Source organism: Halorhodospira halophila (assembly GCF_016653405.1).
GTDB classification, from domain to species: domain Bacteria; phylum Pseudomonadota; class Gammaproteobacteria; order Nitrococcales; family Halorhodospiraceae; genus Halorhodospira; species Halorhodospira halophila_A.
Window position 1 is genome coordinate 50891 of record NZ_NHSN01000015.1, and the last position, 57671, is coordinate 108561.

Annotated in this window: 41 protein-coding genes and 1 pseudogene (2 of these 42 running past the window's edge); 20 read left to right on the top strand and 22 right to left on the bottom strand. The window is 69.6% G+C overall.

Features of this window, described 5'->3' with window-relative positions; translation table 11 throughout:
- Positions 1–1232: the 5' portion of a putative bifunctional diguanylate cyclase/phosphodiesterase gene (locus CCR79_RS04655; protein WP_201169264.1), read on the bottom strand. 460 nt of this gene lie to the left of the window's left edge; the window shows 1232 of its 1692 coding nt (coding positions 1–1232); the start codon lies at positions 1230–1232; the stop codon falls past the left edge of the window.
- Between the two features lie 298 nt (positions 1233–1530).
- Between CCR79_RS04655 and CCR79_RS13795 the strand changes: the two genes are divergently transcribed.
- Positions 1531–2028, top strand: a complete 498-nt coding sequence (locus CCR79_RS13795) for a type II secretion system protein (protein ID WP_274601234.1) — start codon at positions 1531–1533, stop codon at positions 2026–2028.
- A gap of 264 nt (positions 2029–2292) precedes the next feature.
- Here CCR79_RS13795 and CCR79_RS04665 read toward each other — a convergent pair whose 3' ends face one another.
- From CCR79_RS04665 to CCR79_RS04690, 6 genes are all read right to left on the bottom strand, one after another.
- A complete protein-coding gene (locus tag CCR79_RS04665) occupies positions 2293–2937 on the bottom strand; it encodes a nuclease-related domain-containing protein (protein ID WP_201169265.1) in 645 nt (214 codons plus the stop codon).
- 91 nt (positions 2938–3028) lie between these two features.
- Positions 3029–4180, bottom strand: coding sequence for an MFS transporter (locus tag CCR79_RS04670; RefSeq protein WP_201169266.1), 1152 nt, complete (start codon positions 4178–4180; stop codon positions 3029–3031).
- 62 nt (positions 4181–4242) lie between these two features.
- Positions 4243–5847, bottom strand: a complete 1605-nt coding sequence (locus CCR79_RS04675; RefSeq protein WP_201169267.1) for a BCCT family transporter — start codon at positions 5845–5847, stop codon at positions 4243–4245.
- A 216-nt stretch (positions 5848–6063) separates the two neighbouring features.
- The gene (locus CCR79_RS04680) at positions 6064–8040 is read right to left on the bottom strand and encodes an ATP-binding protein (RefSeq protein WP_201169268.1); all 1977 of its coding nucleotides are present in this window, start codon (positions 8038–8040) and stop codon (positions 6064–6066) included.
- A gap of 76 nt (positions 8041–8116) precedes the next feature.
- Complete coding sequence (locus CCR79_RS04685) at positions 8117–8857, bottom strand: flagellar motor protein MotB (protein WP_201169270.1); 741 nt, start codon at positions 8855–8857, stop codon at positions 8117–8119.
- Positions 8854–9654: a MotA/TolQ/ExbB proton channel family protein gene (locus CCR79_RS04690; protein WP_201169273.1), complete on the bottom strand. Its 801-nt coding sequence runs from the start codon at positions 9652–9654 to the stop codon at positions 8854–8856. Before CCR79_RS04690 ends, CCR79_RS04685 begins: the two co-directional genes overlap by 4 nt.
- 232 nt (positions 9655–9886) lie before the next feature.
- Between CCR79_RS04690 and CCR79_RS04695 the strand changes: the two genes are divergently transcribed.
- The 3 genes from CCR79_RS04695 (at position 9887) to CCR79_RS04705 (ending at position 15568) form a co-directional block, all read left to right on the top strand.
- Complete coding sequence (locus CCR79_RS04695; protein WP_201169276.1) at positions 9887–10765, top strand: EamA family transporter; 879 nt, start codon at positions 9887–9889, stop codon at positions 10763–10765.
- A gap of 85 nt (positions 10766–10850) precedes the next feature.
- Positions 10851–11417, top strand: a complete 567-nt coding sequence (locus CCR79_RS04700) for a phospholipase D-like domain-containing protein (protein ID WP_242510826.1) — start codon at positions 10851–10853, stop codon at positions 11415–11417.
- Positions 11418–11521: 104 nt separating this feature from the next.
- A complete protein-coding gene (locus CCR79_RS04705; protein ID WP_201169279.1) occupies positions 11522–15568 on the top strand; it encodes a chemotaxis protein CheB in 4047 nt (1348 codons plus the stop codon).
- A 7-nt stretch (positions 15569–15575) separates the two neighbouring features.
- Here CCR79_RS04705 and cysB read toward each other — a convergent pair whose 3' ends face one another.
- Positions 15576–16562, bottom strand: a complete 987-nt coding sequence (gene cysB / locus CCR79_RS04710) for an HTH-type transcriptional regulator CysB (RefSeq protein WP_201169288.1) — start codon at positions 16560–16562, stop codon at positions 15576–15578.
- Between the two features lie 90 nt (positions 16563–16652).
- A complete protein-coding gene (locus CCR79_RS04715; RefSeq protein ID WP_201169291.1) occupies positions 16653–17873 on the bottom strand; it encodes a YeeE/YedE family protein in 1221 nt (406 codons plus the stop codon).
- Between the two features lie 285 nt (positions 17874–18158).
- On the opposite strand from CCR79_RS04715, the gene CCR79_RS04720 reads away from it, so the two are divergent.
- From CCR79_RS04720 to CCR79_RS04745, 6 genes are all read left to right on the top strand, one after another.
- Positions 18159–20621 (top strand): sensor domain-containing protein, encoded by a 2463-nt coding sequence (locus CCR79_RS04720; RefSeq protein WP_201169294.1) that lies wholly within the window; start codon positions 18159–18161, stop codon positions 20619–20621.
- A 97-nt stretch (positions 20622–20718) separates the two neighbouring features.
- The gene (locus tag CCR79_RS04725; protein WP_238642223.1) at positions 20719–21462 is read left to right on the top strand and encodes a beta-phosphoglucomutase family hydrolase; all 744 of its coding nucleotides are present in this window, start codon (positions 20719–20721) and stop codon (positions 21460–21462) included.
- 19 nt (positions 21463–21481) lie between these two features.
- Positions 21482–22264, top strand: a complete 783-nt coding sequence (gene otsB / locus CCR79_RS04730) for a trehalose-phosphatase (protein ID WP_201169306.1) — start codon at positions 21482–21484, stop codon at positions 22262–22264.
- Positions 22265–22277: 13 nt separating this feature from the next.
- Positions 22278–24701, top strand: a complete 2424-nt coding sequence (locus tag CCR79_RS04735) for a glycoside hydrolase family 65 protein (RefSeq protein WP_201169308.1) — start codon at positions 22278–22280, stop codon at positions 24699–24701.
- 69 nt (positions 24702–24770) lie between these two features.
- A complete protein-coding gene (locus tag CCR79_RS04740) occupies positions 24771–25268 on the top strand; it encodes an NfeD family protein (protein ID WP_201169310.1) in 498 nt (165 codons plus the stop codon).
- 147 nt (positions 25269–25415) lie between these two features.
- A complete protein-coding gene (locus CCR79_RS04745; protein WP_201169312.1) occupies positions 25416–26888 on the top strand; it encodes an SLC13 family permease in 1473 nt (490 codons plus the stop codon).
- A gap of 86 nt (positions 26889–26974) precedes the next feature.
- Here the strand turns inward: CCR79_RS04745 and dinG are convergent, their stop codons facing one another.
- Positions 26975–29107 carry an ATP-dependent DNA helicase DinG gene (gene dinG, locus CCR79_RS04750; protein ID WP_201169314.1) on the bottom strand — a complete coding sequence of 711 codons (2133 nt, stop codon included), beginning with the start codon at positions 29105–29107 and terminating at the stop codon, positions 26975–26977.
- Between the two features lie 76 nt (positions 29108–29183).
- The gene (locus tag CCR79_RS04755; RefSeq protein WP_201169316.1) at positions 29184–29489 is read right to left on the bottom strand and encodes a hypothetical protein; all 306 of its coding nucleotides are present in this window, start codon (positions 29487–29489) and stop codon (positions 29184–29186) included.
- Between the two features lie 321 nt (positions 29490–29810).
- On the opposite strand from CCR79_RS04755, the gene CCR79_RS04760 reads away from it, so the two are divergent.
- The 3 genes from CCR79_RS04760 (at position 29811) to CCR79_RS04770 (ending at position 34030) form a co-directional block, all read left to right on the top strand.
- The gene (locus CCR79_RS04760) at positions 29811–30788 is read left to right on the top strand and encodes a TAXI family TRAP transporter solute-binding subunit (protein ID WP_201169317.1); all 978 of its coding nucleotides are present in this window, start codon (positions 29811–29813) and stop codon (positions 30786–30788) included.
- A gap of 131 nt (positions 30789–30919) precedes the next feature.
- Positions 30920–33091: a TRAP transporter permease gene (locus CCR79_RS04765; RefSeq protein WP_201169318.1), complete on the top strand. Its 2172-nt coding sequence runs from the start codon at positions 30920–30922 to the stop codon at positions 33089–33091.
- Positions 33092–33097: 6 nt separating this feature from the next.
- Positions 33098–34030 carry an AEC family transporter gene (locus tag CCR79_RS04770; RefSeq protein WP_201169320.1) on the top strand — a complete coding sequence of 311 codons (933 nt, stop codon included), beginning with the start codon at positions 33098–33100 and terminating at the stop codon, positions 34028–34030.
- A gap of 17 nt (positions 34031–34047) precedes the next feature.
- Here the strand turns inward: CCR79_RS04770 and CCR79_RS04775 are convergent, their stop codons facing one another.
- The 3 genes from CCR79_RS04775 to CCR79_RS04785 all read right to left on the bottom strand — a co-directional run bounded on the left by CCR79_RS04775 (position 34048) and on the right by CCR79_RS04785 (position 38553).
- Complete coding sequence (locus CCR79_RS04775) at positions 34048–34224, bottom strand: hypothetical protein (protein ID WP_201169322.1); 177 nt, start codon at positions 34222–34224, stop codon at positions 34048–34050.
- A 55-nt stretch (positions 34225–34279) separates the two neighbouring features.
- A complete protein-coding gene (locus tag CCR79_RS04780) occupies positions 34280–36895 on the bottom strand; it encodes a hybrid sensor histidine kinase/response regulator (RefSeq protein ID WP_201169323.1) in 2616 nt (871 codons plus the stop codon).
- 101 nt (positions 36896–36996) lie between these two features.
- Complete coding sequence (locus tag CCR79_RS04785) at positions 36997–38553, bottom strand: class I SAM-dependent methyltransferase (protein ID WP_201169324.1); 1557 nt, start codon at positions 38551–38553, stop codon at positions 36997–36999.
- 129 nt (positions 38554–38682) lie between these two features.
- On the opposite strand from CCR79_RS04785, the gene CCR79_RS04790 reads away from it, so the two are divergent.
- The gene (locus CCR79_RS04790; RefSeq protein ID WP_201169325.1) at positions 38683–39240 is read left to right on the top strand and encodes an SRPBCC family protein; all 558 of its coding nucleotides are present in this window, start codon (positions 38683–38685) and stop codon (positions 39238–39240) included.
- A gap of 22 nt (positions 39241–39262) precedes the next feature.
- Here CCR79_RS04790 and CCR79_RS04795 read toward each other — a convergent pair whose 3' ends face one another.
- The 4 genes and pseudogenes from CCR79_RS04795 to CCR79_RS04810 form a co-directional block, all read right to left on the bottom strand.
- A complete protein-coding gene (locus CCR79_RS04795) occupies positions 39263–39463 on the bottom strand; it encodes a CPXCG motif-containing cysteine-rich protein (RefSeq protein WP_201169327.1) in 201 nt (66 codons plus the stop codon).
- Positions 39464–39518: 55 nt separating this feature from the next.
- Positions 39519–40016, bottom strand: a complete 498-nt coding sequence (locus CCR79_RS04800; protein ID WP_201169329.1) for a hypothetical protein — start codon at positions 40014–40016, stop codon at positions 39519–39521.
- 46 nt (positions 40017–40062) lie between these two features.
- Positions 40063–41412 carry an MFS transporter gene (locus CCR79_RS04805; protein ID WP_201169331.1) on the bottom strand — a complete coding sequence of 450 codons (1350 nt, stop codon included), beginning with the start codon at positions 41410–41412 and terminating at the stop codon, positions 40063–40065.
- Positions 41413–41504: 92 nt separating this feature from the next.
- Positions 41505–41609 (bottom strand): annotated as a pseudogene (locus tag CCR79_RS04810) (Wadjet anti-phage system protein JetD domain-containing protein); the annotation flags it as partial.
- A gap of 52 nt (positions 41610–41661) precedes the next feature.
- On the opposite strand from CCR79_RS04810, the gene CCR79_RS04815 reads away from it, so the two are divergent.
- Positions 41662–42609: a diguanylate cyclase gene (locus CCR79_RS04815; RefSeq protein ID WP_201169344.1), complete on the top strand. Its 948-nt coding sequence runs from the start codon at positions 41662–41664 to the stop codon at positions 42607–42609.
- A gap of 130 nt (positions 42610–42739) precedes the next feature.
- Positions 42740–46534 carry a PAS domain S-box protein gene (locus CCR79_RS04820; protein WP_201169345.1) on the top strand — a complete coding sequence of 1265 codons (3795 nt, stop codon included), beginning with the start codon at positions 42740–42742 and terminating at the stop codon, positions 46532–46534.
- Between the two features lie 37 nt (positions 46535–46571).
- On the opposite strand, the gene CCR79_RS04825 is transcribed toward CCR79_RS04820, so the two are convergent.
- Positions 46572–48143, bottom strand: a complete 1572-nt coding sequence (locus CCR79_RS04825; RefSeq protein ID WP_201169346.1) for a hybrid sensor histidine kinase/response regulator — start codon at positions 48141–48143, stop codon at positions 46572–46574.
- A gap of 186 nt (positions 48144–48329) precedes the next feature.
- Between CCR79_RS04825 and CCR79_RS04830 the strand changes: the two genes are divergently transcribed.
- On the top strand, positions 48330–48734 hold the full coding sequence (locus CCR79_RS04830; RefSeq protein ID WP_201169347.1) for a hypothetical protein: 405 nt from the start codon (positions 48330–48332) through the stop codon (positions 48732–48734).
- A 239-nt stretch (positions 48735–48973) separates the two neighbouring features.
- Here the strand turns inward: CCR79_RS04830 and kaiC are convergent, their stop codons facing one another.
- Positions 48974–50500 carry a circadian clock protein KaiC gene (gene kaiC, locus CCR79_RS04835; protein WP_201169348.1) on the bottom strand — a complete coding sequence of 509 codons (1527 nt, stop codon included), beginning with the start codon at positions 50498–50500 and terminating at the stop codon, positions 48974–48976.
- Positions 50497–50808 carry a circadian clock KaiB family protein gene (locus CCR79_RS04840; RefSeq protein WP_201169351.1) on the bottom strand — a complete coding sequence of 104 codons (312 nt, stop codon included), beginning with the start codon at positions 50806–50808 and terminating at the stop codon, positions 50497–50499. The genes kaiC and CCR79_RS04840 overlap by 4 nt, the downstream gene beginning before the upstream one ends.
- 192 nt (positions 50809–51000) lie before the next feature.
- On the opposite strand from CCR79_RS04840, the gene CCR79_RS04845 reads away from it, so the two are divergent.
- A complete protein-coding gene (locus CCR79_RS04845) occupies positions 51001–53502 on the top strand; it encodes an EAL domain-containing protein (RefSeq protein WP_201169353.1) in 2502 nt (833 codons plus the stop codon).
- Between the two features lie 44 nt (positions 53503–53546).
- Positions 53547–54191 carry a LysE family transporter gene (locus CCR79_RS04850; RefSeq protein ID WP_201169356.1) on the top strand — a complete coding sequence of 215 codons (645 nt, stop codon included), beginning with the start codon at positions 53547–53549 and terminating at the stop codon, positions 54189–54191.
- A gap of 29 nt (positions 54192–54220) precedes the next feature.
- Here the strand turns inward: CCR79_RS04850 and CCR79_RS04855 are convergent, their stop codons facing one another.
- The gene (locus tag CCR79_RS04855; protein ID WP_201169359.1) at positions 54221–55453 is read right to left on the bottom strand and encodes an HD-GYP domain-containing protein; all 1233 of its coding nucleotides are present in this window, start codon (positions 55451–55453) and stop codon (positions 54221–54223) included.
- A 186-nt stretch (positions 55454–55639) separates the two neighbouring features.
- On the opposite strand from CCR79_RS04855, the gene CCR79_RS04860 reads away from it, so the two are divergent.
- Positions 55640–57671 carry the 5' portion of an SNF2-related protein gene (locus CCR79_RS04860; protein ID WP_201169361.1) on the top strand. 1514 nt of this gene lie beyond the right edge of the window, so the window shows 2032 of its 3546 coding nt (coding positions 1–2032); its start codon is at positions 55640–55642; its stop codon lies beyond the right edge, outside the window.

Below are 57671 nucleotides of genomic sequence, written 5' to 3' on the forward strand. Positions count from 1 at the left end.
CCGGTCTCCGCGAGCGCCCGCTCCAGATCGCCGATCAGTCCGTCGTCGTTGAGGTTGCGTGCGGAGAGGTTCAACGCCACGTGCCAGGGGCGACCGTCGCGCTGGAGCTCAGCCAGATCGCGCAGCGCGGCGGAGACCACCCAGGGCGTCAGCTCGTGGATCAGGTGGCTGCTCTCCAGCTGCGGGATGAAACGCACCGGGGTCAACAAGCCGTGCTCCGGATGCTGCCAGCGCAGCAGCGCCTCGGTACCCACCACCCTCTCCTGCTCCAGGTGCCATTTGGGCTGGTGGTAGAGGCAGAGCTCACCGTGGGAGACCGCACGCCGGAAGCCGCTGAGCAGCACCAGGTTCTCGCGGCTGGTCTGATCACTGCCGGCATCGTAAACGCGCTCGCGCTCGCCCCGCCGGCTGGCCAGATCGGCGGCGATGGTCGCGCGCTGGATCAGCTCCTCGGCGCTGGCGCCGTGCTCCGGATGGTCGGCCCGCCCGAAGGTCAGGTTCACGTAGAGCGGCACCCCATCGGCGACCAGGGGCTCCATAAAATGCGCGCGGATGCGCGCGCGGACATCATCCAGCCGCTCCCCGTCGACGACCACCGCGAACCGCTCCCCGTGGAGGTGGTAGACCCCGGCATCGCCCTGGCACGAGGCCTGGAGCCGCTGCACCACGCCACCAATCAGCCGCACGCCCACCTCCGGGCCGAAGGTGTTCACCAGCTCGGTGTAGTTGTCGAAGATGGCCACCAGCACCGAGAGGCGCCGCGGGGCGTGTCCGGATACCGGCGGCTCCAGCGTCCGCTCCAGCGCCTGGCGCAGCGGCTGCTGGCTCGGCGCCCCGCTGACCGGGTCCTCGCCGAGCAGGCGGGCCACCGCCTGACCGAGCATGCCCACCACACCGCCGACAAAGACAAAAAAGGCAGTGCGGTAGATCCAGTTGACCGGGTCCTGCATCTCGCCGGTGGCGGTATCGATGGGCATCCCCGGCCCCAGAGCGAGCCCGCCGGCCAGCCCCGCGGCCACACCGCCGGCGGCACCGAAGAGCGCGGCGCCGAGCAGCACGGGCAGGTACATGATGTGGGAGAACGCGTACCGGATACCGCCGGTCTGCCAGACTAGGAACGTGGTCGCGGCGACGAGGGTAGCGATCCCGGCCACGGCCAGCCAGCGGCGCAGGCCGGCGGGGTGTTGCCAGCGCGTCAGGGCCAACGCCAGCGCGCGATCCATCCTTGCCATGCAGGGGCCCTTTCCGTAGCCCTGGTGAGGGCACCGCCATGAAGCGACACGGTGCCGCATGACTGCAACCGTATCGCAACCGGCACGGACCGACCACCCCACCCACTCACGCGGCTCCCACCGAACCGCGCCCCGACACCAACGCCCCCACAATCCACAAGTACATTCACAAGGGGCGCTGCCCAGCGTAGACTGTCCCCAAGGCGCGCCGCGCACCGTTCTCACCGACATCAGGGAGACGGACCCAAGCGACGGTCGCGCCCCATTGGATCGAACCGGAACCGGGAGACCCCCATTGATGAAAGACACAACGAAGCAGCTTCAGGGACATCGCTCGATGACCCTCGTCGAACTCGCCAAGCAGCATGTGCATCGCATGAGCAGCGAGCCGCGCCGCCGCCGTCAGCGTGAGGAAGGGTTCACGTTGATTGAGTTGGTTATTGTTTTGGTTGTTCTGGGTATTCTGGCGGCGATTGCGGTGCCGCAGTTTACGGGTCTTCAGGAGCGTACCCAGCTTGCATCTCTTGCTACGGCTGCAGCTTCAGGAGCCAGCAATGTAGCAACCGACGAGGCACTTTCCGGCGGCACGTGGCCCGGTGGCACTTTTGCAGAAAGCAATCTTGACGACCTTATTGATGATTGGGATAACTATCCGTGGGATTCGGCAAGCGACCTCGACATAAGCGAGGACAACAGAGATGATTGCGAAGGCGCTCATTTCACGGTCCCCGATGTCGAAGCTGGCAATATCGTCGGCCAAAGAAATGCGTGTCTTACCGTCCCTAGTAGTGACTGAGGGACAGTCACCTTGGTCTTATATCCCCCGATATTATCTTCGGGGGGTACCTCCTCTTTCACAAATCGGCACAATCCAGCTCACCCCTAAATAGTCGGTTCTGAATAACCGGCTATGCCGGAACGCCGGCGGATTCCGGTGCGCCCACCAGCGGGCGCTAACCACCCAGACGCGAGAGCAGCCACCCCAGTAGAACGCGCAAAAGAGCTGGCATGGCCCGCAGCAGGAGCCGGATGTTGTGCCCGGCGGCGGCCAAAACAGCGTTCATCTCCCAGAAACCCGCTCCTGAACATTCCTTCGGTGTCGCAAGTCGGTCTTGATGGACCGAACCAGCCTACCCTGCTCGATCGCTTGGATGATCTTTTCCACCTCATCTTCCGGTAAAATCGGCCGCTTTTTTGACTTGATATACCGGATCACCCCCCTGCCGTAGGTCACGTTGTCCGGCATATCAGTCTTGAACCGACCCTCCCCGATGAACACCACCACAGAGAATACCTGATCATCCCTTAAATCCAGCAGCTGCTGCAGGGCGCGGACATGCTTGTTGTTCTGGCGCAGGGGATTCTGAAATTTTCTGGAGTGCCTGTAGATCTTTTGCGTCCAGGTTTTCTGGTTCGGCTTCCCGTATATCCAGCCCTTCATGTTCTTGGTCTCCACAACGAAGACCCCATAAACCGATACGATGATATGATCGATTTGAGTCGTCCCGTCCGCAGTGGGTAGCGTGACGTTGCGGATCAGGTGATACGACTCTCGGTCGAGAGAAAGACGAATCAGCAGGTTGATTACTACCTCGCCGAGCGCACCCTTGAACCAGGGCGTCCGCACAACGAGCACGAGGACGACCGCGGGCACCAGGTACCACAGCATTCCCATGAGCGGGTCCAACACAGCAAAGAAGTCCATTCCCTTATCCTCTTCCCGGAACCGCCCATAGCGACGGGCGAGCATCCGCCAGGGCGCGCAACCCTCGCTGCGGGCCCATCCTATCTAGGCTTTAGCGTTCCACACCCACCGGCACCCCCCAGTCGAGCAGCAGCCCCGTGGCCGGCGGCGAGAGCGCGGTGGCGAAGGACATGGCGGCGTGGGCCAGGGCGCGAATGCCGCCGAGGTTGTGGATGCCGTAGAGCTCCGCCCACAGGGCGTTGATGGCCGGGGCACCGACGCCGGCGGAAAGACCGGCCAAGAGCATATAGGCCGGCACCACCCAGGGTCCGGTGAACACTGCGGCGAGCGTCAACCCGGTGAGCAGCGGCAGCAGGGCCAGCGGCAGGGCGCGGCGGGCGGTGATCCGATCCACCCACGGCCCGCCGAAGAGCAGTCCCACCACGTGGGCGGCGGCGAAACCGAGGAACGAGGCGGCCATCAGCTCCAGCGGCCAACCGCGGGTGTCGGCGATGTGGACCTGATGGAAGAAGAGGAAGGTCACCGCCGTGGGGGCGGCCAGCACCCCGGGCAGGTAGAACCACATCCGCCGGTCGCGGAGCACGTCGCGGCGCCGCCAGCCGGCGCCGGCCGGCTGCTCATCAGCCAGGCGCTCGATGCGTCGGCGCCGGGTGCCGTGACCGCGCAGCAGAACCAGCAGCGCCGGCAATCCGATGAACAACAGTAATGCGGCCACCAGCAGCCATACCTGCTGCCACGCCAGGAAGGCCATCAGCACCACGGCACTGGCCGGCAGCACCGCCTCGGCCGCCGGCAGGCCCAGGGCGGCAAGGCCCAGGGCGCGGCCGCGCCGGGCGTCGAAGTAGCGCGCCATGCTGCTGAAGGCCATGTGGGTCATCAGCCCCTGGCCGCTGAGTCGCAGCAGCAGGAGTGCCAGCAGGAGAACGGCCGCGTGCTCCGCCACACCAAGCAGCAACGCCCCGGCGGCCAGGCCGATTACGGTGGCGGCGGCAAAGACGCGCAGGTCGATACGATCCAGCGCCCGACCCAGCCAGACCACCGCCGCGGCACTGCCCAGGGTGGCGATGCCGTAGTAGAGGCCGAAGCCGCCGTGGCCCAGGTCGAAGGTGGCGCGGATCGGCTCGCTGAACAGCGAGACGAAGAAGGTCTGCCCGAAGCCGGAGAGGGCCGCGGCCAGCAGACCGAATCCGAGAAAGCGACGGTTCTCAATAACGAACCGCAGGTATTCGGATCCGCCTGCCAAGGCCGCGATGCCTCCCTCCGTTCCGGTGGGTGGGTGGACTCCGTGCCGGAGTCGGGCGCCGTTCAGCGCCCGGCCGGCTTCTCCGCCCGGGCCGGCTCACCGTCGATGGCCGGCTCCTCACCGTCAGCCAGGTGCATCGCCATGCGCGGCGCGTACCACAGCGACGGCAGCAGGATCAGCGACACCGGCACGGCGGTGACTACGATGAACGACTGCAGCGCGGTGATGCTGCCCTCGCCCATAAGCATGAGGATCATCGCCATCACGCCGAGCACCAGGCCCCAGAAGACCCGCAGCCAGGTGGCCGGCTCGTCGCCCTCGCTCATGGTCAGCGAGATGGTGTAGGTCATCGAGTCCGAGGTGGTAGCCACGAAGATGGTGGTCAGCACCAGGAAGAGGACGGCGATGATCGCACCGAAGGGCAGCTGCTGCGCGATCGCCATCATCGCCGCGGGCAGCCCGGCCTCGTGGTACGGCTCGGAGACGGCGCCGGGCGTGGCCAGCTCGAAGGCGATCCCGGAGCCGCCGACGATGGCGAACCAGAAGCAGGTGGCCACCGGGGCGAGCACCGACATGGCCAGCACGATCTGGCGGATGGTGCGCCCGCGCGAGATCCGCGCGACGAAGATCGCCATCAGCGGCCCGTAGCCCATGAACCAGCCCCAGAAGAAGACGGTCCACCAGTCCAGCCAGGCCGGATCCTCGCGGAAGGTGGCCATGGGCACCAGGTTGTCCACGTAGGCGCCCATGCCCTGGACGAAGCCGTCGATGATGAACGCCGTCGGGCCGAAGAGCAGGATGAAGGCGGCCAGGAACAGCGCCAGCATCACGTTGAAGCGGCTGAGCATGCGGATGCCGCGGTTCAGCCCGGTGATCGCCGAGAACAGGTAGATGGGGATTACCGCCAGCAGCACCGCCGCGGGCAGCCACACGCTATCCGGCAGCCCGAAGAGATCGCTCAGCCCGTAGGCCACCTGCAGCCCGAGGAAGCCGAGCGGCCCCACCGTACCGGCCACCACGGCGATCACGCAGAAGGTGTCGACGATCGCCCCCGGCGTGCCGTGCATGATGCGCTCGCCAAAGAGCGGGTAGAGCAGCGTGCGCGGCTTCAGCGGCCAGCCCCGGTGGTAGTGGAGCTGCATGAGCATGCCGCCGGTCAGCGCGCCGAGGATCGACCAGGCCAGGAAGCCCCAGTGCATGAAGCTCTGCGCCAGCGCGGGGACGGCCGCCCCCTCCTCGCCGCCCTCGATGCCCAGCTCGGCGGCGAACAGCGGCGCCGGGTCCATGAAGTGGGCGATGGGCTCGGCGGCCGCCCAGAAGACGCCGCCGCCGGCGAGCAGCGTGGCCATGATCATGGCCAGCCAGGAGAAGTTGCTGTAATCCGGCTGGTCGTTGCCGACCCGCAGCCGGCCCAGCGGGCTGAAGGCCATGACCAGGGCGATCAGGAAAGTGGCGAGCATCAGCAGCTGCCAGTACGCGCCGAAGTACTGCGTGGCGTAACCGAAGGTGGTGTCCACCGCGGCGCTCAGCCAGTCCAGATCCAGCGCCGCCATGGCGATGAAGGCCAGGACGAAGCCACCCGAGAGCACCATCACGGTGCGCTCGTTGCCGCGAATCTCGCGTTCGGGCACAGCCTGGCGGTTACCCGCCGTTTCGGGTTGGGACATGGGGAATCAGGCTCCGTTTCGTCGTGCGAAGGGCCACGACCACCCCGCCTGCACGGGCTCGGACGCACAAAACTGGGGCAGCCCCGGGGGAAAGGCGCTGAACGGTACCGCTTCGATTGCACAATTTCAAGGCACCAGCCCCAGGGAAACCGGGCCGTTGGCCACCGAGAGCGGCGCCACACGGGGCTTTCAGGCGCCCCGGGCCCTGCACCACCGTCAGCCGCGGCCGGTGCCGCCCCGGCGGACCCACTCGAGCACACGCGAGAGTTCGTCGCGGTCGAGGGGCTTGGTCAGGGTGGCATCACTGCCCTGGCGGGCGCAGTCCTCCCAGACCTGCTCCACGGCGTGGGCGGTGCACATCACCACCGGCGTGCGGGACCAGCCGCGCTGCGCCTCACGCTCGCGCAGGATCCCGAGGGCCTGGCACCCATCCATGCCGGGCATCTGGACGTCCAGCAGGAGCAGATCGGGGCGCTCCCGCTCCCACTGCGCAACCACCGCCTCGCCGTCTTCGACCACCGTGACCCGGCACGTCTGCTGCTCCAGAAGGGTTCGGATCAACAGGGCGTTGGTTGGCTCGTCCTCGGCCACCAGCACCTGCAGCGGCGCGTCCGTCGCGGCCCCCTTGGCCGTCGGGGCTGCGGCCGGCGCAGCGTCACCATCCGCCGGGGGCTCCGTTGCCGGCAGACGAGCTGTGAAATGGAAGGTCGATCCGGCCCCCGGGGTGCTCTGCACCCCGAGCTCACCGCCCATCAGGCGAACCAGCTCCTTGCAGATGGTCAGTCCCAGCCCGCTGCCCTCCTGCCGGCGGAAGACATCGTCGCCCTGGGTGAAGGCGCGGAAGATGCGCTGCTGATCCGTCTCGGAGATCCCCGGCCCGGTGTCGGTAACCGCCACCAGCAGCCGGTCATCGCCGTCCGCCGGGGCCACGGTGATGGTCACACTGCCCTGCTCGGTGAACTTGATGGCGTTATTCGCCAGGTTGTAGAGCACCTGACCGAAGCGTACGGCGTCCCCCTCGACCCACTCCGGGACCGCCGGATCGACGGTCAGCGTCAGCGCCAGCCCCTGCTCGGCGGCCAGGGCCTCCAGCAGCTTGCTCTCGTCGGCCAGGTAGGCGCGCAGCTCGAACGGCTCGCGCTCGAGCCGGAGTTCGCCGGCCTCGAGCCGCGACAGGCTGAGCAGGGTGTCCACCAGCCCGAGCAGGGTTTGGCTGGCGGTGCGGCACAGCTCCACGTAGCGGCGCTGCTCGTCGTCGAGCCGGGTATCCTCAAGCAGCCCGGTGAAGCCAACCACGGCGTTGAGCGGCGTGCGCAGGTCGTGGCTGACCGCAGCGAGGAAGGTGCTGCGGTCTCGGTCCGCCTGCTTGCGCGCCCGCTCAAGCTCCATGCGTTCGGTGATGTCGTAGAGCGCGCCCTGGAAGACCTGGCGCCCGTTGGCCGGCAGCTCCACCATCTGCCAGATATCCCGGACCCAGCGGGTGGAGCCATCCCGGTGGCGGATCCGATAGCGCAGATCCCCCACCCGCTCCCCCCGGCTCCGGATGGCGGCGTCCTCGACATCGACGCGCTCGCGGTCATCCGGGTGGATCAGATCCGACCAACAGCTCGTCCGATCCAGCAGGTAGGCTCGGTCGTAGCCGGTGATCGACTCCACGGCCCCGCTAAGCAGAAGAATCCGGTAATCCTCCGGATCGATCTGATAGGCAATCCCCAGAAAGCCCTCGAGGAAGCGGCGGTAGCGCTCCTCACTCTTGCGCAGCGCGTGCTCGGTCTCTTTCTGTTCGGTCAGCTCGCGGATGATGGTCGAACAGCGCTGCGCCTCACCGTGCTCATCCCTGTGGATGATCAGCGTCTGCAGCACCGGGATCGAGCGGCCGTCCTCCACGCAGAGCACCGCAGTCTCGCCCTGCCAGACCCCGTCGCGCCGCGCCGCCGGAAGCCCCTCATCGAGGACGCGCCGGGTCGCCCACTCCGGGTGCGAATCGGCGATGCGCTGCTCCAAGGGCTTGTCCGGGCGCGGCTCGCCCATGATCCGGCGCATGGCCGGGTTTCGGTAAAGCTCGCAGCCACCGCGCAGGTCCGCGACGCCGACCAGCTCGGGGGCGGCCTCGACCATCTCCAGCAGCTCCGCCGGCGCGATTTCGTGTCCGCCGATGCCGCGCTCCACGCCCCCACCATTGCCACTGGCCATCCGAGACTCCGCTTGCTCAAAGCATTCAAAGGTACCACGCCCCGGGGCCCACCCGGCGCCGGCGGCCCCGCGCGGGTCAGTCGTCCGCTTCGATCAGGTGCACGTCCACACGCCGGTTGCGGGCGCGCTGCTCGGGGGTGTCGTTGGGCTCCAGCGGCCGCGTCTCGCCGTGGCCCTGGGCGATCAGCCGTTCCGGCGTGATCCCCGCGTCCTTGAACACGTGCACCACCGAGATCGCCCGGGCGGTGGAGAGCTCAAAGTTGGAGCGAAAGCGGTCGCTGCGGATGGGGATGTCGTCGGTGTGTCCGGTCACCCGGATCAACCCCGGGGTATCCGACAGCACGCCGGCGACCCGCTCGAGCACCGGCACGAAGGGGTCGCTGATCTCCTTGCTGCCCAGCGCGAAGGCGGCCCGCTCGGGGAAGCGCAGTAGTACGCCGTCCTCGCCCTCGCCCAGCTCCACCTCGCCGGCGGCGAGTTCCTCGGCCAGGGCGTCCTGCAGCGCCTCGAGGATCTCCGCCGTCTCGTCGTACTCCGGATCCGAAGGCGGCAGGTCATCCCGGACCTCCTGCTCCGGGGTCGGTGCCGGCCCCTCCAGGTCTACCACCGTCGGCGCGGCCTGCGGCGTGTCCTCCTGCACCACCGCGGGCCCGAGGACCTGGCGCAGGGACTCGGCGAGCTGCTGGTAGCGTTCGTTGTCGATCACAGACATGCTGTAGAGCATGACGAAGAAGACCACCAGCACCGCCATGAGGTCGGCGAAGGTGGTCATCCAGGCGGGCGAGCCGCGCGCGGTGGCCTTACTGCGGTATCTCATCCCTGGTTCCCGGAACCCTCCGCGGCCGTCTGCCCGGCGGGGGCGGCCACGGCCCCGCGCTGGCTCGGCGGCAGGTAGTTGGACAGCACCTCGTCGATCAGCCGCGAGTTGTAGCGCTTGTGGATGCAGGTCACGGCGTCGATGATCAGCAGGTTGTTGGTGTACTCCCGCTGCGCCCGGACCTCCAGGTTGTCGGCGATGGGCAGGGCGACGAGCTGGGCGAACAGCGCGCCGTAGAGGGTGGTCAGCAGCGCCACGGCCATACCCGGCCCGATGGCCTCCGGGTCTTCCAGGTTGCCGAGCATCTGCACCAGCCCGACGAGGGTGCCGATCATGCCGAAGGCCGGGGCCTGCTCGCCCATGCTGCGGAAGATACGCTGCCCCTCCTCGTGGCGCTGCATGGACAGCTCCAGCTCCTCGCGCAGGATGCGCTGCACCAGCTCCGGCTCGACGCCGTCCACCGTCAGGTCCAGCGCCTTGCGGAAGAAGGGGTTGTCGACCTCGGCGTCCTCCAGGACCAGGAAGCCGTGCTTGCGGACCTGGGTGGCCAGCTCCTTGGTCTGGGCGATGAGCGCGGCGGGGTCGTCCTGACGCCGTTTGAAGGCCTGGCCGGCTACCCGCACCGAGTTGATGACTTGTTGGAGCGAGAACTTGATCAGCGTCGCCGAGAAGGTGCCGCCGAAGACGATGAGCACCGCCGGCAGGTAGAGGAACTGTGCCGCATCGCCGCTGGCGGCGATGGCCGTGACGATGATGGTGATGCCGACCAGCAGCCCGCCGAGGGTCGCTTTATCCAATATTCGCCTCCAGGGTGTGCGCCACCGTGCGCTGCGACGGCTAACAGGCGGTTAACGCCCTATTCTGCCGCGCTGCCCGCCCACGTCCACCCCTGCGGCGGCGCAGCGGCTGCGCCGTTGGCGCGCCGTAGGCCGCAGCGCGGGGCGCGCGTGCGCTCCGCAGGCCTTGTCACGCCCGCCGCTGTCGCCAACACTACGCCGGCCGCACACACAGACCCGACAACCGCGATCGATGCCGTACCTGCTCCTGGTCACCCTGCTCTGGGCCTTCTCCTTCAGCCTGATCGGCGAGTACCTCTCCGGGCAGGTGGATGACGACTTCGCCGTCCTCAGCCGGGTGGCGCTGGCCGCGCTGGTCTTCCTGCCCCTGGCGCGCTTTCGGGGCCTGTCACCGTCGCTCGCCGGCGGGCTGATGCTCCTCGGCGCCCTGCAGTTCGGGGTGACCTACCTGTGCCTGTACCGCTCCTTCGCCTATCTGACGGTGCCGGAGGTGCTGCTGTTCACCATCACCACGCCGCTCTACGTCGCCCTGCTCGACGACGCACTGCACCGACGCTTCGCGCCGGTGGCGCTGCTCGCCGCGGGTCTGGCGGTGCTCGGCGCCGGGGTGATCCGCTACGACGGCATCACCGATGAGTTCCTGCTCGGCTTCCTGCTGCTGCAGGTGGCCAACGCCGCCTTCGCCGCCGGACAGGTGGGCTACAAGCACCTGCTGCTGCGCCACCCCATCGACGCCCCGGCCTACCGGGTCTTCTTTTTCTTCTTCCTGGGCGCACTGCTGGTCGCCGCCCCGAGCTTCGCCGTATTCGGTGACCCGGGCCTGATGCCCGACAGTGGGCTGCAGTGGGGCGTGCTGCTCTGGCTGGGCCTGGCGGCCTCGGGGCTGGGCCTCTATCTGTGGAATCAGGGGGCCCGCGTGGTGGACGGTGGCACACTGGCGGTGATGAATAACCTGCTGGTCCCCGCCGGCTTGCTGGTCAACCTGCTGCTCTGGGACGCGGATGCCGATCTGCTGCGGCTGGCCGTTGGTGGGGGCATCATCGTCGCCGCGCTGTGGATCAACGCCCGCTTCTCGCGCTACGCCGTGCTCGGCGCCGGGAGACCAACATGATCCATGCGCTCCGCCGGCGACGGGCGCTGCACGTGGCGCCCGCGCTGGTTTTGTTGGCCGCCCTGGCCGGCTGCGCCAACGCGTGATGCTGGCCTCGCCCTACTTCGTACCCGGCGCCGAGGGCACGGCGGGACTCACCGGCCTGGCGCAGCGCGGCGTGACGGTCTCGGTGCTCACCAACTCGCTGGCCGCCACCGATGTGGCCCTGGCCCACAGCGGCTACGCCCGCCGCCGCCACGCCCTGCTGGAGGCTGGCGTGGCGCTCTACGAGCTGCGCCCCAGCGCCTGGCAGCACTACCAGGCCGACGCCGCCTTCGGCCTGGGCGCCTCGCGGGCGAGCCTGCACACCAAGGGGGCGGTCTTCGACGGCGACGAGATCTTCCTCGGGTCGTTCAATCTCGATCCGCGCTCGGCGCACATCAACACCGAGCTCGGCGTCTTCGTCCGCGACTCCGAAATGGCCACGGCGCTGGAGACCATCTTCGAACAGGCCACCGACCCGCGCTTCGCCTACCGGGTGCGCCTCTCCGAGCGCGGGGCCCTGCGCTGGGAGGACGACACCCGCACGTACCGGCGCGACCCCAAGGCGGGATGGTGGCGGCGCTTCGTGGCCAGTTTCGCGCGCCTGCTGCCCATCGAGTCGCAGCTTTAGCCGCCGGCCCCGGGCCCTCGCGCCCTGCTTCCCTTTCGACGGTTGCGGTTTTGCACCCCGGTGTGCTTAATTGAACGGAACTGCTTACAAAGAGGTCGCCCGACGTGCGTGCGCAAGGACTGCCGCCCGCCGAGTCCCCTCCCGCGCCCTTTATCGTGGGCGTTGCGGCCTCGGCCGGGGGGCTGGAACCCCTCCGCGGCCTGCTCCGCGAGCTCCCGGGCGATCTGGGTCTGAGCATCGTCATCGCCCAGCACCTCTCCCCCCACCACCGAAGCATCCTCACCGACCTGCTCAGCCGCGAGACCGCGCTCAGCGTCCACACCGCCGAAGACGGCGATCAGCTGGCCCCGGACACCGTTTACGTCACCCCGGCCAATAAGGACATCACCATCTCCAGGGGGCGCATTCTGCTCACCGAGCCCCCGGACCCGGTGCGACCGAAGCCCTCGGCGGACCGCCTCTTCCACTCCATGGCCGAGGCGTACCACGAGCTGTGCGCCGGGGTGGTCCTGTCGGGCACCGGTACCGACGGCGCCGCCGGCGCCCGCGCCATCAAGGCCGCCGGCGGTGCGGTGTTTGCCCAGGAGCCGGCCAGCGCCGCCTACGACGGCATGCCGCGGGCCGCGCTGCAGACCGGGTGCGCGGACAGCGTGCCGGACAGCCGCGGGCTGGCCGAGCGCCTGGCGCGCCTGGCCCGCGGCGAGCCGGCCGACGACCGGGAGCCGGCGCTCGGCGACGCCCTGGAGCGCATCGGCCAGCGCGTCTACCGCGAGCGCCAGATGGACCTCGGTGCCTACCGGGAGGCCACGGTGCAGCGCCGGCTGCAGCGACGGCTGGTGGCCACCGGGGCACGGGACGCCGCGCACTACGAGCAGCTGCTCCAGACGGACCCGGGCGAGGTGGACCGGCTGATCCGCGAGCTGCTCATCTCAGTGACCGCCTTCTTCCGGGACCGCGAGGCGTTCCAGGCTCTGGAAACCGTCATCGGCGAGCTGGCCCGGCAGCGCTCCGAGGACGCCGAGCTGCGCATCTGGGTACCCGGCTGCGCCACCGGCGAGGAGGCCTACTCCATCGCCATCCTGGTCCAGGAAGCCCTGGCGCAGCACGAGATCACGCGCCCGGTTCAGATCTTCGCCACGGACCTCGACGAGGAGGCGCTGACCGAGGCCCGCAGCGGGATCTACCCCGCCGGGGCGGTGGCCGACCTGCCCGGCGCCTGGCTCGAGCGCTACTTCGTGCGCGAGGGCGATCGGGTGCGCGCCGCCAAGCCGCTGCGCGACATGATGGTGTTCGCCCGGCAGGACCTGCTCAACGACCCGCCCTTCACCCGCCTGGATCTGATCAGCTGCCGCAACCTGCTGATCTACCTGCGCCCCGATACGCAGAAACGGATCCTGGAGCTGTTCCACTACGGGCTGCGCCCGGGCGGGCACCTGTTCCTGGGGCGGGCCGAGGGGATCAGCGGGCGAGAATACCTCTACACCGCCATCGACGGGGCGCAGCGGCTCTACCGCAAGCGCAACGATGTCCGTGCCACCCCGCCGAAGTTCGGCAACGGCGGCCCAGCCCCAGAGCGCAGCAGCCCCCCACCGCCGGCCGCGTCCAGGCGCACGCAGATGGATCAGCGCATCGCCGAGGGGCTGCAGGAGCTCTTCGCGCCGGAGCACGTCGTGGTCACCGCCGCCGGGACGGTGCTGCGCAGCCGCGGTGCGGGCAACTACATGCACTTGCCCGACGGCGACGCCAGCCTGAGCGTCCAGGCCCTGATCCGCGAGGAGCTGCGCTCGGAGCTGATCACCCTGCTCAATCGCTGCCACCGCGAGGGCCACCCGCAGATGGGCACCGCCCTGCGCCTGCGCCCGGAGCTTGAGTGGGTGCGCCTGCGGATCACCCCGCTGCCGGCGGCCACCGACGAGGGCTCGGTCTGCTACCTGATCCTCTTCGAGCGCGGTGCCTACGAGGAGCCGCCGCCGGAGATCGCCGAGGGCGACGAGCGGACGCAGCGGACCGTCGACACCCTGCGCGGCGAGCTGACGGCCACGCGGGAGCACCTGAGCGTCGTCACCGAGGAGTTGGAACGGGCCAATGAGGAGCTGCAGTCGACCAATGAGGAGCTGCAGTCCTCCAACGAGGAACTCCAGTCCACCAACGAAGAGCTGGAGACGAGCAACGAGGAGCTGCAGTCCACCAACGAAGAGCTGACCACCGTCAACGAGGAGCTGAACCGGCGCAGCGAGGAACTCAGCGAGGCGTACGACGACCTCGCCTCGGTGATGGACAGCCTCAGCGAGGGGCTGGTGGTCTTCGACGCCCACGCACGGATCAAGCGCTTCAACGCCGCGGCGCAGTCCCTGCTGGAGCTGCAGGAGGACTGGCTGGAGCAGCCGGTGAGCATCCTCTCCGGGCAGCTCGGGCTCTACGACTGGGGCGACCGCGTCCAGCGCGTCCTGCGCGAGGGCGACACGCTGGAGGAGTGGCTGGATTGCCAGGGGGAGCACCACCTGCTGCGGCTGCTGCCCTACTGGAGCCGCGCCAGCCGGCTGCAGGGCTGCATCCTGCTGCTGGTCAACTACACCAGCGTCGTGCGCGCCGAGACCCAGGTCCGCCTCCAGGCCCAGGCCCTCGATGCGACTTCCGAGGGCGTGGTCGTCGCCGATGCCCAGGTCCCCGGGCTGCCGGTGACCTACTGCAACCGATCGTTCAAGACCCTCACCGGCTACGAGCCGGAAGAGGCCATCGGCCACAACTGCCGCTTCCTGCAGGGGCCGGACACGGACCCCGCGGACGTGGACACCCTGCGCGCGGCCCTCTCCCGCCAGGAGCCGGTAAGCGTAGTCCTGACCAACTACCGCAAGGACGGCTCCCCGTTCCGCAATTACCTGCGTATCGACCCGGTCCGCAACGCCGCCGGGACGGTGACCCACTTCATCGGCATCCAGGGCGACGTCACCCGTCAGGAGGCCTACCAGTCGGAACTCCTCGCCGCCAAGACGGAGGCCGAGCAGGCCAGCCAGGCGAAGACGGAGTTCCTCTCCTCGATGAGCCACGAGCTGCGCACGCCGCTCAACGCCATCGTCGGCTTCACGCAGCTGCTCGCCGAGCACTCGGAGCCCTCCGCCGAGTCGCGGCAGCGCTACTACGGCGACATCCTCAGGGCGGGCTGGTACCTGCGGGATCTGATCAACGATGTCCTGGATCTGGCGCGGATCGAGGCCGGGGAGATGCACGTCGCGCCCACCGCCGTGCAGCTGTGTAGCGTGGCGGAGGACTGCCTGGCGGTGTGCAGCGGGGACGCCAGCGAGCACCGGATCGCCCTGACCGTCGAGGTCCCGGACGATCTCTGGGTGCAGGCCGATCCCATGCGACTGAAGCAGATCCTGCTCAATCTGCTCACCAACGGCATCAAGTACAACCGCCCCGGCGGCACCGTGCACCTCGATGCCCGCCCGGAGGCGGACGGCGACGCGGTCTCCGTGGTGGTCAGCGACAGCGGCATCGGCATCCCGCCGGAGAAGCGCGAACGGCTCTTCCTGCCCTTCGACCGGCTGGACCAGGACCGCGGTACCATCGAGGGGACGGGCATCGGCCTGCTGATCGCCCAGCGACTGGCGACATTCATGGCGGGGACCCTTGCGCTGCTGGACTCCAGCCCCGAGCGGGGCAGCCGCTTTCAGCTGCGCCTGCCCGCGGCGGACCCGCCGACCGAAGGGGCCGCCAGGCCGTCCCGTGCGGCGGAGTCGCCCATGGCGGACCATCCCCCTATCCGACCGGTGCGCATCCTCTACGTGGAGGACCAGTTCCTCAATCGCCTGCTCGTGCGCGGTCTGATCGACAACCGCAGCGACGCCGAACTCACCGAGGCGGAGGACGGCGCCTCGGCGCTGGGCATCGCGGCGGAGCAGGCCTTCGATCTGATCCTGCTCGACCTGCACCTGCCGGACATGGACGGCTTCCAGGTCATGGAGTCACTGCGCGGGCAGGGGATCGCTCCGGCGGTGCCGGTGGTCGCGGTCAGCGCCGACGCCCTGCCCGCCCAGCGTGAGCGCGCCGCGGAGCTGGGCTTCAGCGAGTACCTGGTCAAGCCGTTCCGGATCCAGGATCTCGAGCGGCTGATCCGGACGGTCGGCGCGGGGTTCGCCGACGAGGCCTGAGCCGACTTCAGGGAGAACCCGCGTCCAGCGCGGGATCCAGCGCCTCGAGCAGCGCCCGGCGGGCCTCCGGCGTGCGCGCCCGGATCGCCTGCTCGACCACCTCTTCGGTCAGGTGCGGCGCGAAGAGGTGGATGAAGGCGTACATGAAGCCGCGCAGGTGGCTGCCGCGGCGGAAGCCGATGCTCGTGGTGCTCGGGGCGAAGAGGTGGCTGGCGTCGCGGGCCACCAGCCCCTCGTCGGCATCGGGGTCGAAGGCCATGCTGGCGATGATCCCCACCCCGACCCCCAGCTGCACGTAGGTCTTGATCACCTCGGCGTCGGTGGCGGTGAAGGCCACCTCCGGCGCCAGCCCGGCGCCCTGAAAGGCCTCATCGAGCTGCGAGCGCCCGGTGAAACCGAAGACGTAGGTGACCAGCGGGTGGGCCGCCAGAGCCTCCAGGGTCAGCGGCTCCGCCTCGGCCAGCGGGTGGTCGGCGGGGACCACCACGCTCCGGTTCCAGCGGTAGCAGGGCATCATGACCAGATCCTCGAAGTGCTCCATGGCCTCGGTGGCGATGGCGAAATCCGCCTCGCCCCGGGCGGCGAGCTCGGCGATCTGCATGGGCGTGCCCTGGTGCATGTGCAGGCTGACATTGGGATAGCGGGCACGGAAGCGCTGGATGACCCGCGGCAGGGCGTACTTGGCCTGGGTCTGGGTGGTGGCGATGGTCAGCTGGCCGCGCTCCTGGCCGGCGTAGTCGGCGGCGATGGCGCGGATGTTGCGGGCTTCCTCGAGCAGCCGGGCGGTGGCCTCGATGATGCGCTCGCCGGCCGGCGTCAGGTGGGAGAGGCTCTTGCCGCTGCGCACGAAGATCTGGACGCCGAGCTCATCCTCGAGGGCCTGGATCTGCTTGCTCACCCCGGACTGCGACGTGTACAGGGCGTCCGCCGCCGCCGAGATGTTCAGGTTGCGGTGGACCACCTCGTGGATGAACTGCAGTTGCCTGAGCTTCATGGCCGTCCCTCGTGGCGCCTGATGATCGCGGGCCGGCCCCGCGTCGGCACCGGGCCGGCCCCTTCCCAGCGTACACCCCGCGGACTCCGCTCAGCAGGAGGCGGGCTGGCGCGGCTGCCGCGACTCCTCGCCGAAGAACCAGGGCCGCAGGCGCACCCCGACCACGTTGCCGAGGAAGGCGAAGATCAGCCACACCCAGCCGTGCAGGCTGCCCGAGGCGATACCGCCGAAATAGGCGCCGATGTTGCAGCCGAAGGCCAGCCGCGCGCCGTAGCCGAGCAGCAACCCGCCGATGATCGATGCCGCCAGGGCCCGCGGCGGGATACGCAGGCTCGGCGCCAGCCGCCCGGCGAGCACCGCGGCGAGCAGCGCGCCGAGGATGATGCCGAAGTTCACCACCGAGGTGGCGTCAGCCAGCACGCTGGCCTCCAGCGCCCGGGCGTTGCCCGGCAGCTGCCAGTAGCCCCACTGCGCCACCTCGATGCCCACCGCCTCGAAGCCCTTGGCACCCCAAAGGGCGAAGGCGGCGGTGATCCCCCAGGGCCGCCCGGAGAGGATCAGCGTCAGCGCGTTGAGCACGGCCAGCGCCACCGCCCCCCAGATCAGCGGCCAGGGGCCACGCAGGAACCGTTGCCAGCCGGCGCGCCCAGCGGCCGCCGGCTGTTCCAGCGCGCCGTGGCGGCGGCGTTCGAAGTACACGGTGCCGGCGTAGATGGTGGCGAACAGCGCCAGGCTCAGGGCCAGGCCGCCGGTCACGCCCAGCCCCTCGACCACCGAGACCGCCTCGAAGGCCGGCAGATCCCACCACCAGTCCACGTGATGGGTGGCGATCACCGAGCCCAGGATGAACCCGAGCAGCGTGATGACCATCCGGGCATTGCCACCGCCGACGGTGAACAGCGTCCCCGAGGCGCAACCGCCGCCGATCTGCATGCCGAGGCCGAAGAGGAACGACCCCACCACGACGGCCACGCCCACCGGGAAGACGTAGCCGCTGAGCTCGTTGCCGAACGCCGACCCGGCATCGAGCAGCGGGAAAAAGAGCAGGACCGCCACCGCCAGCATGATCATCTGCGCCCGCAGCCCGCGACCGCGGCGCTCGTTGATGAACACCCGCCAGGCGGCGGTGAACCCGAAGGCGGCGTGGTAGAGCACCACGCCCAGCGCACCGCCGACGATGAGCAGCGCGGCCTGCGTGGGGCTGATGAATGCCCCAAGGTAGAGCGCCCCGACGGCAAGCAGGCCGAGGCTGGCCCAGCCGGCGATCGGGGCCGCACTGCCCCGCGCGGTCAGGGTGATGGATGACGACATGGTTGCCTCCCGTCTCGATAGGTACCGGCCCCGCCGGATCCGGGGCCGTCTGAGTCGAGAGGCTACGCCGCGCGCAACAGCGCCGTGAAAGGACGCTTCGGCCTATGCATATTCCGCTGCGGCGGTGGCACGCGGCAGCGCCCCGCCCCGGAGACCGTGTCAAGACAACCGCAGTGATCGGATTGCCGCACCCGGGCATTCCCCTGTTTCGTCGATGTGATAGCGTATCAACATCACGGATCGCCGGGTTCCTGGCCCGGCACTGGCACCAGCGAGGAACCGCCCTTGCCGAGCGGTCGCGACCCCCAGCATCAACGCAGTGCCGTCCTGGCAACCCCGGTGACCATCGCCGCCCAGGGGGCGGAGGCGTGCGACTGGCTGCGCGCCCTGGACGCCCTCTCCGAGCCGGTGTTCATCCACGACGAGCACTACCGCATCCTCGCCGCCAACCGGGCCTACGCCGAGCGGGCCGGGCTGGCCCCGGAGGAGTTCCGGCTGCGCCCCTACTGGGAGGTCTTCCCCCGCCGGGACGGCCCCTTGCCCAGCTGCCGCGCCGCCATGGAGCAGGGCCGCTGCGGCGAACGCCGGGGCAGCGGCGAGATCACCGAGGAGCTGGCCCTGCCCACCGGCGAGATCCTCATTTCGCGCTCGTTCGCCGTCACCGACGCCGAAGGCCGCTACAGACAGTCGGTGCACATCCTCGAGGACATCACCGAGCAGCGCCGGCGCGAGCACCGGCTGAGCGTCGCCGAGTCCCGCGCTCGCGAGCGCGAGCACCAGCTCGACCGGGTCCTGAGCAACACCGCCGAGGGCATCCTGGTGGTGGATGACCACGGGCGGATCGTCTACGCCAACGCCACCGCCGGCACCCTCACCGGCCACCCGCCCGCCGAGCTGATCGGCCAGGTCTTCGGCTTCCCGGTGGCGACCGGGGCGCCCCAGGAGATCGAACTGCGGACCGGCGAAGGCGGCAGCCGGATCGTCGAGATGCGGGCGCGGACCATGCGCTGGGAGGGCGATCCGGCCTTCGTCCTCAACCTCCACGACGTGACCGAGCGTAAGCGCGTCGAGCGCGAGCTGCGCCAGGCGGCCATCGTCTTCGAGGAGGCCCGCGAGGGGGTGATCATCACCGACGCCGAGGCCACCATCGTCGCCGTCAACCGGGCCTTCACCCGCATCACCGGCTACGAGGAGGACCAGGCCCTCGGCCGCAACCCCCGCTTCCTCGCCTCCGGCTTCCACAGCCAGGCCTTCTACGAGGCCATGTGGGAGGCAATCCGCAGCCACGGCTACTGGACCGGAGAGATCTGGAACCGCCGCAACGACGGCACCACCTTCGCCGAGCTGGCCACCATCCGCGAGCTGCGCGACGAGTCCGGCCACCCCACCCACTACATCGGGGTGTTCTCGGACATCTCGCGGATCAAGGAGTACCAGAGCCAGCTCGAGCGGGTCATGCATCTGGATCCGCTCACCGAGCTGCCCAACCGCCTGCTCTTCCAGGACCGCCTGGAGCAGGCCCTGCGCCAGCACCAGCGCCAGCGCCGGCGCGGCGGCGACAGCACGGTGGCGGTGCTGATCGTCGATCTGAGTGATTTCCGCGCCGTCAACGACAGCCTCGGCCACGCCATCGGCGACCGCACCCTGCGGATCATTGGCGAGCGGCTCGACGCCGCCGTGGGCGACTCGGCCACGGTGGCACGGCTCAGCGGCGACGAGTTCGGCGTGCTGCTGCCCCAGCTGGTCAGCACCGACGATGCCGCCGGCACCGCCGAGCGGCTGATCGCCGCCGCCGAGGCACCGCTGGAGATCGAGGGCCACCAGATCCCCATCACCCTGCGCGTCGGCCTGAGCACCTTCCCGGACCAGGCCCAGGGCGCCAGCGTACTGCTCGAGCAGGCCGACGCCGCCATGTACGAGGCCAAGAGCGAGGGCGTGGGCTACCGCTTCTTCAGCGAGGAGCTGACCGAGCGCGCCCGCGAGCGCATCGAGCTCGGCGCCGAACTGCGCCAGGCCCTGGCCAGCGACGCCCTGGACCTGCACTTCCAGCCCCAGGCGGACCTGGCCAGCGGGCAATGGATCGGGCTCGAGGCGCTGTTGCGGTGGCCGCACCCGGAACGCGGTCCGATCTCGCCGGCGCGATTTATCCCGGTGGCCGAGCACGCCGGTCTGATGGGCCAGCTCGGCGCCTGGGTTCTGCGCCGTGCCTGCCGGCAGTACCAGGCCCTGCTCCGCAACGGGCGGGACTGGGGGCGCCTGGCGGTCAACATCACCGCCCCCGAGCTCGCCGATCCCGGTTTCGTCGGCCGCGTGCTGAGCACCCTGGACGAGACCGGGCTGCCGCCCGACCGCCTGGAGCTGGAGATCACCGAGAGCCTGCTGGTGAACACCGACACGCGGGTCATCGCCCGCCTCGACGAACTGCGCCGCCACGGCGTTCGCGTGGCCGTGGACGATTTCGGCACCGGCTACTCGGCGCTCAGTTACCTCAAGGATCTACCCGTGGACCGGCTGAAGATCGACCGCTCCTTTGTCGACAACGTCGATCAGCCCTCCCGCGGGGCGACGATCACCCGGGCCATCCTCGCCCTCGGCCACAGCCTGGAGCTGGAGGTCATCGCCGAGGGCATCGAGACCGTGGCCCAGCGCGACGCCCTGCTGGAGGCCGGCTGCCTCCAGGGCCAGGGCTACCTGCTGGCGCGACCGGCGCCGCTGGAACAGCTCACCCCGCCCGACCCGCCCTCCTAGGCTTCCGGTCCACGGTTCGCGGCACCGGACGGGGATGACGACGGGGTCACGCATAAGGCCTTGCACAACCCGAAGGAGGTGCGCCAAAGTGAACCTAATGGATCCGTCAGCCGTTGACATCGCCGATTACCAGGCCGCCATCTTCGACATGGACGGCGTGGTCACCCGTACCGCCACGGTGCACGCCCGGGCGTGGAAGGAGATGTTCGACGCCTTCCTGCAGGCGCATGCCGAGCGAACCGGCACCCCCTTCGCCCCCTTCGACGCAGAGACCGAGTACTGGGAGCACGTCGACGGCCTGCCGCGCCAGGAGGGCGTGCGCCGTTTCCTGGCCGCGCGCGGCATCGACCTGCCCGAGGGCGAAGAGGACGACCCACCGGAACACGACACCATCCACGGCCTGGGCCGCCGCAAGGACGCACTGATCCAGGCGGTCATCGAGCGCGACGGCGTGGAGGTCTTCCCGGACTGGCTGGAGCGGGTCCGGCAGTGGCGGGCCGCCGGGGTGCGCACGGCCATCGTCTCCTCGAGCCGCAACTGCCGTCGGATGATCCAGGCCGCCGGAATCGAGACCCTGTTCGACGCCCGGGTGGACGGCGAGACCGCCCGCGAGCTGGGCCTGCGTGGCAAGCCGGATGCCGACATCTTCCTGGTCGCCGCCGAGCGGCTGGGGGTGGCCCCGGGACAGAGCGTAGTCTTCGAAGACGCCATCTCCGGCGTCCAGGCCGGCGCCGCCGGGCCCTTCGCCCTGGTGGTGGGCGTGGCCCGCCACGACAATCACGATGTCCTGCGTGCCCACGGCGCCGACGTCGCCGTGGCGGCGCTGACCGAACTGAGCTGAGCCACAGGAGGCGCAAGCGATGCAATCCCCCCCGGAGCTGTTCGAACCGGCGGTGCTCGATGAACTGCGCACGCGCATGGAGGGGCGGAGCACGCCGCTGTTCCTCGACTACGACGGCACCCTGACGCCGATCGTCGACGACCCGGCCGAGGCGCGGCTGGATCCGGCCATGCACGCGGCGCTGGAGCAGCTGGCCGCCCGCCACACCGTGGCCCTGGTCAGCGGCCGCGACCTGCAGGCGCTGCAGGCGTTCGTCGGTCTGGAGTCGGTCTATTACGCGGGCAGCCACGGCTTCGAGATCGTCGGCCCCGGCGGCGTACACCGCTGCAACGAAGAGGCCGAGGCCGGCCTGGACGCCCTGGCCGCGGCGGCCGAGGAACTCGACGACGCCCTCGCGGCGGTCGAGGGCACCCTGCTCGAGCGCAAGCGCTTCGCCCTCGCCGTGCACTACCGGAATACGCCGGAGGATCAGGTCGAGCGCGTCCGGGCCGCCGTGGACGGGGTGCTTGAGCGCCACCCGCAGCTGCGCTGCGGGCCGGGCAAGTGCGTCTTCGAGCTGCAGCCGGACGTCGCCTGGGACAAGGGCCGCGCGGTGCTCTGGCTGCTTGAGGCGCTGTCGCTGAACAACGGCGACACCCTGCCCATCTACATCGGCGACGACTGGACCGATGAGCACGCCTTCCGGGCCCTGGAGGGCCGCGGCGTGGGCATCTTCGTCGGCGAGCCCGACCGCGCCACCGCCGCCGACTACCGGCTGGCCGACGTGGCCGCCGTCCGCCAATTCTTCGAGCAGATGCTGTGAAGGGGCTTCAGCGATGACGCTACCGGAGACCGAAGGCTGGCAACTGACCTACCAGGGCTGGCTGCCCGAGGAGCAGCAGCACCGCGAGGCGATCTGCGTGCTGGGCAATGGCCGTTTCGCGACCCGCGGCGCCTTCGAGGGGGCCGCCGCCGGCGACATCCACTACCCCGGCACCTACATGGCCGGCGGCTACAACCGTCGCACCAGTCTGGTCTCCGGCCGCGAGGTGGAGAACGAGGACCTGGTCAATCTGCCCAACTGGCTCTGCCTGAACTTCCGCCCGGCCGAGGGCGACTGGTTCGACTTCGACGGCGTGGAGTGGCTGGACCACCGGCAGACCCTGGACATGCGCCACGGGGTGCTGACCTGGCACCTGCACTTTCGCGACCCGCACGGGCGCGAGACGCGGCTGACCAGCCGGCGGCTGGTGCATATGGGCGACAGCCACCTGGCCGCGCTGCACTGGGAGCTGGAACCGGTGAACTGGACCGGCGCGCTGCACATCCGCTCAGGGATCGACGGCGGCGTCGAGAACCTCGGCGTGGCCCGTTACCGGGCCCTGGAGACCCGCCACCTGGATGTCCTCGCCACCGAACGCTGCAGCGACGAGGCGGTCATGCTGCGCAGCATGACCAATCAGTCGCGCATCGACCTGGCCCACGCAGTGCGCACCCGGGCCTGGCAGGCCGACGGCCGCGGGCCGGAGCACCGCGAGCGGCTGGAGACCGACGACTACATCGGTGACGACCTGACCCTGCAGGCCGAGCCGGGGCAGCCGATCCGCGTCGAGAAGGTCGCCGCCTTCTACAGCGGCCGGGACCGGGCCATCTGCGAGCCGGGCATCGATGCGGCTTCCGCGGTGGAGCGCGCCCCGGCCTTCGACGAGCTGCTGCGCACCCACGCCAAGGCGTGGGAACGCTACTGGCGCGGCTGGGACGTGACGCTGCATACCGACAACAACGGCGAGGCCGAGGAGCAGACGGTCCTGCGCCTGCACATCTTCCATCTGCTGCAGACCACCTCGCTGCACACCACCGATCTGGACGTGGGCGTTCCGGCGCGCGGCCTGCACGGCGAGGCCTACCGCGGGCACATCTTCTGGGACGAGCTGTTCATCCTGCCGCTGCTCAATCTGCACAGCCCGGAGATCAGCCGCGCCCTGCTGATGTACCGCTACCGCCGCCTGCCCGAGGCGCGCCGGGCGGCTGCCGCCGAGGGGCTGCGTGGGGCCATGTACCCGTGGCAGAGCGGCAGCAGCGGCCGCGAGGAGACGCAGACCCTGCACCTCAACCCGGCCTCGGGGCGCTGGCTGCCGGACAACACCCACCGCCAGCGCCACGTCAACGCCGCCATCGCCCACAACATCTGGCGCTACTATGAGGTCTCCGGCGACACCGACTTCATGGCCTTCGCCGGCGCCGAGATGATCCTGAGCATCGCCCAGTTCTGGGCCAGCCTGGCCACCTACAACCCGCAGCGCCAGCGCTACGAGATCCGCGGCATCGTCGGCCCCGATGAGTTCCACACGCGCTATCCGGGCAGCGACGAGATCGGGCTGGCCAACAACGCCTACACCAATGTCATGGCCGCCTGGTGCCTGCGCATCGCCCGCCAGGCCCTGGAGGTCATCGGCCCGACGCCACGCAGCGAGCTCCTCGACCGGCTGGCGATCGACGAGGCGGAACTCACCCGCTGGCAGGAGATCAGCCAGCGGATGTTCATCCCCTTCCACGGCGACGGCATCATCAGCCAGTTCGAGGGCTACGACCAGCTCGAGGAACTGGACTGGGCCGGCTACCGCGAGCATTACGGCAACATCCAGCGGCTCGACCGGATCCTTGAGGCCGAGGGCGATGACGTCAACCGCTACCAGGCGAGCAAGCAGGCCGACCTGCTGATGCTCTTCTACCTGTTCTCCCGGCAGCAGATCGAAACCCTGTTCGCCGACATGGGCTACGAGCTCGACGCCGAGGCCATCCCGCGCAACATCGCCTACTACGAGGCGCGCACCTCCCACGGCTCGACGCTGAGCAACATCGTCCACTCGTGGGTGCTGGCGCGCTCCGACCGGCAGCGCTCCTGGGATCTGTTCGGCAACGCGCTGATCAGCGACCTGGGCGACATCCAGGGCGGCACCACCAAGGAGGGCATCCACCTCGGGGCCATGGCCGGCACCGTGGACCTGGCGCTGCGCGGCTACACCGGCATGGAACCGCGGGACGGCATCCTGTGGCTCGATCCCATGCTGCCCGATGGGCTCCACGAGGTGGAGCACAAGATCCATTATCGCGGCCACTGGATCCACCTGGTGGTCAATCACACCCGGCTCACCCTGCGCCTGGAGGAGGGGCCGTGGCCGCCGGTGCGCATCGGCTACCGCAACGAGGTCCACGACCTGCACCAGGGCGAGACCCTGGAGCTGGCCTACCAGCGCTGATGGCGGCGGGGCTGGCCTCCCGCCGCCCGGCTCGCTACCTTGGGGATCCGGACCCTGCGCGGAGGCCCCATGGACCCGATGAACGACCCGCAATCGGTGTGGACGGTATGGCTCACCCTGGCGGTGGTGCTGCTCGGCGTCGAGATCCTGCTCGCCGGCGGTGGCGCCGGGGTGCTGCTGGCCCTGGCGGTAATGGCCTTCGCCGGCATGGCCATGGCCCTGCTCGGCGCGCCGCTGGTCGCGCAGATCGCCGTGGCCATCCTCGCCGGGCTGGCCTCGCTGCCGTTCATGGTCTGGGTCTTCCGGCGCATGGGCCGCGGCGGCGGCCCGCCCTCAGCGGATGACAGTGCCCTGCGCCGCACCGCCTTCGAGGCCTACTACGACCTGCGCGGCCACCTGCGCGTGCGCGCCTTCGGCGACCACCTGATGGCCATCCCCGACCCCGCCGACGACCCCGAGATCGCCCCGGGCAGTGCCGTGCGCATCGTCCGGCTGGAAGGCACGCGGGCCATCGTCCGCCCGGTGGACGCCCCGGTCGGCGCACGGCTCGACGACGCCGAGGCCTGACGGCGAGCGGCAGGCCCTTCCGAGCGGCGGCCGTAAACCCGAGCCGGGGTTCGGGTCAATGCTCGGACCCCGTTTTTATTGACCTATTGAGGGGGAGGGGGCTTGTGGTCCACCTTATGCGCTCTTCGAACGCTGATGGAGGTATCCATGGAGTCTTATCGGCAGCGCATTGGACTGTTCCTGGGGCCATTGGTGGCCCTGGCCGGCTTGCTGGTCGGCCCGCCCGGCGAATTGACCCAGGCCGAGTGGAACGTCGCCCTGGTCGCCATCCTGATGGCCATCTGGTGGATCAGTGAGGCGCTGCCCCTTGCCGCCACGGCGCTGGTCCCCATCGTCGCCTTCCCGCTGCTCGGGGTCATGGAGGTCGGCGATGTCACCGAGGCCTACGGCAACCACCTGATCTACCTGTTCCTGGGTGGTTTCTTCATCGCCGTGACCATGCAGCGCTGGAACCTCCATCGGCGCATCGCCCTGCACACCATCAACCTCGTCGGTCCCTCGCCCCGGCGCATCATCCTCGGCTTCATGCTGGCCACCGCCGGGCTGTCCATGTGGATCAGCAACACGGCCACGGCGATGATGATGCTGCCCATCGCCCTGGCGGTGCTCAAGCAGAGCCAGGAGGAAGCCGAGCAGAACGGACAGGAGCTGCCCCGCGGCTTTGGCGTGGTGCTCATGCTCGGTGTCGCCTACGCCGCGTCAATCGGCGGCATCGCCACGCTGATCGGCACGCCACCGAACGCGGTGCTCGCCGGTCAGGCCCAGGAGCTCTACGACATCGAGATCACCTTCGCCAGCTGGATGGCCTTCGGCCTGCCCTTGTCCCTGCTCTTTCTCGGCATCGCCTGGGTCTATCTGGCTTTCAGCCGCCACTGCCGCGGCATCGGGCATCTGGTCAGTGGCCGCGAGACCATCCGCCAGGAGCTGGCCGAGATCGGCCGCATGGACCCCGCCGAGCGCCGCGTGCTGAGCGTCTTCGTGCTGGTGGCCCTGGCCTGGGTCCTGCGCGGTTTCCTGCCCGAGGGCGTGCTCGATGAGTTCGGCGACGCCAGCATCGCCATGGCCGGTGCCCTGGCGCTGTTCCTGCTGCCCTCGGGCAAGGAAAAGGGGCAGCGGCTGCTCGACTGGGACACCGCCGTGAAGATCCCCTGGGACATCGTCCTGCTCTTCGGCGGCGGCTTCGCCCTGGCGGCGGGCTTTGGCGCCAGCGGCCTGTCCGAGAGCCTGGCCGAGGCCCTGCAGGTGCTCGACGGCGTCTCCATCTTCCTGATCATCGCTGCCTGCGTGGCCCTGGTGGTCTTCCTCACCGAGGTGACCTCCAACACCGCCACGGCGACGGTGTTCATCCCGCTGATGGGCGCGCTGGCCGTGGCCACCAACTTCAACCCGCTGGTGCTGATGGCCGCCGTGGCCGTCGCTGCCTCCTGCGCCTTCATGCTGCCGGTGGCCACGCCGCCGAACGCCGTCGTCTTCGGCAGCCGGGCCCTGACCGTGCCGGACATGGCGCGCGCCGGGCTGCTGCTGAACCTGGTCACCATCGTGCTGACCACGGTGTTCGTCTACTTCCTGCTGCCGGTGGCCCTGGGCGTGGAGCTGACCACGGTCATCGAGAAGCAGTAACCCCAAGGGGATCGTTCCACCATCCCCGCGGCAACGGGCCGCCGATCCACCGGATCGGCGGCCTTTTTCGTTGCGGGATGCCTGCCTTAGTCGAGACGGCGCCGGAACGGCGGCAGGGCGTCGAGGAGTTGGCGGCCGTAGCGCTGGGTCACCACCCGCCGGTCGAGGATGGTGATCCGCCCGCGGTCATCCTCGGAGCGGACCAGCCGTCCGCAGGCCTGGGTCAGGCGCAGCGATGCCCGCGGCAGGCTCAGGGTATGGAACGAGGAGTGCTGCTGATCCTCCAGCCACTCGCTGAGGGTGGCGGTCACCGGTTCGGTGGGCACCCCGAAGGGGATGCGCTCGATGACCACGTGATCGCAGTAGCGCCCGGGCAGATCCACCCCCTCGGCCATACCCGCCAGTCCGAAGAGGATACTGCCCTGCCCGGCATCCACGGCCTCGCGGTGGCGCTGGAGCATCGCCTCGCGGGAGCGCTCACCCTGGCACTGCAGCCGCTCCCGCAGGCCCTCGGGCAGCGCCTGGGCCACCCGCTCCATGCGCTGACGGCTGGTGAACAGCACCAGCGCCGCCTCGTAGGGGTCGAGGAGCTCGGGCAGCCACTGGCAGACCTCGGCCAGGTGCGCCTCGGCGTCGCGCGGATCGTTGCGCAGCGCCGGCACGTGCAGCAGGGATCGGCTGTAGTCGAAGGGCGACGGCAGGCAGCCCTGGCGGATGGCCTCCCCGTCGGGCAGGCCCAGGTCACTGCGCAGATGATCGAAGCGCCCCAGGGCAGTCAGCGTGGCGCTGGTGATCACCGCACCGGCGCACCGGTCCCACAGGCGCCGGGCGAGCTCGCCGGCCACCGAGACCGGCGAGACCGAGACCCGATGATCCACGGCACCGTCGGACTCCGCCTGGCGTTCCACCCAGCGGGCCACCGGCGGCGTTCCGGCATTGTCCTGCTCGGCGAGGAGCTCCCAGGTGGTGGCCAGGTTCGCCGCCCGCTCACGCAGGAAGCCAAGCCGCGGCAGCTGGCGCTCCAGCTCCTGGGTGTCGCCCCGCTGCGCCTCCAGGGCGGCGTAAACCCGGTCCGAGAACCCCTGCAGGGCGTCGTGCAGCCCCCGCGCCGGGCCGGCCACGCGCCCGGCCAGCTCACGCACCGGCTCGGGGGCATGACCGGCGCGGAAACGCCAGCGCTCACCCTCGGCATCGGCCCGGTAGTTGTGCTGCAGGAAGGTATCCGCCTCCTGCAGCGCGGTGGCTACCTCGCCCAGACGCTCCTGCAGCCGTTGCGCCTCGGCGTCCGGCGGCTCGCCGACCGCATCGTCCGGCAGCACCGCCGCGGTGTCCGTAGCAACGCCTTCGCCCTCCTCCAGCCACGTCCGCGCCGCCTGGACGCGGGCACTGGCAGCGAAGCGCTGCACCGCCTTGGCGGCCAGGTGGTGGCCCTCGTCGATGACGTAAAGCGCCTGCTCGGGCGCTGGCAGCAGGACCCCGCCCTCCTCCTCGCCGAGCTGCAGGTCGGCGAGCAGCAGGTCGTGATTGGTGATCACCACCTCGGCGCGGGACACCCGGTCGCGGGCGGCGTAGACGGGACATCCCTCAAAGTGGGCACACCGCCGTCCGGAGCAGGAGTGACTGGTGGAGGTGACCATCGGGCGCAGGTCGTCGGCCACGCCGTCGGCCCACTCGTCCAGGTCACCGCCCCAGCGCCCCTCGGTTAGGGCCTCGGCCATGGACTCCAGCTGCTCGGGCTCGCCCGGCTGAGGCGGGCGCGGCCAGCGGGCGCTGCCCAGGATGTCGGCGGCCAACGCCTGCTGCGCCCCGGCCTCGGCACTGGCCGACTGCCCGACCAGCTCATCCAGGTTGCGCGGGCACAGGTAACGACCACGCCCCTTGGCCACCGTGGCATCCACCTCGATGCCGGCGTAGCGGGCCAGCTTGGGCAGATCCTGGTGCAGGATCTGCTCCTGCAGCCCCACGGTGGCCGTGGCGATGACCAGCGGCAGCCCGCGGCTGCGCGCCGCCGGGACCCCGCCGAGCAGGTAGCTGAGGCTCTTGCCGGTGCCGGTGGGCGCCTCGATGGCAAGCAGGCGGTGGTCCTGCTCCCCTGCGAGGGCCTTGGCCACCTCCCAGATCATGCGTTTCTGCGCGGCCCGCTCGCGGAAGCCGGGCATCTCGTCCCGGACGCGGCGGTAGGCCGTGGCGATGGCGTCGGTGATGTCGGAGTCTGGCATGGCGCCAGTTTACCTGGGGGGCGGGGGTGAGCGGGAGCAGTGCGGGCGGGCCACCGGGCCCGCCCGGGCAGGGTCATCAGGAGCGGAAACGGTTCAGCGCATCGCGGAAGGCCCGCGTCATCGCCTCCCACGCGCTCTCCGAGCCCTCGCGCATGTCACGGAAGGCCTCTTCGCTGGCGTCCTGCATCTCGCGCAGCCGCTGCTTGCCCTCCTCGTACTTCTCCTCCAGCTCCTGGAGCTGCTCCTGATAGCGCTCGCGCATCTCCTCACCGGCCTCCTCGGCCTGGGCACGGACGCGGTCGATCTGCTCCTGCCACTCGGACAGGCGCGCCTTCATGTCCTCGACATGCTGCTCCTTGCGGTTCTGATCATCGTCGGCCATACCGGTCTCCTCCTTTCTGGTTCTGGTTGCCGGTCCTCCCCGGGAAGATAGACCGGGATGGGCTTGTTCACAAAACCTGTGGAAAACCCTGCGGAGAAACACCGCAGCCCCCAGCGTGATGCGGCTCCACAGCGGCCGGCCACTCACTGACCACCCCGCTCACCGGGGGCGCGCCGGTCGCCGCACGGCGGATTGGGAATTGACAATAGCGGTGCCCCCTGCGATAAAGCGCACTGCGCCCCGGTCACGGGTGCGGGTTATGCCAACCACCGAAACGCCCGCCAAAGGGCTTCCCCGGGCTCTGGAGGAGGAGCAAACAGAATGAGAATGAAAACCTGGCAACTCGCCATCTGCGCCACCTCGGCGCTGGCCCTGTCGGCACCGGCACTGGCCGACCGCGACGACTGGCCCCGCAGCTTCACCGTGGGCACCGCCAGCCAGGGCGGCACCTACTACATCTACGGCAGCGGCTGGGCCGACATGGTCGCCGGGATGCTCGACATCCGCGCCGGCGGCGAGGTCACCGGCGGGCCGGTGCAGAACGCCACCCTGGTCGAGACCGGCGACCACGAGTTCGGCCTGGTCACCATGGGACCGGCCCGCGCCGCCTGGGACGGCGAGAGCGAGCTGGCTCCGGGCATGGAGCATCGCAACATCCGCGCGGTCTTCCCCATGTACCAGACCACCTTCCACATCATCACCCGCGAGGGCGACGAGCTGACCTCCATGGAGGATCTGGAGGGCAAGCGTGTCGGGGTCGGCCCCTCCGGCGGCACTGCGGATATGTACTTCCCGCAGTTCTTCGATGAGCTCGGCATCGATGTGCGCGTCCGCAACGGCGGCGCCTCGGATCTGGCCGGCCAGCTGCAGGACGGCCTGATCGACGCCTTCGCCTTCGCGGCCGGCACCCCGATCTCGGCCTTCTCGCAGCTCGAGGCGGAGATCGACGCCAACATCTTCTCGGTCACCGAGGCGCAGCAGGAGCAGCTGCTCGAGGCATTCCCGGCGCTCTCCCCGGCGGACATCGAGGCGGACCTCTACAGCTCCCTGGACGCGGACATCCCGGCGATCTCCATCTGGAACTTCGCCATCACCCACCAGGACATGCCCGAGTCGCTGGTCTACGAGGTCACCCGGGCGGTCATGGAGAACCACGACCGGATGATGGACATCCACCGGGCCTCGCGCGAGACCCTGCCGGAGAACCACCAGTACAACGACTGGATGCCCTGGCACCCGGGCGCCGTGCGCTGGTTCGAGGAGAACGGCTACGAGATCCCCGAGGACCTGCGCGGCTGACCCCGAGCGGGACAGCCCATTGATCCCCCGCCCCCGCGCCGCATCCGTGCGACCGGGGGCGGGCTGTGTCAGGGGGCCTGCCCGGTAGCAGGTCCCGCACCGGTATCACCGAGGCCGAGGCATCCCCATCGATGAGCGATCGATCCACGAATCCGGAGCCAACGATCGAGACCCAGGGCGAAACGGAGATTCCCCTCGGCAGCAACGAGCGCGCCCTCACCGGCTGGCAGAAGCAGCTGTTCTTCTGGGCGTGCGCGCTCTATACCGCATTCCACATCTTCACCCTGAACGTGATCCCGCTGGAGACCTGGACCTTCCGGATCCTGCACATCGCCGGCGGCCTGTTCATCGGCTTTGCGCTGACCTCGGCGCGGACCCTGGACCGCGACGCGCCGGCCGCGCCCACCGGGATGCTCCAGTGGCTGGTGATGCTAGCCAGTACCGCCCTGATGCTATGGGCCCTGGGCGCACTCGGCTACATCGCCTACCTGCTGCAGGTGGATGGCATGTCCTCCACCCAGCTCCCGCCGTGGCTCGCCCAGCAGTTCGGCTACACCCTGTTCGCCAGCGTGGCCGTCGCCACCCTGGCCGGCTGGTTCCTGCGCAGTCCGGACAACCGTGTCCACTGGCCGGACTGGATCCTCGGCTTCGGCGCGCTGATGGTCGGTACCTACATCATCCTGGCGCTGACCCGCTGGCAGCTAGCGGCCGGAACCCCCTTTGCCGGGGCCCAGGAGCTGTGGATCTCGGCCGCCGGCGTGCTGCTGATCCTGGAGCTGACCCGACGCATCGCCGGCCTGGCGCTGGTGATCATCACCGCCATCTTCCTCGTCTACTCCTTCGTCGGGCCGTGGCTGCCCGGCTTCCTGGAGCACCGCGGCTACTCCTTCACCCGCTTCTTCACCTACCTCTACACCGACAGCGGGATCCTCGGCCCGACCACCGCGGTCTCCTCGACGTACATCATCCTGTTCATCACCTTCGCCGCCTTCCTGCAGGTCTCCCGGGTCGGCGATTACTTCGTCAACTTCGCCTTCGCCGTGGCCGGCTGGGCCCGCGGCGGCCCGGCCAAGGTGTCGATCTTCGCCTCCGGGCTGATGGGGATGATCAACGGCACCTCCGCCGGCAACGTGGTGGCCACCGGCAGCCTGACCATCCCGCTGATGCGCAAGGTCGGCTACCCGGCCAAGAGCGCCGGCGCCATCGAGGCGACCGCCTCCACCGGCGGGCAGCTGGTGCCGCCGATCATGGGCGCCGGCGCCTTCATCATGGCGGAGATCACCGGCATCCCCTATGTGGAGATCATCGCCGCCGCCATCCTGCCGGCCGCCCTCTACTTCCTGTCGGTCTACTTCATGGTCGACAACGAGGCGGCCAAGATGGGCATGCGCGGGCTGCCGCGGGCGCAGCTGCCCGGACTGGGGCGGATGCTGCGGCAGGTCTACCTGTTCATCCCCATCCTGGTGCTGATCTTTACCCTCTTCCAGGGCTACTCGGTGATCCGGGCCGGCACCGTGGCGATGATCTCGGCGGTGGTGGTCAGCTGGCTGACCCCGGAGGCGATGGGCATCCGCCGCATCCTCCGCGCCCTGGAGATGGGCGGGCGCATGGTCATCCCGCTGGTGGCGGTGTGCGCCTGCGCCGGCATCATCGTCGGCGTGATCAGCCTCACCGGCGTGGGTACGCGCTTCTCGTCCATGCTGCTGGGGGTGGCGGACGCCTCCATGCTGCTGGCGATGTTCTTCGCCATGTGCATCTCCATCATGCTGGGGATGGGCATGCCGACGACCGCCGCCTACGCCGTGGCCGCCTCGGTGGTGGCACCCGGGCTGCAGCAGCTCGGCGTGGAGCCGCTGATCGCCCACTTCTTCGTCTTCTACTACGCGGTCATCTCGGCGATCACCCCGCCGGTGGCACTGGCTGCCTATGCCGCCGCCGGCATTGCCGGCACCGATCCGCTGCGCACCTCGGTGACGGCGTTCAAGATCGGGCTGGCGGCGTTCATCGTGCCGTTCATGTTCTTCTACAGCCCGGCCATGCTCGGTGAAGGGACCTGGACGGAGATCGCCCGGGTGGGCGTGACCGCCTCGGTGGGCATCTTCCTGCTGGCCGCCGCGGTGCAGGGCTGGCTGTTCGGCCACGTCTCGTGGCTGCTGCGCGGCGTGCTGCTCGCCGGTGCCATCTCGATGATCTACGGCGGGATCTACAGCGACCTGGCCGGGATCGCGGTAGGCGCGGTGCTGATGGCCTGGCAGTACCGCTTCGCCTCACGGCAGCCGCTGGTGCCGAGCCAGGGCGGCTAGGCCGGCTTGGCGGGCGCCCTGGCCAGCGCCCTGGCGGCGGTCTTCGGACTCATCGCCCTGGGCCACGTGCTGCGCCGTCAGGAGGTCGTTCCGCCCCTGTTCTGGGACGGGGCGGAGCGGCTGACCTACTACTTCGCCCTGCCGGCGCTGCTGGTGGTGCGGCTGGCCGAGGCACCGCTGCGCGAGATGCCACTGCTGCCCGTAGTGGCCATCCTCGCCGGCGGCGTGGCGATCGCCGGCGCCCTGCTGCTCCTCGCCCGGCCGCTGCTGGAGCCGGACGGCCCCGGCTTCACCTCGGCGCTGCAGGGCACCTTCCGGCCCAACACCTACGTGGGACTGGCCACGGCGGCGGCACTGTTCGGCACCGAGGGGGTGACCCTGGCGGCGATCAGCCTGGCGGTCCTCGTCCCCCTGGTGAACCTGCTGGCGGTGGCGGCCCTGATCCGCTACGGCCGGCGCACCGGACGTCAGGCACCCGGCTTCTGGGCGAGCCTGGCGCGCAACCCGCTGGTGCTCGCCTGTCTGCTCGGCGTCGCACTCAGCCTGCTGCCGGTGGGCTTGCCGGCACCGCTGGCCGCCTTCCTCGATGCGCTGGGCCAGGCCGCGCTGCCGCTGGGCCTGATGGCGGTGGGCGCCGGGCTGTACTGGGGGCAGATCGGCCGCCATCCGCGGCTGCTGATCGCATCATCGGCCATCAAGCTCCTGCTCCTGCCTGCCGGCGTCGGCGCCGTAGTCCTGGCCGCCGGCCTGGACGCGACCACCGGGGCGGTGCTCGTGCTCTTCGCCGGGGTACCGGCCTCGGCGTCGTGCTACATCCTCGCCCGCCAGCTCGGTGGCGATGCCCCGCTGATGGCCTCGATCCTCACCGTGCAGACCGTCGCCGCCGTGGCCACCCTGCCCTTGGTGATTGGCGGTTTTCTGGCCATCAGCGGCGGCTGACCGCCACGCCCGGTGACCTACCAGGGCAGCCCCATGGACTGCTGCTGGTAGGTCCGGCGCATCAGCTCCTCGGCGTGGGCCTCGGCCTGGCGCTGCTGCTCGTAGCCGCTGCCGTGGGCGATCCGGGTGCCGTCCTGGTGGAAGAGCTCGAAGGCCCAGCGCCCGTCGGGCTCGCGGTAGGTCTCGTAGTACATGGCTGCTCCTCGGCGCCACCTCCCCTGCCGCCAAGGATAACGCGCGGCGCCGGGGTCAGCCGTCGCCGGCGATCCCCGACAGCAGGGCCGCCAGCCGTTGCCGGTCCACCGGCTTGGTCAGGTAGTCGTCACAGCCGGCGGCCAGACACTCCTCGCGGACCTGGTCCACGGCGTGGGCGCTCAGGGCGACGATGGGGGTGCGCGCACACGCTTGCTCGGCCTCCTGGGCGCGGATGGCCCGCACCGCATCGGGCCCGTTGAGCCCGGGCATCTGCACGTCCATGAGCACCAGGTCCCAGTCCTGCTCCCGCCAGGCGGCCACCGCCTGGCGGCCATCCTCCACCAGCGTCGGATGGACGCCGGCCAGCTCCAGCTGCGCCTGGATGAGCAGGGCGTTGGTGGCGTCGTCCTCGGCGACCAGCACGCGCAGGCCGGCGGCCTGCCCGGAGACCGCTGCGCCGGGGCCTTCGGCGCGGGGTGGCTCCGCGCGGGGCAGCCGCGCCGTGAAGGAGAACGTGGACCCCTGCCCCGGCTCGCTGGCCACCGCCAGGCGCCCGTCCATCAGTCGCACCAGCTCGTGGCAGATGCGCAGGCCCAGGCCGTTGCCGGGCTGGCGCCGGAAGGACGGGTTGCCCTGGGCGAACGCCTTGAAGATGTGCTCGCGATCCCCGGGGGCGATGCCCACGCCGGTATCGTGGACGGCGACGTAGAGCCGTCCGGTCCCCTCCGGTGCAACCTCCAGCACTACCTCGCCGCGCTCGGTGAACTGGATGGCGTTGCTGACCAGGTTGTGCACGACCTGCCCGAAGCGGGTGGCGTCGCCGCGCACCCACTGCGGGGTACCCGGCGCCTCGCGGACGCGAAGCGCCAGCCCGGCCTCCTCGGCGACGGCGCGCAGGACCGCCACCTGCCGCTCGATCACCTCGGCAAGCTCGAAGGGCTCGTCGCGCAGGGTCAACCGCCCCGACTCCATCCGCGAGAGATCCATCAGCGTGTCGATCAGCGCCAGCAGCTTCTCGCTGGCGCTGCGGCACAGGTCGAGGTACTCGCGCTGCTGCCCGGTCAGCTCGGTGGCCTGGAGCAGGTCGGTGAAGCCGTAGATGGCGTTGAGCGGCGTGCGCAGGTCGTGGCTGACCGCGGCGAGGAAGGTCTGGCGGTCGCGGTCGGCCTGGGCGCGGGCCCGCTCGGCCGCGACCCGTTCGGTGTTGTCGATGCCCACGGCCTGGAAGTGGCTGATCAGGCCATCCTCGTCGAAGAAGGCCTGGCAGGTCCACTGCACCCAGCGCTGCTCGCCGGTGGCGGCGGTAACCGGCAGCTCCAAGGTACCCACCGGCTCGGAGCGGTTGAAACGGCACAGGAAGGCCTCGAGCTGCTCGCGCTGCTCCGGCGCCAGCCATTCGATCCAGCGCCGACCATCCATCTCTGGCGCCGGCACCCCGAACAATTCCGCCACCATGCGGTTGGCGTAGAGCAGCGTGGTATCCGGCAGAAAACGCTGGATCAGATGGGGGTGGTAGTCGAGGATCTCCAGCATCTGGTCGCGCTCGCGCTGGAGGCGCTTGCGCCGGCTGATGTCCTGGAAGGAGATCACCGCGCCGGTGATCCCGTCGTCCTCGTCGCGCAGGGGCGCAGCGTAGACGAGCACGTCGAAACCGCGGCCGTCCATCCGCCAGAAGTAGTCCTGCCACGCCTCCAGGGGTTCGCCGGTGCGAATCACCCGGAAGATCGGGCACGCCTGCGCGGGGTACGGGCTGCCGTCCGGGTGGCTGTGGTGGGTCAGTGCGTGGGCGTCCCGGCCGAGGGCTGCCTCCTCGGAGGGAAAGCCGAGCAGCTGCCGGGCCGCGGGATTGAGGAAGGTGAAGCGCCCGGCCCGGTCGAGCCCGCAGACGCCCTCATTGATGGCCTCGAGCAGCCGGTCGCGCTCGCCCTGCAGGCGCACATGCTCGCTGATGTCCTCGACCATCCCGTCGAAGACGGTCCGGCCCTGCTCGTCCTCCACCCGGCGGACCGACAGCCGCAGCCACAGCGGCCGGCCTCGCAGCGTGCGGGCCTGCAGCTCGACCCAGCCGACGTGGCCGTGGCGTTCGATCAGGTCGCTGATCTCGGCCCGGCGCTGCGGATCGCGGTAGAGCGCCGACACCGGCGTGGCCAGCAGCTCCGCCTCGCTCTCGGCCTCGAAGAGCTCGACCATGGCCGGATTGACCTCGAGAAAGCGCCCCGCCGGGCCGGGGGTGTTGCGGTAGATGCCCACCGGCAAGGAGCGGAAGAGGTCGTGGAAGACCTCGAGCCGGCGCTGATAGCGCCGTATATCGGTGATGTCGTGGACGATGGAGTAGAGGTACTGCCGGCCGCCGAGCTCCAGCGGCCCGCTGTAGACCTCGACGTCGCGGACCTCGCCACCCTGCACGCGGTGCTGGAAGCGGAAGTAGCGACGCTGCTCGGCCCGTGCCCGGGCCATTTCGGCGTGCACCTGCGCATCATCGAGGGTATTGATGTCCTGGATGCGCATGCCGCAGAGCTCCGCCCGGGGGTACCCGTAGAAGCGCACGGCACTGGGGTTGGCGTCGAGGATGGCCCCGGATTCCGGGTCGATGAGCAGTTTGACCGCGGTATTGTCGGCGAACATGCGGGCGTAGAGCCGCTGCGCCTCGGTCTGCTCCGATCCGTTCATGACAGTCCCTGCCAGCGCTGCCGCCCACCGGTTTCAACTCCGATGCACCATACCATTGCCTTGCGTTTCGTGGGGCTGCGCGACACCGTGTCGCGGCCGCCTCAACCGCCGCGCCGGTCGCTTCCGGCGTCGATCAGCCCCAGGCCCTGCCAGACCGGCAGGCGCTCGCGCAGGATCCCCCGGGCGCGCTCCTGGAGCTCGCGCAGGTTGGCCCGCTCGCCTTCCAACACCTGGCCATCGCGCACCATCCGCCGACCCACTGGACGAAAACGCGACCAGACGGCCTCGGCCAGCCGCTCCGCACGCTGCGGGGCCCCCTGGCGCAGCGCCGCCAGGGCGACGATCTCGGTGTCCGAGGCGGCCACGGCGCTGCCGATGGCCGGCGCGGGCAGATGGCCGTGGGCTTCATCCTCGAGGATGCGCTCGGCGAGCAGCTCGGCCAACCGCCCCGCGGGCCCGGGATCAGCCGGTGGCTGCGCCGGGTGGGCCTGTCCGGTGGCGACCAGCACGGCGCACGCCTGGATCAGCGCCGGCAGCTCGACCCCGGTGGCCTGTCGCAGGTCGCCGAGGGTGGTCGGACCGCGGGCGATGCGATCCATCAGCGGCTGGTAGATCCGCGCCTGCCCGGTCAGCTCGCCGAGGTGGGTGTGGAAGACCGGGGTCATCTCGGCGCGGGTGAGCAGCGGCGCCACCGCGGTCTGGAGCACGGCGGCGTCCTGCTGCGCCGGCGTGCCACGGCGGCTGCCCTTGATGAAGACGTCCCGGCGGAATACCCGGTTCACCGCGTAGTCGCGCAGCAGCTCGCGGTAGTGGGGATCGGCGACGTCCTCCAGGGCCGCACGTGCCGGCTCGGGAAGGCTCAGGGCGTCGTAGTTCTCCAACAGATCGGCGGAGCCGACGTAGTCCAGGCGGGCCGGCGCCAGCTCGGCGAGCACGTCGGTGAAGTACAGGGGCTGCGCCGCGGTGTTGAGGTACTCGTGGGCCAGGTAGGTCGACTCCCGGGCGATGTCGCCGAGCCCGTCGAGCTTGGCCGGCGCCGCCGGGTGGCGCTCGAAGTAGGCGAGCCCGGCCTCGCGGAGCTGCTGCATGAAGGCCAGGCCGGACTCGACCTGCCGGTCGCTGCGCCCGGGGTGGCGGGCGGCGTGCTCGCACAGCAGCCGCTGGAAGGGCAGCACCCCGGCCCAGCCGGGCATGGCGTTGTAGCTGACGTAGACCAGGCCGCCCGGCTTCAGCCAGCGCTCCAGGAAACGCACGATGGCCTGCCGGTTGGCCGGGCTGACCCAGGCGTAGATCCCGTGCAGGGTGATGTAGTCGAAGGGGGCCAGCGCGGCGTCGGGCCACTGCGCCGCCTCGGCGAAGCTCGCCTCGTGGAAGGTGACGTTCTCCAGCCCGGCCGCCGCGGCCTGATCGCGGGCGTTGGCGATCTGCCCGGGCAGGAAGTCGATGCCGACGAATTCGGCGTGGGGATTGGCGGCGGCGAGCAGGTTGGTGCCCAGCCCCTGGCCGCAGCCGAGCTCGGCGTAGCGAAACGGCCGGGCCGGATCCGGCGCTGGCTCGCCCTGGAGACGGGCCACGAAGCTCAGATAGCCCGGGGCGAGCTCGCGGTAGAAGCCGCTGATGTAGTTGATATCCGAGACGTAACCGCCGCTCCAGTCCATGCTCTCTCCCCTTTTGGCGCGCCACGGTACCAGTTTCCGGGCAGCCTGCCTGCCCGACCGGCACAAGGGGGAGCCCGTGTGCCGCGGGCGGCGCTCGCCAGGGCGGCGCCGCGCGACTAGAGTGACGGTATGCGCCGTGGACTATTCGCCATCGCCCTGGTGGTCGTGATCGGCGCCGTCCACCCCCCGGCCGGCGCCGTGGAGATCCTTGAGCGGGATTTCCAGGTCGCGCGTCCCGACTACCAGCTGCGCGTCGTCGCCCGGATCGACGCCCCGCGCGAGGCGGTCTGGGCAGTGCTCACCGACTACGAGCGACTCTCCGAACTCTCTCCCGGCCTGCTGGAGAGCCGGATCGTACCGGACGGCGCCGGCGAGGCCGTCCTGGTGGCCACCGTCACCGAGGGGTGTCTGGTGCTGATCTGCCGCCGGGTGCGCCGCGTCGAGGCCATGGAGGAGGAACCACCGGAACGCATCCGGGCGCGCATCCTGCCGGAACACAGCGATCTGCGCCGCGGCGTGACCGAGTGGCTGCTCGAGGCCGACGGCGAGGCGACCCGCATCACCGTCGACAGCCATATCCGGCCCGACTTCTGGGTACCACCGGGCATCGGCCCGCGCCACATGCAGCGCACCTTCCTCAGTGATCTAACCGAGTTGATGGAGCAGGTTGAGCGCATCGCGCAATAAACGGGTCCGCTAGCACCGGCGCTTAGTCGTCATCCCGACGCAGGACCACCTCCGGCTCGTCGTCCCCCATGGACCAGCGCACCGCCACCTGGATCGGTGCGCAGCAGACCGGACAGTCCTCCACGTAATCCGTGTCCTCTCCATCGGTGTCGAGGAGCAGCTGGAATGGCTCACCGCAGTAGGGGCACGAGACACTCCTTTCCGGCCGCCAATCGGAATACATGGCTCACCTCGTCGTCACTGCACGCCCCGGCGATGCGAGCATCACGCCGACAGCCCTAACGATTCCCCAGCTCCATCACGCCCGGCAGCCGGCGCGGTCGCCACACGCCGAGGACCACATTGGCGATGCAGATGATCAGCACCACCCAGAGCACCAGCGGCTCGTTGTGGACGTTGCGCGGGATCTCGTCGACGCCGATGCGACCAGCGGCGGCCGCATCGGCCGCCGCGGCGACCTGCACCGCATTGCCGTGGATGAAGGCCAGGGTGGCCGAGAAGATGCTGAAGCTGAGGATACCCTTGATCCACACCCAGCCGGCCTGCCGGAAGCCAGTGTAGAGGGCCATGCTCATCAGCCCGGAGAGGAAGACCAGCGCCAGCGAGGGCAACAGCAGCCAATTGCCGATGGCGGCGATGCTGCCGCGGATGACGGCGTACTCCTCGATGGCCGTCGGCTCCGGGGCCAGGCCGAGCAGGATCAGGTGCACGGCCACGGCCCCGGTGAAGCCGATGGCCCCGAGGGTGTGGAGGATCTTGAGCGACTTGATCAGCATGGATGCTCTCCGCTGCGCGGTCCGGTGACAATCCCGGCGCCCCGGCCTATCCGGTTGCTGCCTCCTCGGTGACCTCCGGCAGCCGGGCGGAAAGCCAGGCGCCGGCCAGGCCCATGGCTGAGAGGATGAGGATCACGCCGGTGATCGGCATGACCGCGGTCAGGGCCCCGATCAGACCGGTGAGCAGCAGGACCACGCCGATGACGGTGTTGCTGACGGCGACGTAGTCGGTGCGCTTGTTGCCGCCGGCCAGATCGACCACGTAGGTCTTGCGGCCCATGCGCACCCCGGCGTGGGCCACGGCGAGGAGGAAGAAGAAGACGGGGTAGACGGCAGCGTGGCCGGCGACCCCCGGCAACAGATGGACAAGCGCCACCAGCGCGATGCCCACCAGCGCGGCGGCCAGCCCGGCGCGGATCATCACCCGGCGGCTGGAGGCATCCGCAAAGCGCCCCCAGAACGGCGCGGAGAGCAGATCCGCCAGGCCGTCGGCGATGACGAACAGCCCCAGCGCCAGGGCGGCCGCCCCGGTCTGCTCGTAGGCGAGCATGACGATGAACGGGGCGGTCAGCGCCGAGCAGAGCAGCAGCGCGCGGGCCAGGACGAAACGCCGGAACGGCGGATCCTCGGCGAGGAGACTGAGCCGATCCACCGCCTCGCGGATGGCGTTGGCGCCGCCCGCGGTCTCGCCGGGCTCCTCGCGGATGGCGGCGTAGAACCCGGCGCCGAGTACCCACAGCGCCGCAGCGCCGGCGAGCAGCAGGGCGTAGAAACCGGCTCCCCCGGCCTCGCCCATGCCCAGCCACAGCGCCAGGCCGACGCCCACGGTCACCAGTCCGGCGGCGGCCGCGGACCAGCCGTTGACCTGGCCGCGCCGGGTCTTGGGCACGGTCTTGCCGAGGACGTCCTTGGAGGCCACCGAACAGAGGCCCCGGGCCAGGCTGAAGAGCACCAGCGCGGCGATGATGCCGGCACCGGCGGCCGCCCCCTCGAGGGTCAGCGCAACCCCGGCCATGGCCAGCACCGCCCCGCCCTGCAGGAGGTTGCCGAGCACGTAGGTCCACTTGCGCACCGCCCGGCGCCGGACGAAGCTGGCGATCAGCAGCTGCGGCAGCAGCGAGCCGGACTCGCGCACCGGCACCAGGAAGGCCGTGAAGAGCCCCGGCGCGGACAGCGCGCTGAGCACCCAGGCGAGGACCGTCTTGGGGTTGGCGATGGCATCGCCGAGCTTGGTGAAGAACTGCGCGGCGATCTGCAGGAAGAAGTTGCCCGGGACGACCCGGCAGGCGTCCGCGCTGATATCGCGGCAGACGCGGGCGTCCTCCTCGTTGACCAGGGTTCGGTAGGCCTTGTCCAGGGCGCCTTCGGCAGGCGTGGCGGCCGGCTGCTGCTCCATGGTGACGGGTCGGCTCCGTGGCTGCGGGATCTCGCCTCGAACCGCCCAACCCTACCAACACAACCGCATCGCGGCGAGGCCCGTGGCGGTGCTCACAGCTGGCGCAGCCGCCCCCGGACCCACCCGAAGGCGATCCGCTCCTGCTCAAGACGGACCCGCCCACCCAGGCGGCCCCGGCGCAGATCCTCGAAAAGCGCCGCTTCCGCCGTGCCTGTTCGGGGTCACCGTTAGGCTGCATAATGCCGTTCTATGGAGAAGGAAGAACACCCCACGGCGCCCGAACATGACGGCACGCCGCCGACTATCCTCATCGTCGACGACGAGCCGACCAACATCCAGGCGCTGGCCCACCTGCTCAAGGACGACTACCGCATCCGGGTCACGGCAGCCGGCGAGAAGGCGCTGGCGATCGCCGCCGCGGATCCGCAGCCGGATCTGATCCTGCTCGACGTGGTCATGCCCGAGCCCGACGGCTACGAGGTCTGCCGCAGACTCAAGGCCGACCCGCGCACCCAGGGCATCCCGGTGATCTTCGTCACCGGCCGGGACAGCGCCGCGGATGAAGAGCGCGGGCTGGAACTCGGCGCCGTGGACTACATCATCAAGCCGTTCAGCCCGCGGATCACCCGCACCCGCGTGCGCAACCACGTCGAGCTCAAGCGCAAGACCGACGCGCTGGAGCGGCTCTCGCAGCGCGACGGGCTGACCGACCTGCCCAATCGCCGGGTGCTGGACCAGCGCCTCGGGGAGGAGTGGACGCGCTCCCAGCGCGGCGGTACGCCGCTGTCAGTGGTCATGATGGACATCGACCACTTCAAGCCGTTCAACGACCACTACGGCCACGGCGCCGGTGACGACTGCTTGCGCCGCGTCGCCCGTGCCCTGGCCGGCGTACCGGGGCGAACCACCGATCTGGTGGCCCGCTACGGCGGCGAGGAGTTCATCGCCCTGCTGCCCTACACCGACAAAGCCGATGCCTGGCGGATGGCCGAACGATTCCGCACCGCGGTGGCTGCACTCCAGCTGACCCACGGCCACACCACCACCGGAATCGTGACCCTGAGCGTGGGCGTGGCCACCCATAACGCCGGCGACGGGACCGCCAGCGCCGAGCAGCTTCAGCAGGCCGCGGACCGGGCGCTCTACGCGGCCAAGCAGGCCGGCCGGAACCAGACCCACCAGGCGCCGGCCCCCTGAGCAGGCGCCGCAGCCCCGCCCACACCCTGCGACGCACCGCGTCGGACGCTGTGTTAATCTGCCCTTAACCCCTCTTCCGACAAGGGTACGGCGGAGGGACGCACGGCACCGCAGCTTCGGGGGTGACAGCATGACAGGCGCTGAGGCAAACCCCGGTAGCACAACCGGCCGGTGCGGCGAGTGGCAGACCCTGTTCGCCCACCTCCCCGACGCCACCCTGCTCATCGATCCGGGCACCGGCCGCGTGCTCGAGGGCAACCCGGCCGCGGCCGAGCACCTCGGCTACCCGGTGGAGGCGCTATGCGGTCTGACCATCCCCGATTTCGAGGCCGTCGAAACCCCGGAGGAGATCGCCGCGCACGTTGAACGGATCCGGCGCCACGGGCGCGACGACTTCGAGAGCCAGCACCGCCGCCGCGACGGAACGCTGATCGATGTCCAGATCACGGTCTCGCAGATCGATTTTGGCGGACACCCCCGGCTGCTCGCCGTCTTCCGGGACATCACCGAGCGCAAGGAGACCATCCGGGCCCTGCGGGCCAGCGAGCAGCGCTTTCTCGATGTGGTCAACGCGGCCGGCGAGTATATCTGGGAGATCGACCGCAACGGGATCTACCAGATGGTGACCGCCCAGATCGAGCCGGTTCTCGGCCGACCGGTGGCGGAGATCATCGGTCGCTCCCCGGTCGATTTCATGCCCGCCGAAGAGGCTCAGCGAATCCAGGCGATGCTCGCCGAGCGGGCCGAGACCGGGGCCCCCTGGCAGGGCCTGGAACATGAGTCGCTGCACCCGGACGGCACCCGGATCTGGCAGCGGGTCAGCGGGCTGCCGATCTTCGACGACCACGGGGCGCTGATCGGCTTCCGGGGCACCGGGCGCGATATCACCGCCGAGCGCCAGGCCCAACGCAACGAGCGGCGGCTCAACGAGCGGCTGCGCCTGGCCACCACGGCGGCCCGGATCGGCGCTTGGGAACTGGATCTGGAGACCGAGCAGCTGGAGTGGGATACGGGCTCGACCCGCATCTTCGGCTTCGACCCCACCGTTTTCCAACACCGCCTGGCGGGCTGGCGCGCCCTGCTCCCGACGGAGAGTCAGGCGATCACCCGGGACCTGGTCGAACGCACCCTGCGGACCCAGGAGCCGTGCGAGGCAGAATTCCGATTTGAGCGCCCCGACGACGGGACCGTACGGCACATCCGCGCCGTGGGCCATTCGGTCCGCGACGAACAGGGCCGGGTCCGGCGCGTGGTGGGGATCAACGAGGACATCACCGACCGGGTCCAGGCCCGTGAGGCCCTGGCGGCGCAGGAGGCCCGCTTCCGCGGCCTGTTCGAACTCGCGCCGGTGGGGCTGGCGATGAACGACTTCGAGACCGGTGCCTTCGTCGACTTCAACGCCAAGCTGCCCGAATCGGCGGGCTATACCCGCGAGGCTTTCGCCGGGCTCACTTACTGGGACCTGACCCCGAGCGAGTACGAAGAGCAAGAGCTGGAGCAACTCCGGGCCATGGAGGGCACCGGTTACTATGGGCCGTACGAGAAGGAGTTCATCCACCGCGACGGGCATCGCTTCCCGGTTTTGCTCAACGGGTTCCGCATGACGGACCCGCAGACCGGGCGGACGGTGATCTGGTCGGTCATCCAGGATATCTCCGAGCGCAAGGCGGTGGAACGGACCCTGCGCCGGGCCAAGGAGCAGGCGGAGAGCGCGAACCGGGCCAAGAGCGACTTCTTGGCCAACATGAGCCACGAGATCCGCACGCCGATGAACGCCGTCATCGGCCTGGGACAGCTGCTGCTTGACACCGATCTCGCGCCCACCCAGCGCAGCTACGCGGAGAAGATGCACAACGCCTCGCGGATGCTGCTGGGGATCATCAACGACATCCTCGACTACTCCAAGATCGAGGCGGACAAGCTCACCCTCGACCCGCACCCGTTCGACCTCCACGAGCTCACCGATCAGATGGCGACCCTGTTCGGCGAGACGGCCGGCGAAAAGGGCCTGGAGCTGTTCCTGCGGGTGGAGCCGAGCGTCCCCTCATCCCTGACCGGCGACGCCCTGCGCCTGGGCCAGGTCCTGAGCAACCTGCTCTCCAACGCCATCAAGTTCACCCGCAAGGGGCAGGTCGGGCTCACCGTCGAGCGCATCGATGAGGACGCCGAGGGCGTGCGGCTGCGCTTCACCGTCGAGGACACCGGCATCGGCATCAGCGCCGAGCAGCGCCGCCACCTCTTCCAGGCCTTCTCCCAGGCGGACACCTCCACCACCCGCAACTACGGCGGCACCGGCCTGGGGCTGGTGATCAGCCAGCGGCTGGTCGAGCGCATGGGCGGTGAACTCCAACTGTCCTCGACGCCGGGCGCCGGCACGCGCTTCTCGTTCGAGCTACGGCTACCCACCGCCGGGGCCCGATCGCCGGCCACGCTTGAACCGAATGCGTTCGGGGGGCACGTGCTGGTGGTCGACGATCACCGGATCGCCCGGCAGATCCTGCGCGAACACCTGGAGGGATGGGGGTTCGCGGTCACCGAGGCCGACAGCGGCCCGGCAGCGATCGAGGCCGCGCGGAGCGCCGAGCGCAGCGGCCGGCCCTTCAAGCTGATGCTGATCGACGTGCACCTGCCGGGCGGACCGGATGGCCGGGATACGGCACAGCACCTGCGAACCCTACACGAGCACGGCGACCTGCCCGCCACCGACGCCCGCATCATCCTGGTCAGCGCTTACCAGCCGGAGGGCGAGGCAGCGGACGATCACATCGACGGCCACCTGGCCAAGCCGGTCACCGCCTCCACGCTCCTGGACATGATCCAGACCACCCTGGGCGGCGATGCCGACGGCGGAACCGCCTGCGAGACCGGGACGATCCCGGATCTGACCGGCCGCTCGCTGCTCCTGGTCGAAGACAACGCCATCAATCAGGAGGTGGCGCAGCGGCTGCTGGAACAGACCGGCGCCCGGATCATCCTGGCCAGCAACGGCGCCGAGGCGGTAGCGCGCTGCCGCGAGGCGCCCTTCGACCTGATCCTCATGGACCTGCAGATGCCCATCATGGACGGCTACGAGGCCACCCGCGAGATCCGCCGGGACCACCCCTCGCTGCCCATCCTGGCGCTGACCGCGGCCGTGCTCGACAGCGACCGCGCAGGCGCCCGTGAAGCCGGCCTGGATGATCACATCGGCAAGCCCATCGACCGGCAGCTGCTGTACCAGCGCCTGGCCTACTGGCTCGGTGAGAGCCGTCCGTCGTCCGCCGCAGCGGATGCCTCCACGCCGGTCGACGAAGGGGATGAAGCCGACACGCTGCCCGAGCACCTGCCGGGGATCGATCAAGCCCTCGGGCTACGCCACCTGGAGGGGGATCGGGCTTTCTATCGGCGCCTGCTGCAGCGCTTCGCCGACCAGCTCGACGGCGAGCTCGGCCAGCTCCCCGCGGCCCTGGACCGGGGCGAGACCGCGACCGCGCAGAGGCTGGCGCACACGCTCAAGAGCACCGCCGCCACCGTCGGAGCCACCCGGCTGGCCGAGGCCGCGACCGCCGTCGACGGCTGCCTGAAGGCCAACGAGGCCGTGCCCGAGGAGCTGCACGAGGCCGTGCGCGCGGCCCTGGCCGAGCTGGCCGGCGGCCTGGCAGCGCTGGCAAAGGCGCCACCACCCCCTGCGCGGCCGAGCAGCCGGGACAAGGCCGCCGGAGGGAAGGCCCTGGCAGCACTGCAGAGGGCCCTGGACAGCCACGAACTGGTCGAGGAGGCGCTTCTGGAGGCGGCCCTGGAGCACCTGGCCACCTTCGCCGAGGCATCGACGATCGAGGCGCTGCGCGCGGAGATCGAGCAGTTCGATTACGAGGCGGCTGCCGAGCGGCTGAGCCGTCTGGCCACGAAGACCTCCCCGCTGGATGGAGGCCAGCAAACGCCCTGAGGGGAGGCACGACCGCCTGGCGCCGGCGTAGACGCGCTCAGACCGGACAGCCGGTGGACTGTTCCCGCAGCCTGCGGATGTGATCGATGAGCTGCTGCAGGACACCCAGTCCGACCCGCTCCTTGAACACCCGGTCCGCCCCGGCCTGCAGGCAGTCGCGCTGCACGTCGGCCAGAGGATGGGCGGTGATGATAGCAATGGGGGTGCGCGGCATGTCCTCCTCGGCTTCGGCCTGACGCACCAGCCGGGTCAGCCGGCGTCCGTCGAGATCGGGCAGGTGCAGGTCGAGGAGCATCAGGTCCGGGGGCCGGCGCTGCCACTCGTCGAAGGCGTCCACGCCGTTGTCCACCAGACGGGGTGCGCAGCCGATGCGCAGCAGGAGTTCGTAGAGCAGCCGGCCACTGGCCGCATCGTCCTCGGCGACCAGCACATCGAGTTCCACCGCACCCGGGGACGGGACCTCGTCACCGAGCAGATCGCCAACCATTGAGGCCTCGCCGTCGTTGTCGGCCTCCGGGAGCACGGCGGAGAAGCTGAAGACCGCACCCGCGCCGGGGGTGCTCTCCACCCGGATTTCCCCACCGAGCAGCGAGACGATCTGCTGGCAGATGTAGAGGCCGAAGCCACAGCCGGTTTCACAGGTGGGTGAGTTGCAGGCGCGCGTGAAGGCCTCGAAGATGCGCGCCTGATCCGCCTCGGCGATCCCCGGCCCGGTGTCGGCCACCGCCACCTCGATCCGCGCCCCCTCAAGCCGCCGCACGCGTACCGTCACCGAGCCATGCTCGGTGAAGTGGATGGCGTTGTGGGTGAGGTTGTTGACCACCTGGAGAAAGCGTACCGGATCGCCGCGCACCCGGCGCGGCAGCGCGCCGCCCCACTCCAGGTGCAGCTGCAGTCCCTTGCGCTCGGCGAGTTCGCGCAGCAGCGCCACCTGCTCCGACAGGCAGCGGCGCAGGTCGAAGGGCTCGGCGCGCAGTTGGCCTGCATCGGGCTCGGGCTGTGCCAGTCCAAGGATGGCGTGGACCTGGGCGAGGAGGGTCTCGCCGGCCATTTCCGCCTGCTCGAGGTCGTAGCGCTGCTCGGCATCCAGGGCGGAGGCCCGGAGACGCTCATGGGCCCGGCCCAGGGTCCGCAGCGGCTTGCTCAGCCCATGGCTGATCGCCCGAAGGGAGGCGCGGTGCTCCTGCTCGGCACGGGCACGGGCCCGCTCGGCCTGGCGCTGCTCGGTGACGTCCTCGTTGATCCCGAACATCCGGCTCGGCTGGCCCTGCTCGTCGTAGAGCTGCTGTCCGGCGGAGCGGATATCCCGCAGGCTGCCGTCCGGCCGGCGGATGCGAAAGGTCGTCTCCCAGGGCTGGCCCTGCTCCACCGCCGCCCAGATCCGCTCCAGCGCGGCCCGGCGGTCTTCCGGCAGCAGGCGCTGCTCCCAGGCCGCGAAGGTCAGCGGCGCATCGCCGTAGGGCACCCCGTAGAGGTCGTACATGGGCTGATTCCAGTGGAACACGCCGGCGCGCATGTCCAGTTCCCAGACCCCGATCCCGGCGGCTTCGGTGGCGACCCGAAAGCGCTGCTCGTTCTGATGGATGATGCGGTGATACGGGTTGGACATCCGGGCACGCCCCTAGCCTTCCGTGCATTGGACTACCCTCAGAATATACGCGCTTTTTGCGGCGCGACATAGCCTGCTGCCTGCAACGCCGGCGAAGAGGAATCCCGCAGGGAAATCACGTTGTGCAGTGCACCGCGCCCGGCAATATTGAATGGGCAGCGTTCCAGCACATTGCGGAGGTGGGGAATGTTTAGTGCGATCCAGAAGACCCTTGTCCTGATTGGCCTCGCCGTTATCGCCGTCGTCTATGCGGGCATGAATGTGCACGCGTGGGCCTGGTGGGAGACGGCGGGCACCCTGCGTGAGCAGTACGACGCAACCATCATCGGCCTCAACGGCCTCGCCGGCCTGCTCATGATCATCGGCGGCGCCTTTGGGGCCGAGAACTACTACCGTGACCTGCGCGGGGACAATCTCCCGGGCAGCGGCGGTATGGCGGCAAGCCTGCCGAGTTCATCGCTGCGGGTGGACCAGGAGGCATTCTTCAGCTCTAGTGGCAGCGCCGCCGGCTACGATCTGGCGATCAAGCTCGGCTTTGTGATCCTGCTCTGCGGCCACGCCTTGATCGTCTACTCCCGGGCCGTTAGCTGACCGGGGTAGCGAACAGGCGAAATCCCGAATAGCAAGGCGGGTTGACGCAACCGGTCATCGCCCCCCGGCCGGCCCTGCAGTAGGGCCGGCCGGGGACTTCTCTGCCGCCAGACCCGGCGGTCAGCACACCGACGCGCCCGACACCGTCCGGTGCCGGGCGTCTACGCATTGCCAGCTTCCGCGTTGCCGAGGCGATCGCCGTCGGGCGCATTGGACGGCGCCACCATGCCGGCGCGGGTTCACTCACAGTAATGCGAGGATCGGGGATCCCTGCCGGCAGCGGACGGCGAGTCGATGATTCGGTTGGGATGCCCCTCCAGGATGCCTTCGATGCCGCGGAACGGGTCGCCGATATGCATGCCCCGGTGATCGATCCGGAACTGCCGAATGCTCTTCTCGTGAGCGGCACCGCGCATCTTGAGGACGGTGAGCCCGCGCCGCACCTCGCCGGCCATTTCGACGTAGCGCAGCAGGATGATCGAATCGGTGAGTGTGGAGATGTGGGCCTCGGTGACGGAGGATCCACCCATCAGCGAGGGCGTACTGGCCGTAAACAATCCCGCCGTCTCCCGATCCTTGGTGAAGGAGGTCAGAGCGATGACAAACTCCCGGAACCCACGTGGGGTGGCTACGCGCTCCAGCGCGGTCAGGCTGTCGAGAGCGATCCGGTGGGGCCGGAAGGTGTCGATGGCCTGCTTGATGCGGATGAGGTGATCCTCCAGCCCGGCCGACTCCGGGTACTCGCAGTGGATTTGCAGGTCACCCCGCGCTTCGGCGGGCTCGTACTGAACGTCCCAGCCACGGGCGTTGCGGATGAGCTGGTCGCGACTCTCCTCGAAGGCAAAGAGCAGGCAACGCTCGCCGACCGCCAGGCCGCCTGCGATGAATTCCGTGGCCATCAGGGTCTTGCCGGTCCCCGTGGCCCCGGAAGCGAGCACGATGGAATCCCTGTAAAAGCCACCGCCGCACATCCGGTCCAGATCGGCGTTGCCCGAGGTAATACGCAATTCGGAGGAACGCTGGGTCAGTTCCATCGCCGAGAGCGGGATTGCAACCACACCGCTTTCGGGCAGGATCGTGAACGGGTACTCCCCTTTCTGGTGGTTCGTGCCGCGGAATTTGAGGATCTCCACCGTCCGGCGGCGTGTCTCCGCCTCCAGGATATTCCGCAGGATGACCACGTTATCCGCAACGAACTCTTCCACCCCGTGCCGTGCCACCAAACCATACTCGGCCTCGCGCTCGGCGGTCATGACGGTGGTGATCTCCAGGCGCTTCATCTGGCCGGCAATCCGAAACAGATCCCAGCGCACCTGCCGGACATCCGGGAAGCGCGAGAACATGGCACCGAGGGAGTCGATGGCCAGGCGGGTCGCGCCCGAGCGCTGCACGGCGCCGAAGACCCGAGCGATCAGGCCACCCAGGTCGTAGGCGCCGGTCTCCTGCGGCTCCTGATCGATATCGGGGGAGGCGTCCACGAACGTCCACCAGCCGCTGGCCTCCCACTCCTCCACGGGCCACCCGAAGGCCTGCAGATTGCGCCGCAGGTCGGCCGGTGATTCCTCGCAAGTGACAAAAACGCCCGGGGTTTGCTCATCGAGGATCCCCGCAGCCAGGAACTGCCCCGCAAAGACCGTCTTGCCGCTACCCGGCGTACCCGCGACCAGAGTGGTCCGTCCCGCCGGGACACCCCCCCGGGCGATGGAGTCGAACCCCGGGATCCCGGTGGCGGTCTTGCGCACCGGCTCGATGCTCCGTTCACTCATGGCATTCCATCCTTTGCCTCGGGGATCAACTGCAGGCCGTTGAGTACCTGCTCACGATCCGAAAGATCACCGATGACACGCCGCACCGGTGGCGGTAGCTCCTTAATGAGCGCGGGGGTGGCAATCACCCCCTCTTCGTCACCCCGGTGCGGCTCGTGCATCAGATCGACCACCTCGATGCGGTACTGATCCGGGAACTGTGACTCGCAGATCCGCTGGAGATTGTGCAGGGCTGCGCGGGCGTGCGGACTGTCGCCCGCAATGAAAAGCCGCAGCAGATAGCGGGGCGCGGAGGTGTCTTCTGGCATATCTGGCGTGCCCTGAGGTCTTCCGGGCAGGCTAGCATCGCCGGTCTCACAAGACCATCGAACGCCAGCTGGCGTGCTTGTGCACGACCGCCTGCGTGCTGGCAGAATGCCCGCAGGACGTGGCCGGGATCGACCCTAATCGGGGCACCGACCGCCGCCCGGGCCCCCGGGGCGACACAAGGACTCCCGCACATGGATAACGAGACGCCGGTCACCCGGCTAATGCACGCCGGCATCCTCCACTGCTCACCGGAGACCCCGCTCAACGAGGCGGCCAACCGCATGGCTGCGGGCGGCAAAAGCGCCATCGTGGTCCTCGATGACGAGGATCGCGCCATCGGCATCTGGACCGAACACGACGCGCTGACCGTCGATTTCTCCGACCCCTGCGCGTGTCAGGTTCCGATCCGCGAAGCCATGAGCTCCCCGGTAGAGACGGTGCCGTCGCAGACCTCCATCGGCGAGGCGGCCAGTGCCTTCCGCGAGGGGCGGCGCCGCCATGCGCTGGTGGTGGACACCCGCGAGCGGCCCATCGGCATCATCTCGCGCACCGATGTCGTCCTCAATCTGGGCCTCGCCCCCTACCTGCGCCTGCGTGAGGTGCGCAGCGTCATGCGTACCGAGCCACTGGTCCTGCCCGACACCCTCCCCCTGGCCGATGCGGCGGCGCAGATGCGCGAGTCGGCCTGGGAGGCCGCCGTGGTGGCCGCCCCCGGTGACGAGCTGGGCATAATTACCGAGCGGGACCTGGTGCGCTGCGTCGCCGACTACCCCGGCTCGACGGTGATCGGCGCACTGGCCAGCCGCCCGCTGCTCCAAATCGAGGCCGATGCCCTGTTGATCCGCGCACGCAGCCTGTTCTTCCACAACCAGGTCCGCCACCTCGCCGTAACCGATGAGCAGGGCTCCGTGGCGGGGCTGCTCGGCCTCAACGACCTACTCGTTGGCACCGAGCAGCTCCACCTCAAGGATTTGCAGAGCGCCATCGAGCAGCGCGACGAGGCCATCAGCGAATCCCGCATTAACGCTCGTTTGGCACAGCGGCTAATCGAGTCCTCGCGGGAGGCGGTGATGATCACCAGCGCCGAGGGTTACATCGAGTACATCAATGATGCCTTCGTCGATCTCACCGGCTACAGCAATAGGGACGTCATCGGTCGAACCCCGTCGCTGCTGGCCTCGGGCCGCCATGCCCAGTCTTTCTTCAGCGACATGTGGCAGTCGATCCACGAGCAAGGCGCCTGGGAAGGCGACATCTGGAACCGGCGCAAGACCGGCGAACTCTACCTGGCCAGCCTGAACATCAGTGCCGTACGCAACGATCGGGGGCAGACCGTCAACTACGTCGGCCAACTACACGATGTCACCGAAATCCGCGACCAGCAGGAGCGGCTGCGCCGCCAGGCCTACTACGACCCGTTGACCCGACTGCCCAACCGGCGCCTGATCGAGGAGCGGCTACCGACCATAGTGACCCGGGCCAGCCGTGAGGGTGGTCACATCGGGATCGTCATCATCGACCTCGACGGCTTCAAGCAGGTCAACGACAGCCTGAACCACGACAGCGGTGACCGCATCCTCCAGGAACTGGCCGGGCGCATGAACGAAACCCTGGGCGAGGCGGACGAACTGGGCCGGCTGGCCGGCGATGAGTTCATCGCCATCATTGCCCCGGGCGGGGACCACGACGGCGTGGTCCGGCGTGCCCGGCGTCTGATGAGCGCCGTGAACGCCCCCCTGGAGCAGGCCGGACAGCACTTTCGCATCGGCTGCAGCGTCGGGATCGCCACCTACCCGGACGACGGCGAGGAGGCCAGCGCGCTGATCCAGCATGCCAGCACCGCACTGCGCCGGGCTAAACACGAGGGGCGCAACACCCTGCGCCTCTACCGCGCCGAGATGCACGAGGCCATCCACCAACGCCTGGCCCTGGAGAGCGATCTGCGCGGCGCCCTGGAGAATGACGCGGGCCTAGAGGTCTGGTACCAGCCGCTGTTCACGTCAGCCCACCACCGCCTCGCCCACCTGGAGGCCCTCGTCCGCTGGCGTCACCCGCAGCAGGGGCTCATCGCCCCGGGAACGTTCGTGCCACTGGCCGAGCAGGCAGGGCTGATGCGCAGCCTGGGTGACTGGGTGCTCGACGCGGTCTGCCGGCAACTGGCCACCTGGCGGGAGCAGGGGCTGAGTCCTCCGCCCGTCGCCGTCAACCTCTCAGCGCAGCAGCTGTGGGTCGATGATCTGGTGAGCCGGGTCCGCGACCGACTCGATCACCATCAGTTGCCGAGCCAATGCCTCTCCTTCGAGCTCACCGAGAGCGCATTCCTGGCTCCGGATCAGAACCCCACCGGGGTGCTGCGAGGGCTGCGCGAAATCCCCTGCGAGGTCGCCATCGACGACTTCGGTACGGGCTACTCGTCCCTGAGCTACCTTCATGAGCTCCCGGCCAACACCCTGAAAATCGACCGGGCGTTTATCCGCGGCTTGGCGGAGAACCGCAACAGCCGCGCCATCGTCGCTGCGATCACCAGCCTGGCCCGGGAGCTTGGCATGAAGGTGGTGGCCGAAGGGGTGGAGACAGCCGAACAGCTGGCGGCCCTGGAAGGCTTTCCGGTGGACCTGGTGCAGGGTTTCCTGCTCGGGCGGCCCACCCCCGCCGAGGACGTGGAGCAGGCGTTCCTGACCGCGACGGCTTAGGCGCCGCATCCGCACCAGCAGCGATGCAGGACCCTTTCTGACCGGTGGAAGCAAACGACTGGCTACTGCTGATCACCGTCTGCGCCCTGGGGGCCATGTCGCCGGGGCCGAGCCTGGCGGTTGTGGCGCGTCACAGCCTGGAAGGCGGTCGGTCGGCCGGGCTCACCGCGGCCGTCGCCCACGGTATCGGCGTCGGCGGCTACGCCGCCCTCAGCGTGGTCGGGCTGGCCGGTATCCTGGCCGCCCACCCGACCCTGCTGGCGGCCATCCAGGGCCTGGGTGCCGCATACCTGGGCTGGCTGGCCGTGCAGTCCGCCCGCAGCGCCCGGATCGGACCGGAACCCCCTGCTGCACAGAAAGACCGGTCGCCGGCGCAACCGGGCAGCCCGATCCAGGCGGCAGGAGACGGCCTGGCCATGGCACTGCTCAACCCGAAGATTGCCCTGTTCTTCCTGGCGATCTTCAGCCCGTTCACCGGCCCCGGGCAGGCGGCGTGGGAGCAGGCGCTGATGGTGTCCATTGCCGCCGGGGTGGACATCGGGTGGTATGCGGCGGTCGCCGCGCTGTTCTCGCTGCCAGCCTGGCGTGAGCGGCTAAAAAGCCACCAGCGGCTGCGCGAAGGAGTCTTCGCTGTGGTATTGGCCATGCTCGCGCTCTACACCGCCGGCATCGCTGTGGGCGCTGTCTGAGCCCGCGCGATGAGCCGGGGCGGCCGCAATCACCCGCGCTCGGCGCGATCCACCGCCTCGCCCCACTCCTGGTCATAGCCCCAGGCCATGTGCGGCGAATAGAGCACGCGCAGCTCCTCCTGGCGGTACACGCCACGGATCTCTACACCCTCCTCCTCCGCCAGCGAGCGGAACCGTGGGCGGATGAAGACGCTGCCGTCCGGCCGGCGCAGCAGGAAAACCTGTGGGGCCATGCTGCTCGGGCCGCGACGGGTCACCACCGCGGTCTCGCCGTTGCTCAGATCGACCAGGGTGCCCGGTGGGAAAACCCCCAACTCGCGAATGAGCAGCCGCGTCAGCGTGGCGTCGAAGCGACACCCATCGTCCGCGTATAGCTCCCGCAGGGTATCCCGGATGACATGCGCCGGGCGGTGAGCGCGAGGGGTCACCATGGCCATATAGACATCGGCGAGCATGACCACCGCGGCCTCGGTACTGATCCCCTCCCGCGTCAGCCCGCGGGGGTAGCCGGAGCCGTCCATCCGTTCGTGATGCTCGCGGACGGCGCGCAGCCAATGTTGATCCTCCAGGCCCGCGGCCGTCAGCAACGCCTCGGTCCGCTCCGGGTGACTGTGGAGTTCACGGCGCTGCGCCGCGCTGAGGGCGCTCTCCTGCTGATCGAGCTGTTCCTGCAGGGCGAGCATGCTGAGGTTGGCGGTCAGCGACGCACCGACCACCGCCCGGCGCTGACCACCGTCCAGAGAGGCGGCGCGGGCGAGCAGGTCCGCGACTACAGCCTTGCGGATGGGGTGCAGCACGCGATTGGGGAACTCGCGGTTGATGTGCGCCGCCGCCAGTGCAGCATCCGGATCGCGGTCGATCAGGTTGCCGAGCTGGCTGATCATCCCTTCCAGCCGCAGCAGGTAGTCGTGGCGACCGAGATCGATGGCGTGATGGACCCGCCGCAGGGAAGCGGCACATCGGTCGAAACTGACGAAGGGATCGAACTTCAGTTCGCCACTGTGGTTCTCCCAAGACGGGCTGGCTTCCCCCAGGGTAACCGTATCCTCCTGGAACGAGGTGGCACGAGCGCGCCCCGACTCCAGCAGCATCTGGCGCTGCGCGTCGCTTTTCAGCACGCGGCCGGAGCGCAGCAGGAGCCGCTCGTAGGTATCGTAGATGGAGTAAGGCACCGGGCGACCCACGACGAGATCCTTTCCGCGCACGGGCAGGAAGCGCTCCGGCTCCCCGCTTTCTGGGCTGCGTTTCGACTGCTCGCTCATGATCGCTGGTGACCGCAAAATGGACCGAGGAGGCGGTGAGCCGCTACGACAAACCGCCGCAGGCTGGTTTCCACCTCCCAGAATATCGGGAAACGCACGCCGGGAGAACCGCTCGGGGCCGCCGGAACCCTCAGCCACCCGGCCGCGCGCTTGGCCGGGACGGTGCCAGCCGCTAAGCTGGGCCCCATGACGCGCGCAACCTTCGGCCGGACCTGGTGGGGCGAGCAGTGGCTTGGCGCCCTGCACGAAATCGATTACACCAATCGCCTGCCACGGGGCCGGCGTTACGCCAACAACGGGTCCGTCCAGGCCCTGACCATCGATCAGGGCGAGGTCACCGCCCGGGTGAAGGGGTCGCGTCGCCAGCCTTACAAGGTACACCTGCGGATCCCTGCGTTGCCGGCGGATCAGACCCGGCAGCTGATCGAGGCCATTGTCGATGATCCGGCGCTGCTCGCAGGGCTGCTCAACAGGCAGCTGGATCCGGCGGTACTGGAGCGCGCCAAGGCGGCGGGCATCCGCGTCTTCCCGAGCAGCTGGCAGGAGCTGGGCATGCGCTGCTCGTGCCCGGACTGGGCCGTCCCGTGCAAGCACCTAGCGGCGGCGGTCTATCTGCTGACACGCGAGATCGATACAGATCCGTTCCTGGTCTTCCGATTGCGCGGGGTCGACTTACTCGGCGCGCTGCGCGAGCGGGGCCATGAACTCCCAGAGAACGACGCCCAGGGGGCGCCGCCGAGCCTGGCGGCGGCACTGTGCGCCGGCAGCGCGGCACCGGAGGAGACAGCGGCCGACCCGGCAGTGCTCGCCGAGCTAGATTTCTCACGGCTGCCCGATCGCATCGAGGCGATCCCGGACGCCCTCCCCCAGGAACCGCCGATCGGCGGGCTGAACAGCTACCGCAAGCTCTGGCGCACCCAGATACGGCGTGTCGCCCGGCAGGCCCAGCGCACGCTGAGCGACGCCGCACGCAGCGACGCACAGGTCCAGGAGGCGCAGACCCAAGCCACCACCCTGACCCCGGACGACCACCCCATCATTCGGGTGGATGCCGACGGCGACGTCCAGATCGACGGCTGTGAAGCGGCTGCAGAGCTCGCGGACCTCGTCGAGCTGCTCGCGCCCCTGGACGCCGACCAGGTGGCCGACCTGCAGCCGGAGGTTGCAGCCCTGCATGCGGCCTACCGCACCGCCCTGCACCTGACCGCCGCCGGCGCGGCGGTACCCTGGGTACTGACCATCGACCGGGGCGGCACCAGCGTCCTGTGGATGCCAGCGAGCCTGGATCCGCAGGTCGATACGCTCCTGCGCAGCCTTGCTGCGGGCACCCCGGAAGGGGTCATCCGCCTGGACGAGCCCGGGGCCGACCAGGGCCTCGACCGCCGGACCCGGGCCCGTCTGCTCTGCGGCCTGTTCATCGATTACTGGATCCGGGAGTGGAGCGAGCTTGCCAGCAATGCAGCCGCTGACCCGGTGGCCGACCTGCTTTTCGGCGGTGGCTGCGCCTGGCTGTCGGATCCCGGCCAGGGCGGCACCGCCGCCAGCCTGCACCATTGGCTGCGCCGTTTGCACCTGGCCGAAGCGGCGCAGACCCTGATCCTGCGTGTGGACGAGCCGCAGCCCGAATCCTTCGAACTCTCCATCGAGGTCGGCGACGAGCCGGGCGGCAACGGCGCGGGCGCCCATCGCCCGCTCGCCGACGCCCTCGCCGAGCGCGGCGACGGGCACAGCGAGCTGCTGCGCACCACGGCGATGCTGGCCGATGCCTACGACCCGCTGCGCGACTACCTGCGTGGCGGGGGCCGCACACCGCTGTCACTCACCCTCGACGAGCTGCCGGAACTGCTCTTCAACGTCTTCCCGACACTGCAGCTGCTCGGCGTCCGCACGCTGCTGCCCCGGTCGCTGGAGCGACTGGGCCGACCACCGAGCGCAACGATGAGGCTCACCGCCAGCAGTAGCGACAGCGACGGCCACCTCAACGCCAACGATCTGTTCCGCTTCGACTGGCAGGTGGCAGTGGGCGATGACGTGATCGACCCGGGAACCTTTGAGGACTTGGTGGAAGGGGCGACCGGGCTGGTCCGCTTCCGCGGACAATATGTTTACCTCGACCCGCAGGAGATCGAACGTGTCCGCCGCAACCTGGCCAACCCGCCGAAGGTTGACGGCGCGGAGCTGACCCGAGTCGCGCTCACGGGGGAGTACGCTGGGACGC

Excerpts from the sequence above, each read along its gene's own strand:
- CCR79_RS13795 (WP_274601234.1), top strand. The coding sequence starts at position 1,531 with ATGAAAGACACAACGAAGCAGCTTCAGGGACATCGCTCGATGACCCTC.
- CCR79_RS04755 (WP_201169316.1), bottom strand. The coding sequence starts at position 29,489 with ATGGCCGACGATGATCAGAACCGCAAGGAGCAGCATGTCGAGGACATG.
- CCR79_RS04825 (WP_201169346.1), bottom strand. The coding sequence starts at position 48,143 with ATGTCCAACCCGTATCACCGCATCATCCATCAGAACGAGCAGCGCTTT.
- CCR79_RS04725 (WP_238642223.1), top strand. The coding sequence starts at position 20,719 with ATGGATCCGTCAGCCGTTGACATCGCCGATTACCAGGCCGCCATCTTC.
- kaiC (WP_201169348.1), bottom strand. The coding sequence starts at position 50,500 with ATGAGTGAACGGAGCATCGAGCCGGTGCGCAAGACCGCCACCGGGATC.
- CCR79_RS04840 (WP_201169351.1), bottom strand. The coding sequence starts at position 50,808 with ATGCCAGAAGACACCTCCGCGCCCCGCTATCTGCTGCGGCTTTTCATT.
- CCR79_RS04665 (WP_201169265.1), bottom strand. The coding sequence starts at position 2,937 with ATGGACTTCTTTGCTGTGTTGGACCCGCTCATGGGAATGCTGTGGTAC.
- otsB (WP_201169306.1), top strand. The coding sequence starts at position 21,482 with ATGCAATCCCCCCCGGAGCTGTTCGAACCGGCGGTGCTCGATGAACTG.
- CCR79_RS04740 (WP_201169310.1), top strand. The coding sequence starts at position 24,771 with ATGGACCCGATGAACGACCCGCAATCGGTGTGGACGGTATGGCTCACC.
- CCR79_RS04855 (WP_201169359.1), bottom strand. The coding sequence starts at position 55,453 with ATGAGCGAGCAGTCGAAACGCAGCCCAGAAAGCGGGGAGCCGGAGCGC.
- CCR79_RS04675 (WP_201169267.1), bottom strand. The coding sequence starts at position 5,847 with ATGTCCCAACCCGAAACGGCGGGTAACCGCCAGGCTGTGCCCGAACGC.
- CCR79_RS04800 (WP_201169329.1), bottom strand. The coding sequence starts at position 40,016 with ATGCTGATCAAGTCGCTCAAGATCCTCCACACCCTCGGGGCCATCGGC.
- CCR79_RS04715 (WP_201169291.1), bottom strand. The coding sequence starts at position 17,873 with ATGTCGTCATCCATCACCCTGACCGCGCGGGGCAGTGCGGCCCCGATC.
- CCR79_RS04805 (WP_201169331.1), bottom strand. The coding sequence starts at position 41,412 with ATGGAGCAGCAGCCGGCCGCCACGCCTGCCGAAGGCGCCCTGGACAAG.
- cysB (WP_201169288.1), bottom strand. The coding sequence starts at position 16,562 with ATGAAGCTCAGGCAACTGCAGTTCATCCACGAGGTGGTCCACCGCAAC.
- CCR79_RS04760 (WP_201169317.1), top strand. The coding sequence starts at position 29,811 with ATGAGAATGAAAACCTGGCAACTCGCCATCTGCGCCACCTCGGCGCTG.
- CCR79_RS04830 (WP_201169347.1), top strand. The coding sequence starts at position 48,330 with ATGTTTAGTGCGATCCAGAAGACCCTTGTCCTGATTGGCCTCGCCGTT.
- CCR79_RS04745 (WP_201169312.1), top strand. The coding sequence starts at position 25,416 with ATGGAGTCTTATCGGCAGCGCATTGGACTGTTCCTGGGGCCATTGGTG.
- dinG (WP_201169314.1), bottom strand. The coding sequence starts at position 29,107 with ATGCCAGACTCCGACATCACCGACGCCATCGCCACGGCCTACCGCCGC.
- CCR79_RS04790 (WP_201169325.1), top strand. The coding sequence starts at position 38,683 with ATGCGCCGTGGACTATTCGCCATCGCCCTGGTGGTCGTGATCGGCGCC.
- CCR79_RS04820 (WP_201169345.1), top strand. The coding sequence starts at position 42,740 with ATGACAGGCGCTGAGGCAAACCCCGGTAGCACAACCGGCCGGTGCGGC.
- CCR79_RS04785 (WP_201169324.1), bottom strand. The coding sequence starts at position 38,553 with ATGGACTGGAGCGGCGGTTACGTCTCGGATATCAACTACATCAGCGGC.
- CCR79_RS04765 (WP_201169318.1), top strand. The coding sequence starts at position 30,920 with ATGAGCGATCGATCCACGAATCCGGAGCCAACGATCGAGACCCAGGGC.
- CCR79_RS04775 (WP_201169322.1), bottom strand. The coding sequence starts at position 34,224 with ATGTACTACGAGACCTACCGCGAGCCCGACGGGCGCTGGGCCTTCGAG.
- CCR79_RS04680 (WP_201169268.1), bottom strand. The coding sequence starts at position 8,040 with ATGGCCAGTGGCAATGGTGGGGGCGTGGAGCGCGGCATCGGCGGACAC.
- CCR79_RS04700 (WP_242510826.1), top strand. The coding sequence starts at position 10,851 with ATGCTGGCCTCGCCCTACTTCGTACCCGGCGCCGAGGGCACGGCGGGA.
- CCR79_RS04795 (WP_201169327.1), bottom strand. The coding sequence starts at position 39,463 with ATGTATTCCGATTGGCGGCCGGAAAGGAGTGTCTCGTGCCCCTACTGC.
- CCR79_RS04695 (WP_201169276.1), top strand. The coding sequence starts at position 9,887 with ATGCCGTACCTGCTCCTGGTCACCCTGCTCTGGGCCTTCTCCTTCAGC.
- CCR79_RS04815 (WP_201169344.1), top strand. The coding sequence starts at position 41,662 with ATGGAGAAGGAAGAACACCCCACGGCGCCCGAACATGACGGCACGCCG.
- CCR79_RS04845 (WP_201169353.1), top strand. The coding sequence starts at position 51,001 with ATGGATAACGAGACGCCGGTCACCCGGCTAATGCACGCCGGCATCCTC.
- CCR79_RS04735 (WP_201169308.1), top strand. The coding sequence starts at position 22,278 with ATGACGCTACCGGAGACCGAAGGCTGGCAACTGACCTACCAGGGCTGG.
- CCR79_RS04685 (WP_201169270.1), bottom strand. The coding sequence starts at position 8,857 with ATGAGATACCGCAGTAAGGCCACCGCGCGCGGCTCGCCCGCCTGGATG.
- CCR79_RS04780 (WP_201169323.1), bottom strand. The coding sequence starts at position 36,895 with ATGAACGGATCGGAGCAGACCGAGGCGCAGCGGCTCTACGCCCGCATG.